Raw genomic sequence first — 53,662 nt, 5'->3', positions numbered from 1 at the left:
TCTCAGCACGCTTAATATCATAACAATTCCCCGCCCTCCTGTCAATAGCTCTCGCCTTTTTCCTAACTGCTTTAATTGTCTGTATTTTCTGGTGAAATAATAGGACGAATTATAGGGCTGTCCGGTTCCGATAAGATTAAAGGTGCTGACAGTCAATTAATTCCTGGTGCAGATATTCATCGAGTTCATCTCTCAGTTTTCTGGCTTTTTCCATCATATCTTCGGCTAATTTAACCTTTTCCCGGTTGAACTTTTCATCATCTATGGAACAGACGTTGATGAGTATATTGTAGTATGAAGATCGGGCGGCAGCAAAAGCGAAAAGCCCGGCGATCCCGACCTCGGTCCAGGCATTTTTATTGCCTTTTCTGGCCACATCCAGAGCAGACTTGAGAATATTCAGGGAAAGCTCCATCAGCTTTTCAGGGGGCAGGCTGGCCTCTTTTAAAGCCTGTTCTATCCTCTCTTTTTTATTCTCAGCAGCTTTTGAGCTGTCATCAGGCAGTCGGTAGGCTTTGATCACCTCTCTAAACCCAAGACAATCCTCCTCCATCAATCCATAAGCCTCTTCGCGAAAAAGAGCCAGTTCTTCCTCGATCTCGTCGATTTCTCCGCTTTCGTCATCAGTAAGGGCGGTGACCATCATCAAAAGGGCCGAGCTGACGCTGGCCACCAGTGCCCCGGCAGCTCCTCCACCCGGGGTAGGGCGATCAGATCCCAGAAGTTCATTGAACTCGCTCAGAGTCTCTTCATTCCATATTGCCATAAAAACACGCCTCCGCAAAATTGCATTTTTGAGATAATTTTAAAGAAATAACATCTGCAGCGAGAAGACAGTCAATATAGATATCAGGACTACCGCGAGCAGCCCAAAATTTTTCAAGGCCAGGATCAGAGCGGAAATTCCTCCGGCTGCTGCCACCGGCGGAGATCCGGTTGCCTCAAGTATTCCCGGGAATAAAAGAGCGCTCAATGCCGCGGCAGGGATATAATGAAGAAATCGGCGCCAGAAAGGAGACAGGTCAAGATCGGTGAGTGTCACCATGGGCAGCATGCGCGGTATATAGGTGACCAGGGCCATGCCGGCCACCGCCACCAAAAGCTCAGTCTGACTCATAAGTTGTTCCCTCCTCTCCCAGGAAAAAAGCGCCGAATAAAGCGGCTATCAGAGTGGTCAGGGTTATGGTCCAGCCTTCGGAGAGGTCCAGAAGAGGCAGCCAGTGGAAAATAGAACTCAGACCCAGAGCTATAAAAGCCACGTTCAATTTTGATCGCGAATTTTTTACCTCCGGAACTAAAAGCCCGATAAACATGGCATATAAAGCTATTTCCATGCTGGCTTCCAGAACGGCCGGGATGACTCCTCCCATCACCGCTCCTGCAGCCGAACCCCCTACCCAGGCCAGATAAGGCAGAGAGATAACTCCCAGGGCATATGGGCGAGATAGCCTTCTGCGGCTGTCGGTAGCAATCAAAGAAAAGACCTCATCTGTTATTCCATAGGAGACAAAAGCCAGCCATCCTTTGCTCTCGCCTCTGAACTTCTCCGAGGTAGTAGCGGTCATCAAAAGATGGCGCAGGTTTACAAAGAAGGTGGTTAAAATTAGCCCGGCCGGACCGGCCCCTGCGGCTATGACATTCAGGGCAACAAATTGACTGGCCCCGGCATAAACAAAGGCCGACATAGCGACAATTACGACGAGCGGCAGTCCCTGTGAGCTTGCTATCACTCCAAAGGTCAAAGCGATGGGCAGATAACCTATCCCTACTGGCAGAGAAGCTTTCAAGCCCGATAGCAGCAGTTCATAATAGGTGCACTGTCTTTTGATCTCCTCCACGGCTAAACCCCCCGACAAATTCCTTTCATTCTATGACTTTCATTCTATATAATGTATTTTGTTCATCAGCAGTTTTCTATCTCCAGACCGATCATTTCCTGCACGGACTCGTTCGAACTGACGGGCAAAAATTCACAGTCGGTAATTTTCCCGCTGTTAAGCCCCACCAGCCCTCCTGATTCTTCTTCAGCCAGCACATCGCCCTGACAGCAGCATCCGGTTATAATTCCGCAGTTTTTTCCTGCAAGCCCGCCGACCTGCGAACTGCCTTCGACCCGGCAGCCCTCGAGGTTGAGGTCTTTAATGAGGGCCGATTCATCCGTGCAGCCGAAAAGTCCCAGCAGCCTGCCCTCCGGCCTCTCGATATAAATATTCTTTATGGTATAATTCTGCCCGTCAAGAGTACCGGCAAATTTTTCTTCTTCGCTGCCCAGAGGCTGCCAGCCTCCGCTGAATTCCCTCAGCCTGCAGTAACGTTTCAAATCTATGCTGGAGATCAGCCGAAAGTGACTTTCCAGGTGATCCCTGACTCTGTCCAGCTGGCCGACATCCTTTATAAGATAGGGTCTGGTGGGTGTCCCTCTTCCGCCGGCAAAATCGCTGTCCTGTTTTAATTTCCCCCGGATGTTACCAAAGGAAATCAGTATAAATACCAGCAGAACAAGCATCATGAGCATCAAAAAAAGAATGAAATCCAGCATTTATTTCACCTTTCCCGATTTTAAAAACCCGCTTAAATTTGCACAAATTCAGCCTTTATGGAATAATCCTCACCGGCTTCTTCTGCGATCAGGTTCCGATATTTCTGCAGCTGTTCTTCGCTTCTCTCGAGTCCTGTTTTAAAATCCAGAATAATTATTTCTTTCTCGTCGCGATCGAGCAGAACTCTGTCAATTCTGGCGCCCTTTTTCGTCCCGGTCAGATCGTCCTCCCCGCTTACCGGCTCGTACTCGGTAAAAACCTCCCATCTTTCAGAGAGATATTGAGGATAATCTTTTATGAAAGACTCAGCCCGGCTGAATACCTCCTCGATCAGTTCATCCCCCAGTATATTCCCATAACGAGCGGCCACCAGCCGGCGGCCCCGCCTCTTTTCCTCAGCAGAACCGTATTTAATGTTCTCAAGATAATAATGGACTGCAAGGCCCATCAACCTCTCTTTTTCGCGGCTTAAATCCAGATCGATATCCTGCTTTTTGGCTGCAAAACTTCCGGCCGGGATCTTCTTCCCGCTCAGCCCCCCGGCACGAAAAAACTCAGCCAGATCATCCAAATTCTGCTCCTGAACAGGGCTGTCCTCTTTATCAGCACCCTGCGGCGGGACAAATTCTCCCATTCTCTTACCCTTTATAAGCTCCGAGAGACTTCTGACGGAACAGGCATCACTTAAGGCATCCTCATAAAACCTGTATCTATCGCTGCTGTTCTCCCAGGCTGAAATTTCTCCCGGCATAATCTGAGCTGGAACGTCGATCCAGATAAATAGATTTTTGCCGGCCCTGCTCATTGCTACATAAACATTATTTATCTCCTCGACCAGTTCCTTTTGATTTCGCTCCTCTTCAAAATCGTAATCGAGAAGCTCGATCACATCGCTGTAGCGGCTGGTTGTGAGAAGATAGCTGTCAATTTTTTGATAATCAGGCTGAAATTTCAGGTAAAATTCCAGCTCTTCCTCCCTCTTTCCGCCCTGTCCGGAATTCGGCTTCCAGTAGAAAAATTCGGTGTGGAAGGAAAGCCCCTTCGATCTGTGAATTGTCAAAAGATCGACCGCCTCCTCATGCTGAACTATGGCTTCCTGAAATTCACCCGAACCTTTTTTTTCCTCATAAATCTCCATGAATTCCGAAAGCGATTCAACCTTCATCATCAGGCTGTAAAGCCGGAAAAGATTTTTCAGGGCTGATCTTTCCCCGCTGTAAAGTTTAAAAACTCCGCTCTCTGAAATAATCCTGTAGACAAGCTCCTGATAATCTGCAGATTTGAGTTCGGCTGTCCATTCAAGCAGCTCAAGTATGTTCTCATCTATCTCATGGTCTTTTAGGTCCTCTCTTCCCGCGAAAAATCCCCTGATCGATTCAAAATTATTCATCAGAACCTTTAAGTCCTCATGGGTTATACCGATCAGGTCGCTGCGCAGAAAATTGAGCAGATTATGATAATCCTCCTGCCATAAAAATTTCAGCAGCTGAAAGATCGGCCATATAGCCTGGTGTTCCGCCAGCTCCCGCTTTTGGTGCAGCACATGAGGAACACCGAGTTCTTCCAGATGTTCAGCTATCTCATAAAGCTGTTTATTGGTCCTGGCCAGGACGGCTGTCCCGGCATAATTCTCAAAATCGGCCAGTCTGCCGGCGATATCCCGGGGCATATCTTTTGTGAGCTCCCGGTTTTGAGCTTTTATATTCTCCTGCTTTTCCTCGCTGTAAGAAGAAAACTTTTTGCTCTCCTCGTCAATCTCAGCTCCGCTCCCCCCCAGAAGAACTTCTACCATGCCGCGATCAGCATCATCATGGTGAGAAACCCGGCTGTAATCCCAGTTCTGATGGAGATCGGTAAAGAACTCATTGAGGAAATCGACTATCTCTCTATCGCTTCTATAGCAGACTGGTAAATCCTCCACAGAGCTGGAGATAAATTCAGGCAGCCGAACGAATAGTTCTTTTTCGCCCCCGCGCCACTGGTATATGGACTGTTTTGCATCTCCTACCGCGATGAAATTTCTCCTGTCGTCGACAAAGGGTTCGATAATTCTCCACTGCAGAACGCTGGTATCCTGAAATTCATCTATAAAAAGCGAACTCACCTCGCTGCCCGTAACTTTTTCCAGCAGATCTTTGAGATTGGTCTCTGTTTCGGGCAGCTGACCTCTTATCAAATATCTATAAACGGAATTGCTGATATCACTGTAGGTAAATTTCTGTTTTCTTTTCTTGAGCCGATCGTAAACCGCAAATACTTTATCGGCCAGCTCAAAAAGGCCGCTCTCCAGAGTGCGTATCTCCCTGTTGAAAACCTCCCGGGCCAATTTCACTCTGAATTCCTCATAAAATAACTGCAGCTCCTCCCGGGCGCAGACGAAATCTTTTCCCCTGGTTTTTTGACCGTTCCAGAGCGTCCTATCTTTTTTCAATATCAGCTCGCGGAACTTGTATATATATTTTTTTAGCCGCTCATCTCCTGCCGGCTGCTCTCTCAGCTTTTGAAAGTCCCGACCAAAATCTCTGAAATCTTTGATAAACCAGCTTTCATCCATGGTCTTATCCTTGCGGTCAGCTATATCAGCCAGCAGATCCACAACTTTTTTCAGAGATGTCAGATAATCGGTATTCTCATATTTCCCGCGCCTTTCATGGTCAGCCAGAAGATATTTCCATCTCTCCTCTATTATACTGCGGATAAAGTTGAAGGGTTTAGAAAATGATCTTCCCACCCTCATGCTCAGAACGCGCTGAAGCAGATTGAAATCCTCGCTGTTCTGCAGCAGCCTTCTGAAAGTTTCTTCTATTATGGCTCTGTTCTCCTGAGATTCTATTATTTCGTAATCATATATGCCCAGATAAGGAGCCACCATCTCTTTAAAAAGCTGGTTGGTAAAACTATCAATGGTATATATCTGCACAGCATCTTTATTCAAAAGCATCTGGCGTCTGCATTCAGCCAGACGCTGCCTGTCAAAAGTCACCCTGTCAGCAAAAATGTCATTTAATTCCTGCCAGACCACCGAATTTTTTCCTTCCTCGATCAGCTCATTGAGGTGAGAAATTATTCTTGTCCTGGCTTCAGCCGTCGCTTTTCTGGTAAAGGTTAGAACGACTATCTCGTTGAAATCCTGTCCGGAGAGCAATCCTCCTATATATTCCAGTGAAAGCCGGAAAGTTTTGCCGGTGCCTGCTCCGGCCTTGAGAACCTTTTTCATGATCAGCTCACCGCCCTGCATATATTCCGGTATCTGCAGTCATAACACTGGGAGGTCTGATTTTTGGTGTATTCGCCTCCCGATACAAATTTCTGCAGTAACTGCTGAAGTTTTTGAGGAAACTCATCCCTGCTCTTCGGCTGAGCTTTGATGAATCTCCTGTCAACTATCTGATAGAAATATTTTTCCAGCATAAAATTTTCTCCCGGTACTGCAGCCCCTTTCAAAAGCAGCTCATAAAAATCGAGCTGCTCGAGTTCACAGCCGCCGGTCTTGAAATCTATCAAAAATCCCCGATCATCCTTCCGCAGGAGGAGATCAACCCGCCCGGAGAGATAAAAATTCACAGGCTCAGTCTCCAGAAAAGGTCGGCCCTTATCAGAAACGGAACGCTCAATCTCGACCTGGTCGAACTCCTCTTTTTCGGCCAGGGGCGACTCGGGGGAATTGAAAAATTCCTGCAGCGATTCTATCAAATCGTCCCTGACCACTTTATCGTAGTAGGGCTGGAAACGGTGATCCATTTTCAGGGAAAAATCGTCCATAATATCCTCGACCACCATCCTTATTTTATCCTCCGAGACATCCAGCTCGCCGCCGCTTTTCCATTCCCGCATTATTTCCTCGGCCATAATATGAACCATGCTGCCGTAAGTTTTGGGGGAGATCTCGACGTCGACCCCGGCAAATTCCTCGGGAATTTTGAGTATATGCTGGCAGAAAAATTGAAAAAAGCAGTTCTTGAGCGTCTTATATTTGTAAAAACTGAGATTGTAATCACGACCCCGGCCGGGAAAATCCTGGGCCATCAAAGACGGTTCCTTCTCGTTCTGCGGCTGGTTTTCTATCTCCGGCAGAAACCCTCCCTTCTCCTGTTTCTTTCCGGATAGAATATTTTCATAAATTTGAGGAATATCGGCAGAGGTGACAGCCGGGTCGGCATATTCCAGGTCATATTCCAGCTTAAGCTCTTCCAAAAATGCTCCAGGAGTGAGGTTTTCCTCTTCATTCTCCAGCGCCAGGACGTCGGCCTCATCTGCCGTCAGAAGATGTCTGAAAAAGCGATAACGCTGTTTGGCCCGGCTCTTTTCACCCCAGGGAAGACCTGACTGCCGGCGCTGATTTTCGGTCAGCAGGAAATCTCTGCCCCGCGGGGAGGGAAGCCAGTTCTGGCTGGCATTGATAACGACCACATGCTCTCTGTGCTTCTGGACTGCCCCCAGCAACTCCCCGATATTCATCTCTTTTTTTCCCTCGGGCAGAGCCGGTTTTATCGATTTGAATTCTATATATTGCAGAAATCTGTCCAGCAGTCCCAGGGCCGGGTCGGTATAATAATCCGTCCAGGAGCTCACCAGCTGCATATCTTCCAGAGCAGTCAGCTCCAGCAGAGCATCATAAAATTGCTCTACATCATTGCTGAAATAGGGGCTGGAAAGTATCCCCATATCCAGTTCATCCAGGTAATCCACCAGCATCGGCATATTTTCAAGTTCCTTCAATTCCTCCAGCTCCTCAAATACCGACAGAACTTCCTCCAGCTCACTGCGGGCCATCTCTTTGCTCAAATTAACAAAATCCTCTCGAATAAACTCTCTGACTTTTTCCAGGGCAGCGTAAGATACAGCAAAATAACGCCTGAAATGATCTCTGCTCAGAGCCGAAAAGAGTTCCGGCAGGGACAGCCGCTTTTCAGCCAGCGGAGAAGCGGCCAGCAGCTCATAAAGAGCCTCCAGAAAGCGATATATTCGACAGGAATTAAACTCATCTGTTCTTTCCATCTCCACAATCTCCGGAGATAGAATCCCGTCATAATCCGTATCCTCAAGCGCCGGCGACAGTATCTCGCTTATTTGCGGTTTAGACAGATTCAAAGAATTGATCAGCTGGTAATTATCCTCAGCGAGTTTATAGATATTCAGCCGGCCGGGCCAGGTCTCAGGCAGGCTAAGCCCCTGAAAATGCAGTTTATCTTCTTCAAAATCCTCTTCAGGAAGCTGAAGTATAATTTTTACAGGGATTTCTTTATCGAGTTTTTTGAGCATTTTTTTCTCGAAAGGGGTAAAAAAGATGACGTTTAAAAAAACCAACCGCTTAAATTCATCGAGGACAGCTGTTGAAAAGTTGGCGAAATCCCGAAAAATTATGGGGCTGGTATAACTTTCTTCCTGCAATTTTTCCTCATAGCGGCCCAACAGGTTCTCAAAAAGATTTAGTCTCTGCTCCTGCCAGGCATCAAGTCCCGTAATATCGACTGCTTCGACCTGATATTCATTCAATTCGTGATAGAACCTGTGAAACCGGGCTGAGAACTCGATAATATCGTTATAATTTTCGATGCCCAGTCGAGACTTTTCTTTTTCAGTCAGAAGCTCAAATAAAACCACAGAAAGTTTTTCCTCTCTGAGCACTATCTCATCCCGGGCAAAAACGACATCTTTTAATCTTTTTAAATTCATGAATTCACCCGCACGGCTCAAAGGTTCTTTCAGCTTTCTGTGCTTTTTCCTGACAGGATTGAGGTTGGAAGAACAATCATCGGCAGTCACATACAGGTTGGGTTCACCTGATGCCGCAGCTGTAAAAATATCCTCATCAAAATCCAGATATTTGAATTCCACAATTTACCCCTTTCAGTCCTCCCGATAGGTCGAAGGACGGTCGGTGCGAAAGTTATAATCGACGATAACATCCGACTGCAAAAGCTCTTTTGCCCTTTTTTCATCGATGGAGGGCATAAAACTTCTCAGCATAATAATTTTGCCCCGGTCGATAGCTGCTTCCTGTTCTTCCACTTCCTCGATCTTAGAACCTCCAACTTCCACGTTATAATCGCCCCGGGAATTTTCGTATACCCTGATCAGCTCTCCGGCCTTGTTCCTTCCCACTGGTATCGACAAAGTTTGTTCCCCCTTTGATGAGTTAGTGGTTGTTTAAATTTTTCTTCAGGAAAGTTATTCTGGATCCTCCCGTCTTAAGCTGGCCATATAAAAAAATTCTTCAGCCGGGTTCGTTTTTCCTGCCTGCTAAATCTCAAATCGGGCCAGATTTGCAGTTAAAATCAATATGTGCTATTATGTTCTAAACTGGAAGGGATTTTATAATCTCCATTCAGAAATTTCAGATTTACAACATAAATTGGAGGCTGAATCCATGATAGATCTTAACAGTGCTGACAGAAAAAAATTGATAGAGGTCAGAGGAATCGGACCGGTCACCGCCGAAAGAATCATCTCCTATCGCCAGCAGAATAACGGTTTTACAGAACTGGATGAATTAAAGAACATTAAAGGTATAGGTGATGCTACCTTCGCCGATATCAGGTCAGGGTTGGACCTTTCATCCGATAAAGTCAGTGAAACTGAAAAAACAGAAGGGGTTGAAATAGAATTTGACCCGGATCAGGTCGGCATCGAACAGCCCTCAGAAGTTCATCTGGTCGGTGATATGAACGAATGGAATCCGGCCGACAAAACTTATAGCCTGAAAAAAGACAGTGATGGCATCTGGAGAAATGAATTTGAGCTCGATCCCGGTACAGAATATAAAATCATGTACGATTCCACAGATTGGGACGAAGATAAACATATAGGATTTTACGGTGAGAATCTCAAAGTAGAAAAACAAAAGTAGCAGGCTTAAAGGCGTTTGGGCGTTCTAACTGCTCCAGTCCACTTCTTTAATTCCCTCAATTTTCAGCAGGGAGCGATTGATTTTCTCTCTGGCGGACTCATCCGGAATTTCCAGGCGAAAAACCGCCCGGGTATCACCGGACAATTTGTCCTCATCTATATCTATGTTTTTTATCTCAACTTCAAATTTTTCCATCACTTCAGCTATCTCACAATAAGCTGCGGAAGTTTTATCCGTTCGGCAATAAAGTCTTTCTTCGCTGCGCGAAGTAATCTTTTTCTCCCACCGGTTGAAGTAATTGAGGGTTACAAATACCAGCAGAGTGCCGAAGGCCGCCATAATATAAAATCCTATCCCCACAGCCAGCCCCATCGCCGAGGTAACCCAGAGACTGGCGGCGGTGGTTAATCCGCGGACAGAAAAACCCTCCCTCAGTATGGTTCCTGCTCCCAGAAATCCTATACCGCTTACCACCTGAGAAGCTATCCGGCCCACATCAGGCATTAAATCCGGGTAAAGATAGCCCATCGAGAAGGAAACGATCATGAAAGTTGTCGACCCCACCCCCACCAGAATATGGGTGCGGAATCCGGCCGGCTTATCCAGCCGCTCTCTTTCCCAGCCTATCAAACCCGAAAATATCAAAATTAGTGTCAGTCTCAATATAATAGTCTGTTCTGCTATCATATCATTCTCCCCTGATCATAAATAATAAAAGCCTCCCTGCCCGGAGGCATCTTTCTCTGTTCTCTTTCAAAAAAATTGATGAATATCACCTGATTTTTTCCCTTAATCTTTTTATATCATCCTCTGTTTTGGAATCAGGCTCTGCAAAATCCTCGGCAGTGCCCAGAAGTTCTTTCATGGTGTCTTTTATCTCCCGGGAACTGACGTCGTCTCTGATCTCCTCCTGCAGTATCGAGCCAAAAAGAGCAGATATGTTCTCATCCTGTATCTCTTCCCCATCCTGTTCATCACCGAGATAAACCGTCAGCGCTTCAGCCAGCTCAAAAAACGCTCTGGCCGCTTCATCCTCCTGCCGAACTTCCAATCTCCTGAAAATTTTGCTCTTTTCACGATATTTTTCTTTCTTCAGGTCCAGATAGAGTTCTGCTATATTAAAATCTGCAGTTATGTTTCCGCTGCTTAATTCTTCCAGCCGAGAATAAATATCCTGATCAGCAGGCTCTTTTTCTGCTGCCGGTCTGAAGTCATTTTCATTTTTCTCATCCGGGTTATAATGCTGGCTAAAATCTGCCAGCAAGGTCAGCAAATCAGGCAGGTTTCTCTCTGGCTCGAAATTTTCCGGTTCGTTCTCAGCTCTTCTTTGAAATTCTTCCAGAAGACTCAAATATAACATTATTCTATTCCTGTCCTCGCGGCGCATAAGTTCATCCAGGCCGGAGATAATCGCTTCGGTGACCTCATAGCGAGTGTTATTCTCCGCCAGACTTCTCGAGATTTCCTGCCATTCTGAAGGAATCGCTTCTTCAGCCGGGTCTGCCGCCTGCAGCCGGTCAGCAGAAAATCCGGGGAGAATCAGGAGGATAATCATCAATGTACATGTGCAGAATCTGAAAACTTTCGTCTGCAGTACATTGAGCATAATTAGATGACATCCAGCAGGATAAATATTATTATCAGCAGCAGAATTTCTGTCATTTTTTGCACCTCCTGTATGACTGCCCGGGAATTGGTTTGCTTCATAAGTAGAGATTAACATACAAAATGCTATAATTCAATAAATGTTTTGCCGGTTTACCTAAAATAATTCTTTTTTCCAGGGAAATAAGAACTATTATATGTTACAATGTAATCTAGCAGGAGGGATAAAGTTGATCAGTGTGGAAAATTTAAAAAAGAGTTATGGTCAAAAAATTGCTTTAAATGGTATAGACTTCAACATAGAAAGAGGAGAAATTTTTTCGCTTTTAGGTCCCAACGGGGCGGGCAAAACCTCCACTATTAAAATTTTGACCGGTCAGCTGATACCGGATGAAGGCATTGTAAAAATTATGGGCAGAGATGTTTTCAGTTCCAGAAATTTTCTGCGTCCCCGCATGGGGGTCATGCCGGAAGAGAATAATCTTTATGAGCGGCTCACTGTCAGAAATAATCTCAAATTTTTCTGCCGGCTCTACGAGGCAGACTTTGAAAACATGGAAAAGTATCTGGAAGCTGTGGGCATGCTGTCCGAAATAGATACTCCCGTTAAAAAGCTATCACGCGGGATGAAGCAGAAAATCCTTCTGGTTAGATCGCTGCTGCACGAGCCCGAGGTGCTCTTTTTAGATGAACCCACCTCCGGTCTGGATCCGGCTTCAGCTGCCAGTATACATCGTCTGCTTGAAAAATTGAACGAGGAAGGGTTGACCATACTTCTTACTTCTCACGATATGGAAGAAGTGGATCGACTGAGTGATAGAATTGCATTCCTGCACGATGGCAGTATATCTGCTCTTGACCATCCCACTTCGCTCAAACTGAATCACGCTGAAGGCCAGGTCGACGTGCTGGTCAGGATTAATGGCGATCTTCAGGAGAAAAGAATGGATATCAATTCAGATAGTGCTGCCGAGGATATATCCAGATGGATAAAAGAGGGAAAGCTGGCTTCTATACATTCCTGCGAACCATCTCTGGCCGAAATTTTTGTGGATATTACCGGGAGTGAGCTCAAATGAATTCCAGATTGAAAATTATATCCGCCATATTGCTCAAGGAATTCCAGGATTTAAAAAAGAATATAAATCTGATGACGATGTTTTTATTGCCGGTTCTTCTGACACTGTCCTTCACTTATTTAATACCGGATATGCCCGCCGGAGCCGCCCTCAATTTCGGGCTTTTATTTTTGGTTGTGATGATGGGGATGTATGTTCCCTCCATGCTGATCGCCGAAGAGAAAGAAAAAAACACGCTGGAAGTACTGCTTCTCTCGCCGGCAGGGGCCAGAGAAGTCCTGATAGGTAAAGGGCTTCTCACCTATATATCGATTCTGATCGTGACCGTGCTGCTGGCTTTAATAGTAGGGCTGGAAAAGGACAGTTTAATAATCATATTTTTGGCCACAGCTCTAATCTCCATATTTTCGATATTTGTGGGGATGATGGTGGGCCTGCTATCTCCCAATCAAAGGTCTACAGGCACTATAGGACTGCCGGTTTACATGCTTTTAATTTTAGTTCCCCAGCTGGCCGCTATGTCCGGAGCCGACTTCATGAATTTTCTGGCTGCCTTACTGCCCACAACCTACTACTTCCAAATTCAGGAGAGGGCCATGACCGGCTCCCTGCATCTATGGGATATCAGGATAGAACTGACGGTGATAATTATTAGCATATTGGTCTCCTTTACGGCGCTGGTATTTCTTTACAGAAAAAAAGGCTTCTATTAGGAGGATTACAGTGAAAAGAATAGTTATCATCATCTTGAGTGCAATAATCATCATAACATTGATCGCGTTCTGGACGCCGGAAAACCTGAGTGCGGAGACAGATGCTCTGGAAACAGATCCGGAAATGCTGGAGAGAGGACTGGCCGGGCTCAATCTGCGGGTTAGCTCGGGTTTATCCGGAGGATTTATGCGAATGAACATAACCGATCTCAATGATTCACTGGAAGATGAAGGGTTCCCCTCCCTGAGTCGGAATATTTTCATCTATGGATTCGAGGCCGTAGTCGGCAGAATTGAAGGTCAGCGGTTGAGAACGATTTATCGCAGGGGATCAGTTGATTCCAGATCGGGAGATAACCATGCCAGTTTGAACATAGAATATGGCGGTCTGGCCTATGAAAGGGGAAAGAAAGTCGGAGACGAGGGAAATATGGATGCAGCTCTGGGGGCGATGATCGGGGCCGGAAAAAAGGAGCTTTATTTAAGAGCAGACGAGCCTCGGGAATTTGAAGAATTTTTAGGTGAAGTTTATGACGGGGAACACAGTTCTGCTGCGATGGAAAAAAGCTTTTTGGCCCTCAAGCTCAATTCCAATCTCCATTATGATCTGAGAAACAGCCTGGCCCTGGGGCTATCGGCTGGTTACCTTCTAACTCACGATCTAGGAGGAGGCTGGGAGGTAGGGGGTACCTCTCTGGATGAAGATCCCACATCCAATCTGAGAGGTCCTCAGCTGAGTCTGCAGATATCCTATACATTTTGAAATCTGTAAAGAGCATACACCTCAGTTTTTACATTTGTAATAAGTCTTCAGCCTTATTTATAACTTTTTTCTCAAAATTTTCGCGCGGGCGGAATCCCAGCTCCGCATATAAATTTTGCAGATCGTCCCGGTCATAGTTCACCGCTCCATAGATCAAAATCAGTGCGAATAAAATCATGCTGGGTGACCAGCCTGGCAGCTCCTTATCACGAGCAAAAACAAGATCAAAGCTCTCTTTGACCAGCTGCTCGTATTCGCGAATGATCTTCTTCAACCCGGCAATATTGGACATGCCGATAAGTTTTATACCCTTGACCGCCTCACCCAAAAAGAAATCCTTGCCGGTTGTTTTTCGGGGGAGATTTTGTGACCATTCATCTATATAGGCGATCAAATCTTTCATAACTTCATCGATCTTCATAAATTGTTCCAGAGTGAGCTTATTTATATCGACATCCTCCGGCTGAGCTTTTATCTGCTGTTGGATTTTATCTTCATATTTTTCCAGGTCATCTCTCAAACTAATAAATTCATCATCAGCAACTTCCAGCAGAGCAGAAAGCCGGGCAAAGCGGCGATTGATCGAATCAGGAATTTCCTCTTTGTACTTATATCCCAGGTCATGTTCTATCTCCGCCCAGGCGTGCTGAAGAATGGTACGGATTTGAATTTCAAAAAAAAGATCGGATAATTCATCCTGCAAGCTGGCAGGATGTTTATCTGGTCTGAATCTGGCGACTTTATGCAGTGAACTGTAACCGAATTCCTGATAATCGAAGCTCTTTCGTTTATCGATAGAATGCCTGGGATCGATATCAAGATTATTTTCCAGAACTACCCCCACCTCATCAATTTCATCGGCAAAATACGTAACAACCCTTACAGCGGTGAGATCTTTTATTTCCGCAAGACTTTCATAATCTTTACCCGGCCTTCTAACTTTCTCCGCCAGACTCTCAACGGATTTAGTCCGGGCTCTTATAGAATGAATATTGATATCGGTATCGTTCTCCAGTATTTCTTCGATAAATTCATCCGCAGCTTCAGTAAGCCGCTCATATAAATACTTTTTCTTTTTATAATCAGCTATAATATCTACCGCTCTCATACTTTTCCCCCTAAAACTTATAATGCTGATCCTGTTAAAGTTTTGTTGATTTATTTTTTCTCTTTGTGGCCGCTGTAGGTGAATGAATGCTGGTTCATATCCACCTGTTTTTTCTCAATATCCCCTATCACATTGCCACAATTTCCACACTTCAATTCATCCCCTTCAACTTTGTAATCGTACAATCTGGTTATTCTATCTCTATAGCAGCGCAAAACTTTTCCTCTGCCTATCTTTTTATATTTCATGATCTTGGTTTTGCAGTCTGCGCATTTGATGGTGAGCATCTTTAACCTCCAATAAATTTCCTCAGCACAAAATCACAAATTAAAGATCTTTCCTGCGTTCAGTCGGTAAATAGGTGTATCAAAAAAGCTTATTCAGTTATATTGTAATGATAGCAATTTTATACGATATCTATCAACCGATAAGAAGAACCATATTTTATTGCGGAGTTAATCGCAAAGAAAACTGGAATTCTGATAATTCCAGTTCATATTTATCCTGCAGCTCGGGTCCACAGCTGGTAGAGCCCAGCCCCCGTTCCTGAGAAATCAGCTGCAGATGGACTTCCTCAGTGCGCTGCAGACGGTGAATCCTCTGATTGCGCCATTCCCGGGCATAATCACGCGTTACCTGGCTTTTGTCATTATCAACGGGTACACGCCAGAGATTGATTCTGGGGCCGGAATGCAGCAGCTTTCGGCCTTGATGGCTGTAATTACGCAGTTTACCCGACATTCGGTCAAAACCAATTTGCCTATCAACATTTTCAAAAACGAGTTCTTCTTCTTTTTCCTGCACATCAAAAGGCGGGGCTGACTGCAGTGGAAGTCCGCCTGCCGGTTTTCTCTGTTTCCCTTCGATCTGAATTTTAAACTCCTGACAATCTTCAGAATTGATATCTTTCAGCTGAAGCTGGCGCTGGACCAGTACTTTCCCGGCTTTAGACCACATTGTGGGCTCCCGTCGCTGGAACCTAAGGTCAAGCCACAGCTCAGTTTCCTCTCCGAGATGAATATCCGGCAGAATAATTTCTTCTTTAGCCCCCTGTTCAGCAGATTGCCTCCAATACGTATGGGATCATCTGTCTCTATGGCTTTAATTATATAGGAGGCGTATTCGTGTGTTTTCTCATGCTCTATATCACTGTCATTGACCAGCTCCTCCCGCCTTTCCTCCCATTCAGCAATTTGCTCCTGACAGCGGCGGGGATATTCATCCAGAGGGATATTAAACTTCTCAATCAGTTCCGGGTGAGTACTTTTTATAAAATAGGGTAGATACTCGGCCAAATGTTCGCTGGATTCTGTCACATAATAGCCGAATTGTTTCATAATCTCATACCTGATCATATCATCATGAGGAGCCTCCCGCTTTCTGGCTCTCTTTTTCACTTCCGGATAGAGGTTTTTTCCCTCTCGCTCAAGCTTGAGCAGTCAGGCCATATGATTAATACCGGCAATGAAAGATTCAACCCCTTCTCTCTCCATACCCAGCGGCTCCAGAAGTTCTTTTACACAAACCTGAACACTTTGACATAGCCCCACACCTGTCCATATAAGCCGATGAAAAAGATTCTTCTACAAAAATAAGTAATTTAGCCAAACTTAATTTAAGTTCCCCTTTTTGAAATAGAGAGATTACGGAGGGGGTCGGTAGGTTGAAAATTGAACCTACCGACCCCCTCCTATTCCCCTGCGGTTGAAAACACCGACCTCTTCGTCTTATTCCGGTAAATCCGGGCAAAACCCATCACTTTTTTGTTCCGAAGCAGTTTTGAATACAAGTAATACACGTATTAGTTTTATACTTCGCCTGCATTTATCATAAGATATGATATCCAAAATATTATGTTTTCAAACCTTCAATAAAAACCAAAACTATGATACTATTGACTTACTAAAGTCTAAAAAGAAATGAGGCTAAATAAATGAACCTAAAAAATGACTTGGTAAATCACAATGCACTACAGAAAAATCTTTTATCGGAACAGGATCTTGATTTTATTCATAATCAGACTGTGGAAATTCTCGAACAGGACGGAGTAAAATTTGATGATAAAAAAGCTCTTGATATTTTTCGGAAAAATGATATCAAAACTGAAAGCAACAGGGTCTTTCTCGATGAAGCAGCGATTACCAGAGCGCTTAAGCAAATACCGGAAGCTTTTACTCTAAAAGCCAGAAATACCGATAACAATGTAAAAGTAGGCGGCGATAAATCCATCCTGGGCCCGCCATTAAGCGCTCCCTTCAATCTGGACCGGGGTAAAGATAAATATTCTAATTATGAGGATTACCTTAAATTCATAAAATTATATCAGCAGAATTCTCATATACATCTAAATGGAGGGGAGATAACTCCTCCGACTGATATTCCTGAGGATAGTAGACATAAGGACATGTTTTATGCAGCTGTAAAATATTCTGACAAACCACTGCTGGGCACCGGTACGGGTAATGACGTTCGGGATTGCCTGCAGATGGGGAAAGAAGTTTTTGGTGCTGATAACTTTGCAGCCGGCAATTATATTTTAAAAATGGTGGGTGCTTCCAGTCCCCTCACTTTTGATAAAACTCCCCTGCAGACTCTGCTGCACTGGTCACAAAACCGGCAGCCGCTTGCTGTCTATGCACAAATTCTGGCGGGAGTCAGCGGTCCAGCCACGCGGACAGGACTGCTCATCCAGCAAAACGCTGAAATCCTGAGCGGGGCTGTGCTGGTACAGCTTATCAATTCCGGCACCCCGGTAATCTATTCCTCCTATTCTTCCGCTGCTGATATGAACTCCGGCAGTATAACCGTGGGTAACGGTTTTTATGCGCAAATAATAGCTGCCACCGCCCAAATAGCCGATTACTATAATTTGCCCTCTCTTACAGCCGGGGCACTTACGGACAGCAATGAATTTGATTCACAGTCGGGGGCCGAATCGATGATGAATATGATGACAGCAATTTCAGCAGGTGTCGATATCATTATGTTTGCTGCTGGTGCCTGCCAGAATTATCTGGGAATATCCAGCAGGAAAATGATTCAGGATACAGAAATCATCAAGAGCATCAAAAACATTCATCGGGAAATCGAGAGCAAAGAAGAAACTTCCGCCCGGCAGGCCATCTCAAATGTGGAGCCAGGTGACAGTTTTCTTACCCATCCTCATACCCTATCTCATCTCGAAAGTGAAGGCAACGAAGGAAGAATGAATCAATTTGCCAACAGCCAGAAAGAAGTTGAAAAAATGCTGGCAAACTACCGACAGCCTGCTTTAGCTTCTAAAATCGAGGAAAAGCTGCAGGCGATGATTGAACGGTGAAACTAATCAAAAAATCCATGTTGATAATCCTCAACCGGGACATCTCCTGAGCTATCAGCAGGAATATCAGTGGTATTGCGCCACCCACACAGGCTAAAATCAGCGCATTCGCCATAGTCCCCATAATATCTCTGCCCACTGTTAGTGCTTTCTGGCCAATTTAGAAGTGCTAATTTTCTGTTCAATAATTTTTGCCTCTGCGAGGCGAACTAAATATTTAATCGCCCTCCGAAATTTAAGAGGGCGATTAAATCCATACTCAGTCTATGATTAACACCTGGAAAGCTTCAGAGAATGGATCAGGCTGCTTCTTCAGCCTTTCCAGGCGTGACTTTAGCGTAATCTTCTTCATCCAGTGACAGATCTTTATTTTTAAGTCTGGTGGAGTTCAATATAACACTTATGGAACTGACCGTCATGGCACCGGCAGCTATAATGGGATTTAAAAGCCCCAGAGCAGCCACCGGAATGGCTACTGTGTTGTATATGAAGGCCCAGAAGAGATTCTGTTTGATGGTGGAAAATGTGTATTTACTAAGCTTGAGTCCGGAAACAACAGCACTCAGCTCTCCTCTGACCAGTGTGAGATCAGAGGATTCGATGGCGATGTCAGTTCCGGTACCTATGGCGATTCCGACATTGGCCTGTTTTAAAGCAGGGGCATCATTTATCCCGTCACCGACCATGGCTACATTTTCACCCTGTGACTGCAGTTTCTTTATCTCTGAAGATTTCTCATCGGGCATGACCTCAGCCAGGACCCTTTCAATGCCGACTTTGTCGGCAATAGCACGGGCAGTACGCTCATTATCCCCTGTTATCATTACAGTTGTCAGGCCCATGTTTTTAAAGGCTGCAATGGCATTTTCGGAATCCTCTTTGAGGGTGTCAGCCACAGCAATTATACCTGCAGCTTCACCTTCCAGGGCCACCAGCATAGCTGTCTTGCCCTCTTCCTCCAGAGATACAACCTCATCTTCGAGATGTTCAATATCTATATCATTTTCTCTCATAAGCTTCTGATTACCAACTAAAATTTTCCCTTCCTCACTGTCAGTTTTTACACCACGCCCCACAACAGCGCTGAAGTTTTCGATGTCTAAAAGTTCCAGTCCTCTCTTTTCTGCTCCCTGGAGAATGGCTGCGCCCAGAGGATGTTCTGATGACTGTTCGGCGCTGGCGGCAATGCGCAGTACCTCATTTTCATCGTAATTGGCAGCAGGAACAACATCAGTCACTTCAGGTTCCCCTTTAGTAATAGTCCCCGTCTTATCGAGCACTATAGCTGTAATATCTTTCATAGTCTGCACTGCTTCCCCATCTCTTATCAGCACACCATTTTCAGCTCCCTTGCCAGTTCCAACCATGAGGGCTGTAGGAGTGGCCAGGCCCAGAGCACAGGGACAGGCTATAACCAGTACAGCGATGCTGGCAAATACGGCAGTGGTGGCAGCGGCCGTACCTCCGACTACAAGCCAGAGTATGAATGTAAGGGCGGCAAGCCCAATCACAGTGGGAACAAAATAGGAAGTCACCTTATCGGCAAAAGCCTGGATTGGAACCTTCGAACCCTGAGCTTCCTCTACCATTTTTATGACCTGCGAGAGGAAAGTATCTTCCCCAACCCTGGTGGCCTTAACCTTTAGGGCCCCCTGTTTATTGATCGTACCCCCGATAACCTCGTCACCATCTTCCTTTTCTACGGGCATCGATTCACCTGTGGCCATAGATTCATCCACTGCACTTCGCCCTTCAATCACTTCACCGTCTGTGGGAATTTTTTCACCGGGTTTTATCATCATCACATCATCTACATTTACCTTTTCCACCGGCACTTCCATTTCTTCTCCGTCGACTATAAGCCTGGCAGTATCAGCTTCCAGTTCCAGCAGCTTTTTGATGGCCTGAGAGGCCCTGCCTTTTGCTTTGGTTTCCAAAAATCTCCCCAGCAGATGGAAGGCCATAATACCGGCTGCCAGCCCGAAGAACCTATCGACATCGAATATGAAGGCTGATAGACCGTAACCATAGGCGGCAAATGTACCCATGGTTATCAGAACGTCCATATTGGCTCCACCGTGGCGAATAGAATTTATAGCACCTTTGTGAGTTTTATAACCGAGAATGAAAACTACGGGAAAGGCCAGTGCAGCCTCAATAAGCCCCTGAATATTTTGCTCTATAGGCAGTGTCAGACCGAAAATAGAGCCAAACATGAGAATAAATACCGGAATGGTAAAAACAAATGCATAAATCAGTTTGCGCCTGGATTTTTTCATCTCTATCTCTTCTCTTGTCTTTTCATTCTCGCCCTCTTCCTGGCTGCCGAGATCAACCTCATATCCCGCTTCCTTAACAGCACTGATAAAGCTGCGTTCACTCACAACATTGGGCAGATATTCTATGCTGGCTTTCTCAGTGGCCAGATTCACATTGACCTCCAGCACACCTTCCAGTCCGGCCAGATTTTTCTCCACAGCCTGAGCACAGGAAGCACAGGTCATACCATTTATTGGCAGTTCCTGCTTCTCCTTTTTTATGCTGTATCCGCTCTGCTCGACCAGCTCTTCAAGCGTCCCATAATTTATTATATCAGGATCATATTGCACAGTGCCCTTTTCATTGTTGATATTCACACTGGCTTCAGCTATACCCTCTGCACCGGCAAGTGTTTTTTCCACCTGCTGAGCGCAGGCAGCACAGCTCATCCCCTCCACCGAAAATGTTATATCTCTCATCTCTTTTTCATCATTCATATTTAATTGCACCTCCAATGTATACCCCCTAGGGGTTTTATCTTTCATGCATTATTATAGTTTATCCTAACATCTTTGTCAAGTTTTAGGCTGATTGATGTCTATCCATCCATGAATCAATTAAATCACGGATTATAAAGCGAAATGAAAGATCATAAAAAACACAAGGACTTTCTTATAAAATTTTGAATTATATAAAAAGAGAAAAATTTATTGGGGGGTTATTCATGGAATATCTTTATATTATAATGGTTATATTACTGATAATTTCTTTAATTTTTAGCCGCAAAAAAACATGGCAGGGAATTCGCCGGGGAACGAAAAAATTGCTTAAGATTTTACCTAATTATCTTATGATTTTAGTTTTTGTTGCTATAATAATGGCTTTTGCTGAAGATTTCATCGTAATTTATCTGGGAGGAGAAAATATATTGCTGGGCGGACTGCTGGCAGTCATTGTGGGATCCATTACAATGATGCCGGGATTTATAGCCTATCCCCTGGCTGGAGTGCTTTTATCCCGGGGAGTAAGTTACACAGTGATTGCCGGCTTCGTGATCTCTTTAAAAATGGTAGGGGTAGTAACCTATCCAGTGGAAAAAGAGTATATGGGGATTAAAGGTACAATTTACCGCAATGCCGCCAGTCTGATTATCACCATCATATTAACTTTTCTCATGGGACTTTACTATGGGGAGGTATTATTGTAATGGATGAAAAGAAAAGAAATTACGGTATCTTTGGGTTGTTTATTCTGTTTTTACTGATCTCTCAGGTGATCAATTTTGAATTGGGCCAGGTTATGACAGATAATTTTATAATTTTCGCCCGTGATATGCTGTTGATTCTTCCTCCCGCTTTTGTCATTATCGGTCTGTTTGAAGTCTGGATCAGCCGGGAAAAAGTGGAAAATAGTTTTGGTGCAGCTTCCGGCGTTCGCCGGTATATATATGCTATCCTGCTGGCAGCAACTACAGTCGGAGGAACATTTGTCGCTTTCCCCGTGGCTAATTCCCTTTACAACAAGGGTGCTGATTACAGTTCAATTTTCACCTATATCACCGCTGCCTCGCTGGTAATGATACCGATGAGCATCATGGAAGCCTCAATAATTGGCCTGGAATTTACTCTGCTGAGGATTGGTTTATCTCTGCCGCTGGTGGTGATTAGTTCTATACTGTTAAATAAATTATTTGTAAAAATGGAATACAGACTGCCGGTTGATGTATAAATTATAGTATATTTTCTGACGCATTACGCGGGAGGTAATAACATGGAAATTGAAGTTGGAAGATTAAAAACCGGAGAACTGCTGCGTATTAATAAAAATAAAGAGGGTTATATACTCAAGGCTGGCGGTGAAACCAGGGGGGACTTTAGTGACCGGGAAAAAGCGGTCCGGGAAGCTAAAGTACTGATGATAAAAAGCTGGCTTCCGGAAAGCAGCAGGGAAAATATCGAAGAAATGCTTAATTCGTATATAAGTCTGGATTATAATTTCACCCTGGAATGGTGTGAACGCCAGGCAGATAAAGACCATGATTGTGATTGTGGCTGCTGGGGTTATCCCATGGAAATGGGTGCTTTTTGGACCTGGAAGAAGAATAAATATCGAGGTTGTCCAAAATGCAGGGATGATATCACCCAGAAAAAATAAAAGATGGTTTTTTCCAAAAAACCGAATGTTCTCCAACCAATTTTTTAAAGAATCCCTTTTTATTGCTCCCGGGGCCCGGAGCTGAATATAATTAATTTTTAAGCCAATTTTTCCCCCAGCTCTTCTGGCCCCTCACCCAATCGGGAAGTGGTAATAAAGTAATTGGCAGCCGGCCGGACCTCTCCCTCGAAGCGGGATGCAGTTTGAGCTGTTTTCGTTTTCTTTTCCTCTTTTTTCGCCTCAACATCGCTTTCGCTTATATGCAGTATGATCTCCTCTTCCTTGAACTCCTTTTTCACCTCAAAATTAGAATTTTCCGCTATACGCGAAACATTTCTAGCCGCGGTTTCATTATCCAGAACAACATCTAAAGAAGAACACTCTTCCAGTGCCTGTTTGGTCTCGACAACAGGCTGAGGGCAGTCCATTCCCCGACAATCCAGGCGCTTTTTACTCATTTTTTTCTTCCTCCTTTTCAATAATATTAATGCTGCTATTTTGAGGGCGGCAAAATTATATTGGACTGCCTTTGAGAGGTCAAAGCTTTTTTAAGGGATTTAAAGCCTGGGTCTTCCATCTTCAGCGAAAATCCTTTTTTGATTTCTCGCGGCCGGTGGCTATCCTGGTTTTTAATAAAAACTCTATCCGGATACTGCTGGCGCAATTCAGGAATTTCAGACCGGTCATTGACCTCCAGAACAGGCAGGTCGAGCTGCGGAGGTATAAAACCCAGCTGATATATCAAACCCTGACTCCGCAGGACATGAGATGGTATCAAAAGTCCGTTTTCTTTTTTAACTCTATCCTGCAGTTCGGAGATCGTTATATCAGCTGCTGCAGCCAGCATTAATTTTTCTTTCTCCTCATATTCATCCTTGAGGTTGGTTTTTATCTGATAACCAAAATACTCCTCTCTGTTTTTTTGCTCCGGCAGTTGTTCATGAACAAAATTCTGAATTCTTACAGCCTGCTCCAGCTTTTCCACCAGGCAGAGATAGTGCACTTCCTCCCTGGTTTCGATTTCCAGTCCCGGAATTACTCTTAACTTCTCTCCGTCGGCCAATTTTAATAACACTTCCAGATTGCCGGCTGAATTATGATCGGTTATAGCAATAATATCCAGCTCTTCCTCAAGAGCTCTTTCAATAATAAGACCTGGTGTCATATTCAGATCAGCACAGGGAGATAGTACGGTATGAATATGTAAATTGAGGTCAAATATCCTGTTTCTCTTCACGGCCCACACCCAGTTCATAGAGTTTTCCGGAGAGATGATAGGCATTTTCCGGACTGCGCAGGACATTGATCCCCTTTTCCCGGGCCCTCTTTTTCATATCGTCGCTGATCGAGAAATTTTCTGCAATAATGATGCCGGCTGCCTCAGCCAGCAAAGCCACTGCCGCTGCATTTTGATGGCCCTGAATGGTAATCCACAGACTGCCAGCAGTAAGCTCTGACATCACATTGCTCAAAAGATCTCCACAGTAACCGTCAGTAACTTCCTGTTCCAGATCAGATTTCACCACTACCTCTAAATTAAGCTTCTGAACCAGATCTTTTACCCTGATAGTTAACAACTCCTCGCCATTTTATTTAATGCTCTTACAGTTCAATTTCCATCCGGCCAAACTCAAATATTATTACCCCTGGATTTATCCCTGGCAGTTTTGTCCTCCTCGGAGAAAACCGGCGGCAGCTCCCGGCTCAAATTGGAAACCTGTTCGGCCAGCCTCTGAATCTTCTGTCTGAGCATGAAGATACAGTCTATCCTCTCCGCTTCACCTTTGACAATATCTTCAGCCAGTGTTTCACAATCAGGTGCTCCACAGGAAGCACAATTCAGACCGGGAAGCACCTCTTCTTCTTCCTCCAGCCGGGCCAGTTTTTCCAGTGCTTTTTCCATATCCGCATCAAGTTCACCCCGCTGATCAGAGCTAAATCCCTGCCGCAGTTCATAATCATATTCCGAAAATTCCGGGCTGGAAACAGAGAGCTTCTCCTCCGCGGAACGGACAAGTGTACGTATATTGTATTTGGCCTGATAGGGATTGACGATGTTTAAAACTCCTCCTACACAGCCCTGAGGACAGGAGACCATCTCAAGATATTTTACTCCGGTTAAATTATTCCGAACCAGTTCATCCAGAGCCTTACGTACCTCATCCAGGCCTGAAACCGTAAGGGCCCCAGGCTGTTCCAGGTTCTGCAGCAAATCCCCTTCCCCTCCGCTCTGACCCCACTTAATGCCGGCTGCGGGAAGAAAAGAGGTATCCAGTTTATCTGTTCGCTTTTTATTCTCGTTCTCTCCCCTGTCATGGGACTGCAAAAAGGGATAGAGATGTTCATAAATTTCTCTGACAGCTATTGCCCCGTCCAGCTGGCTTTTTTCCTGACCTAAAGCCAGCTTAACCGAAGTTAACTTGGCCGAACAGGGAGTTATGAAAAATATGCCGATATTTGATACCGAAAGCCCGGTCTCCTGTTTTATTTCCTCTCGAGCTTTTCGGGCTGTCATCTCCACCGGAGATTTAAAGGGCAGAAGATGATCTACCAGCTCAGGATATATCTTCTGCACCAGGCGCACAACTACAGGACAGGAGGAGGATATGTAAAATTGATCTCTCTCTTTCAGGAAGGAGGCTGTCCTCCGGGCAAGAGCTTCTGCCGCTCTGGCAACATTATATACTTCTGTGAAGCCCAAATTCTTCAGCCCTTTCATTATCTGTCCGGGGCTGGAGTTTTCTTTAAACTGCCCGTAAAAACTGGGCGGGATTAAAGCGGCTGTATACTTATAATTATCGATCTGGTCCAGCCGATCAGCTTCAATATACTTGGCATTATGTTCGCAGGTGCGTATACATTCTGCACAGTCTATGCAGAGATCATCCTTGATATCAGCTTTGCCTCCGTGGACACGAATAGCATTTGTCGGGCAGTCCTTCACACAGTTGGTGCAGCCCTCACACTTTTCTTCTTTTAAAAGCACTGAATGAATTTCAGACATCCTTTTCATCCTCCCGCCCGAGAAAAACAGTGCTTTTAACAGTTGTTCCTCCGTCAGAATAAATCTTTAAATCATCCGAATATTCATCAACGTTATTGAGCCCCATTCCAGCTCCAAACCCCAGCTCTCTGACATCCTGATCGGCAGTAGAAAAGCCAGGCTGCAGCGCCCGATTTATATTCTCTATTCCCGGCCCCTGATCAATCGCATTGATCTGCAATTTTTCCTTCTCCGCAGATACTTTAATCTTTCCTCCCCGGGAGTGAATAATAATATTCATTTCCAGCTCATAGGTGATTATAGAAGATATACGAATTATCTCAGGCTCAATATTTAGCCTGGTTAGCAGGGTTTTGAGAAGGCTTGATACCTCTCCACCCCGTTCAAAATTTTGGGCTTCAACCTCTTCCTCCAGGATAATATTTTTGCCCATAACTTGTTTTCGCCCCTTTAATAAAAGCTCTTTATCTTTTCAGGCTGAACTCCGGCCTGATATAAGATGCCACAGCAGGCAAAAAGTGAATCGCTGGCCCGATAGAGCGCTATATTCTTCTGGCGGGCCAGCTCTACAGTCTTCTTTTCCGGATTTTTATCGCGCACAAAAATGATAACCCTGATATCGACCATCTCGGCGGTGCGCACCACCTGAGGGTTTGTCAATCCGGTCAGGAGTACGGTTTTCCGGGTGGAAAAAGCCAAAACATCGCTCATCAAATCAGCTCCGCAGGCAGTCTTCACCTCCAGGCTGGAATCCCCTTCCACAATCGTTTTCAAATCTAAAAGTTCTTCGATATCCTGGATTGTCATCGTCGATCCTCCCTCCGGATTCAGCCTTATTTAAGTCTTAGGCCGGTCTTTGAATTCGGCATGCAAAATGCGGTGGGCTTTATTGCTCAGGGGTTCTTCCAGGAATTCTTCATAAACTTTTTTAATCATCGGATTTTCATGGGATTTGCGAATATATTTATGCTCATCGATGCTACCCAGTCCCTCTCCGCGAGCATCTTTCTTCTCTTCGTCAGCCAGCAGTGGCTGACCCCCTCCACCAACACAGCCATGGGGACAGGCCATGACCTCTATAAAATCATATTCCGATTCACCTTTCCGCACCTCATCCATGATCTGAGAGGCTTCCTGCAGACCGCTGACGATGGCCAGCTTCAAATCTCTATCTCCGATTTTGACCTCGGCCTCCTGTATTCCTCTAAAGCCCAGATCCAGTCTTTCCAGAGTCTGCCCTGTCAACTTTTCTTTGACCATCCTCACTGCTGCTTCGGTAACTCCACCGGTAGTGCCGAAAATCGTGCCCGCTCCTGTAGCTTTACCCAGCAGTTCATCGTATTCCTCATCTTCCAGAGATGTAAAATCAATGCCTATCTCTTTTATCATCAAAGAAAGTTCCCTGGTCGTTAAAACCGCATCAGTATTTTTGTAGGACCCGGCATTGATATTTTCTCTTTCCTTCTCAAATTTTTTGGCCGTACAGGGCATAACAGAAACTGTATATATCGATTCTGGATCGATGCCTGCCAGATCGGCATAGTATGTTTTGGAAAGCGCTGAGAACATCTGCTGGGGAGATTTGGCTGAGGAAAGATGATCCAGAAGATCGGAATAGTTATGCTCGGCAAATTTCACCCAGCCAGGACAGCAGGATGTTATATGAGGAAGATTGTTATCTCCCTCCAGCCGCTGCAGAAATTCATGCCCTTCTTCCATAATGGTCAGGTCAGCGGTAAACTCAGTGGAGAAAACCCGATCAAACCCCAGTTTCCTTAAAGCTGCCACCAGTTTTCCGGTGACCACCAATCCTGGTTTCATGCCAAAAGACTCGCCGATCGTGGCCTGAATGGAAGGAGCTGTCTGTACTATTACATGTTTGTCTTCATCTTCTAAAGCCTGCCAGACAGGGTATATCTCATTTTTCTCTACAATTGCTCCTACAGGACATATGGTAGCACATTGACCGCAGTTTGAACAATTTACTTCACTCTGGGGCAGGTCGAAAGCTGTGGAGACAATGGAATCAAAACCACGCCTGCTGAACTGCAAAGCAGAAACACCCTGCATCTCTTCACAGACCCGCACACAGCGGCCGCAGAGAATGCATTTGTTTGGTTCTCTCACCAGAGCAGGTCCAGTTCTATCTTCAGGAACATCCCTTTTTTCACCTTCATATTTTTCTATTTCCCGGGTGCGAATGCTGAGATCATGTGCTATATCCTGCAATTCACAGCTCCCGCTGCGATCACACCCCAGACAGTCATTGGGATGATTGGCCAGCAATAAAGTAACGTTGCGCCGGCGTGCTTTGCGGGCCCTCCTGCTGCGGGTGCTTATGATCATACCTTCCTGCACGGGTGTTACGCAGCTGGCAATAGTCCTATCATTGCCCAAATCTTCCACTTCACAAACCCGGCAGGCTCCATGTAGAGTGAGATCTGGATGGTAACAGAGACTGGGAATTTCAATTCCCGCTTTCCTGGCAGCATCCAGCACTGTTATGCCTTCTTCAACTTCAATCTGTTCATCGTCAATTGTTAGTTTTATCTCGCTCACCGATTATAACCTCCTTTGACCTGCTTTATTTCTGTTCTATCGCGTCTACCGGACACTCATCTGCACAGGCGCTGCATGAAATACAGGCTTACTCATCAATTAAACAGGTTTCCTCATTTGTAGTTATGGCATCTGTCGGGCAGGCGCGGGCACACTTACCGCAGACCACACATAAATCGTCAGAAATCACATATGCACCCGCCAGATCAGGACAGGCTCCAGCCGGACAGTCTTCATCATAGATATGAGCTTCATACTCCTGGCGAAAATATTTAATGGTGCTCAAAACAGGATTGGCAGCGGATTTTCCCAGACCACAGAGGGCGGTATCTTTTATATGCTCACCCAGCTCCTCCAGCAGCTCAACATCTCCTTTTTTGCCCTCACCGTCACAGATTCTCTCCAGTATTTCCAGCATTCTCTTCGTTCCTTCCCGGCAGGGAGTGCATTTACCGCAGGACTCGCCCTGGGTAAAATCGAGGAAAAAGCGGGCCACATCTACCATACACGTATCATCGTCCATGACAACCATGCCTCCTGAGCCCATCATCGAACCCACTTTCACAAGGAATCAAAATCTATCGATAGATCTAAATAATCTGCCGGAATACAGCCCCCAGATGGTCCTCCAGTCTGCACAGCCTTAAACTCTTTGCCCTCGTCCGGGCCACCTCCTATATCAAAAATAACTTCTCTGAGCGTGGTCCCCATGGGAATTTCCAGCAGACCGGTATTTTGAATTTTGCCGGTAAGAGCAAAAACCTTTGTACCCGGACTCTCCTCTGTTCCTATTTCTCTAAATTTATCTGCACCTTCTCTTAATATGAAAGGAACATTAGCATATGTTTCCACATTGTTTATATTGGTGGGCTTGCCCCAGAGACCCCTCTGAGCCGGATAAGGAGGTCGAGGCCTGGGCATTCCCCGCTTTCCTTCTATAGAAGCCATAAGAGCGGTCTCTTCTCCACAGACAAAAGCACCGGCTCCTTCTTTGATATGCAGCTGGAAATTATGACCGCTGCCAAAAATATCCTCGCCCAGCAGTCCGTAATCACGGGCATCTTTCAGAGCTTTTTCCAGACGTTCAATAGCGAGAGGGTACTCGGCTCTGATATAGATATAACCTTCATCGGCTCCGATGGCATAACTACCCACTATCATGCCCTCTATTACACTGTGGGGATCACCTTCTAAAAGGCTTCGATCCATAAAAGCACCCGGGTCTCCCTCATCAGCATTACAGACAATGTATTTTTTCTCAGACTGAGCCTGATGAGCAAAATCCCACTTGTGACCGGTGGGAAAGCCTGCTCCACCCCGGCCTCTTAAACCTGAGTTTTTTATTTCTTCAACGACTTTTTCCGGGCTCATCTCGGTCAGAGCTATACCGGCTGCTTCATAACCACCCCGGGCAATGTATTCATCTATATTTTCCGGGTCAATTTTACCGCAGTTTGCCAGCACAATCTGCTGCTGCTTTTTATAAAAGTCTATATCCTGGTAAGTCGGTATTTTCTCTTCAGTATCCGTTTCTCTGTATAATAATCTATCAACTGTCCTGCCTTTAAGCAGATGTTCTTCGACTACTTCCTCTATGTCAGCGACGTCGACCTCACAATAAAAAACGCCTTCAGGATATATAATTATTATTGGACCTTTTTCGCAAAAACCGTGGCATCCTGTTTCAACAATCTTTATTTCATCCTGTAGATCTCTATCTGCTAGCTGATCTTCCAGCTCAAATTTCAGCTTTTGTGCCCCGGCAGAGCTGCAGCCGGTTCCGGTACAGACCAAAACATGTGAGCGATAAAACGTTTCTTTCATCTGCCATTCCTCCTTTACCGGGTTGTTTGCTCTATTTAATATTAGTTTAATCTTCCAGGCGGGCTAAAGCCAGCTCCTCCACAATCTCTCCATTTATAACATGCTGCACTATTATCTTCTGCACATCCTCTGGATCCAGATGGCCATAGGTAATTCTGCTCTGATCCGGAAGTTTGACATCCAGCAGCGGTTCTTTTTCGCACATTCCTATACATCCTGTTTGAGTTACTGCAATGTCCAAATCTCTTTTTTTGATTTCATCAAGAACCGTTTTTAAAATTTCTCTGGCCCCGGCCGATATTCCGCATGTCCCCATGCCAATTATTATCTCGGGTTTTTCTTTCTTTGATCTGTTCTTTAAATCCTCTTTAACTTCTTTGCGTAATTCTCTCAACTCATCCAGTGACTTCAAGTATCTCACCTCCAGAGGGAATTTATCAATCTATAACTAAATGAGATCAGCCTCTAACCTCAGCGATATTATCTCTCAGATATTCTTCCAGCCACTTTAAAATCCGGGGTTTCTGGATATCAACATCCTGCAGTTCTGCTTTGACTTCCCCGGTAGAAAAATAAAAACTCTGACCATCCTTTTGATGCTGGTAAATGATCTCCAGGTCGGGATTTACCGCGATTAAAGAGACCAGCGTTTCAGCGATAGAACCCAGGGGAGGACGGTCCAGATGGTCATATTCAAATTCGGCAGTTACAGAAGTCCCTTCACCCGGTTTAGAATCAATTCTGAGACTGCCTCCACACAATTCAGCAGTTTCCTTGAATAGAGAAAGCCCCAGCCCCACCTCTCTGGTCTTTCTGGTGGTCACAAAAGGATCAACAATTTTTTCTACACTCTCTTCATCTATCCCCCGCCCATCATCCAGTATGACTATCAGCAAAATATTTTCCGGAACGTCCTCCTTGATTTTGATCTCTATCTGGCCGGCCCCGGCCCGGATGGAATTCTGAGCAATATCCAGCAGGTGAAGAGACAGTTCTCTCATGATTTATACTGATTTAAAATTTCCGGCACCTCGTCGGGGGTAAGTCGGCCGTATGTTTCCTCGTTGATCATAATTACAGGAGCCAGACCACAGGCTCCGATACAGGCTACTGTCGAAAGAGTGAATTTCAGATCATCTGTCGTTTCACCGCTGCTGATTCCCAGCTCTTTTTCCATCTCCCTGACAATTTCTTCTGCCCCCCGAACATGACAGGCGGTGCCTGTGCAGATTTGAATGATATGTTCACCCCGGGGCTGCAGATGAAATTGTGTATAAAAAGTTACAACCCCATATATTTCACTCATAGAGAGGTCAAGATGACCGGCAATCCTCCTCAAAGCATCCTGAGGCAGGTAATCATATTCCTCCTGAGCTTCCTGTAATATGGGGATTAAATGCTTTTCTTTTTGCTCATTTTCAAAAAGCTGCTCATTTTCACTGCTTTTTTCATACTCAGTTAAAATCTCCTCCAGAGGCTGCAAAAATTTCTGCAGGTCTTCTCTTTGCTCTCCGCACTGGCAGTCCATATTGGATACCTCCTGTTTTTTTAATAATTTCCCCCAGCGATTTCGATCTCTTCCTGGGTCTCCCTGTTGATTATCAGTGATATTGCTATTGTATGCATGTATCCACCCACTATTTACGCATTTTTCGTTCCAGAATTGCCCAAAACCAAAAATAAATGCTCAAAACCCGGCAAAACGTCCTGGTTCAGGCAGTTACAGGAATTTTGATCTGTTGATCTCGCCCTGAAAAATTTGAGGCAGATAAGTTTAAATCGTCATCGCACATGTTTATATGAATATATTTTTGTGCATCCGGTGCCTTTGTGTTTGTTTTAATGTGCAGGTGGGTTTAACAATACAGCCACAGTAAGACATCTAAAAAAAATTAGGTTCTTCTCCAGAAATCGTTTGTAAAACTAAAACTCATTTTCAACGAAAAAACAAAAAAATACAGGGGGCTTAAAGCTCCCTGCCAACATAAAATATTCGACTCTGAGGATTTTAGAATAACCATCCTTCTTCTTCCTCGATCTCCATATAAAAGGCGGAATTATAACGAATTCTGTCATAATCTTCCCCGCCAAACTCACCCTCTTTTTCTGTATCTGTCAGGTTGCTGACATGAATAAACCAGACCCCCTCCTCTTCAGGGGTGAAAACAAATTCGCCCTTCTCATCTGTGGTGTAGGTCTGCACCTCTTCCAGAGGACTAACAACTGACAGAGATTGATCAGCGGCCGGTTCTCCCTCATACAGGACCTGCAGGGTGATCTCCTCACCCGCATTATTTTGAATGTTTCCTGCGCTAACCACTTCAACTGCCAGATCTGTCTCGGGAACAGCCAGATCTTCCTCGTCAGCCGAAACTTTCAGCGGAGCTTTGGCATCATAATAACGCAGCTGTTTGCCATCACCATCATCGGTTCTATCCACTACCGGCCTTTTGCTGGTAAAAGTCAGCCAGTATATGCCCGCTTCTGATGGGGTAAATGCTGCTGAATAGGCCTCCTCCATTTCCCTGGTAAATCCCAGCTCCTTTTCGGAACCATCAGGTTTTATAACCTTCAGCTCGCCATTTTCCAGCTCAGCAAAAAATGAGTGTTCATAATCATACATCTCAGGAAAATGCCCGAAACTTATTTCTATATCAACTTCCTCTTCAACTTCGATCTGCTGAGGAAAATCCAGAATAATTTCATGGGCCTGGATCTCTTCAGCGATACCCAGGAAGTTAAACGTCAGGATAATTACTGAAATCGTTAAAACTATGGCTAATTTCTTGAGCATATTTAATCCTCCTTTGTAAATGTTATAAATTTAATACAGCAGTTGTGATCGTTTCATTCCCATGATTATACCATTTATTCACCTCCCTTTTTCTTGCAATTTTATCAGCAGCCGGCATTTATTCTGCGGGCCAAAATAAATAAATCTCAACCCGATAGAGGTTGAGTGAGATAAGGATAAATATCCAATTCGGCTGAAACCCTTAATTCCTTAATCCTGGAATAATCGATTATACATTCATATAAAGCTCAATAAAACATCATCCAGGCCGAATCAGAATATTCTCACCTACTCTTCCTGCCATCGAAGAATTGTAGGAAGATAACCAGGCAGGTCTCCTGACTTCCAGCTCATCCCTGAATTTATGCCTTCCCTGAATACACTGGTATTCAAGTGGCCTTTTAAATCCAGGAAAATATACAAATGCTTGCTGGTTACAGTGGCGGGCCCGCTCAGGATTTGCACCTGATTCCCTATTCTCCTCCGGCCGTGACCGGAGGCACCCGGCTTCTGAAATATTAAGTTTAAAAATTTCGTGTTATTATTTGTTTAAAGATAACACAGAATTCTCCTGCAAAAATACTAAAAAAGCTCGATAATAACCCGGACAATCATCCAGGCAAATTATTCAGATATTCTGCTGCTTCCCGGACGTCTCGAGGGGGATTTTCCAGCCGCTTCAAATCGACCCCTTCCAGCTCCTGCAGCAGCTCCATGATCTTCGGAAGCCGCAGATCAGCTTCTTCGATCATATCCGGCCGGGCAAATATTTCATAATCCCCGCTGTAGAAAATTTCCCCTTTTTTCATAATAATAATTTTATCGGCCCATTCTACTGCAAAATCTAAGTCATGGGTTACCACGAGAAGAGTTTTGCCCTCCCCATACAGATCGGCCAGAATCCGGCGCAATGTTTTCTGGCCGGCAGGATCAAGATAGGAGAGAGGTTCATCAAAAATAACTATTTCCGGCTTAACCGCCAGAATACCGGCTATTGCCGCCCTTTTTTTCTGACCATAACTGAGATGATGAGGATTTTTATCCTGCAAATTCAATATATCGACAGATTTTAAAGCCTGCTTTACCTTTTTATCAATTTTATCCCTGTCCTGCCAGCCAAAGTTGACCAGTCCAAAAGCAACATCTTCATAAACAGTTGTGGAGAAAACCTGATCATCAGGATCCTGCATAACCAGGCCGACCAGTTTTCTCACCCAGTCTTTATGCTTTTCACCTATCTTTCTGGATTTGATATATACTTCCCCTTTTTGAGCCAGATAAAGAGCATTGAGGTGAAATAAAAGGGTTGATTTACCGGCACCATTTGGTCCCAGTACAGCCACCCGGGAGTTGGGCTTTACAGCAAAGTTGACATCCTGCAGAGCCTCAGTCCCATCATTATAGGTATAAGCCAAATTTTTTACTTCTATAATTCGATCCATTCTATCCTCCAAAACACGTTACGCCTTTCTGGCTTTATAAAATTTGCCAGCGCCCGCAATTAACAGCAAAATTCCCACCCCTGTAGAAGTCCTCAACCACAGAGGCAAAACCTGCAGAAAATTCTTGTTCTCCTGGTCGGACTCAGGCGTTAAAACTGCCCTATGTCCCATATCATCAGAAGCAACTATACGCTCTACCTCCATGGCAGTATCGAATTCATAAATACCCTCTTCATCGGTCACGCCCTCATCGACCAGGTTTTCTTCTCCGTCATACAGCTCGACTTCGACATTTTCTGCCACAGTTCCATCATCAAATCCCACTTCTATTTTCCCTTCGGAAATTTCCTCTATCATCATTCTGTGAGCTGAAGCTTCGCCCGTCATCATCAGTAAAACAGCTGCTGCCAATATTACGGTTAAAGCTAAAAATTTTTTGCTTCTGGCCGTGTTCGGAAGCATGACTTTTGCAGTTAAATTTTCAGCCGACATCTTCATATTAAAACTCCTCTCTGAATTTTTCAAATAAAAACACCGAATTCCAGCTCAAAAAATAATACCATTAGCAGAAAGCCGCAGGAAAAAACCAGCACATCGCCAGCAGAAAACTCAAGCTCATCCTTCACATAAAATTCCCCTTTGAAACCGCGGGCCAGCATGGCCTGATAAACTCTTGCGGCTCGCTCATAACTTTTAATGAGCAGCATACCGATCAAAAATGCATAAGTTTTGTAGCAGTGCACTGAGGTTGCAGGCGTAAAACCCCGGCCCTCAACGGATTTCTGCATATTGCTAAATTCATCTTGGAGCACAAAAATATAGCGGTATACGAAGAAAAATAGATAAATAAGTTTTTTGGGGACATGAAAATATTTAAGAGCCTGCATTAATGAAGATACTGAAGAAGTTGAAAGCAGAGCAAAAACTGCCAGCATGACGGCATTGGACCGCAGAGTGATGCGCAGAGCATAAATAATACCATCGGAAGTTACTGTAAAAGGGCCAGCTGCTGCCAGCACCTCTCCTGGATAGGTAAAAGGTATCAGAATCCAGATACTGACTATAAAAATATTCAAGAGCGAAAGACGTTTGATCACTTTTTTTGTTCTTAAACCAGCCGCCAGGACCAGCACCAGAGAAAAAACGAGAGCTGAGACGAGCATAAATAAATTCTTTCCTGCAGCCGTGACTGCGGCCATCATCACCAGGATTACTATTTTTATCCGGGGATCCAGGCTGTGAATAAGACTATCTCCCCGGGAAAATTCAGCAGTAAGCATAATTTCCCGCCTCGCTTATCATTTTATCGCTGACAGCTTTTCCGTTCTCATAATTCCCGGTTTTACTTTCAGCACAAATACTACCAGCATTCCGCTCAAAAAACCTTCAATTATGATTACAGGCAGATGAGAAACAAAAATTAAACCGGCCAGCTCACTGAACGCCCCGGCGTCCGACAAAATCAGAGTTAAAACCACCATCAATACCGTAAGTAAAACCGCCAGCGCCCCGCTCAGTGCTGCCGCTGCACCTAAAATCTTTTTATTCGCCCGGCTTTTGGCAAAAACCAGTCTGAATAAATAACCAGCCAGAACAGCCGGTAAAGCCACATTGACAAGATTGACACCTAATACAGTAAAGCCACCGTGCTGAAATAAAACCGCCTGCAAAAATAAAGCTACCAGCATTGCCGGAAAAGCCACCCAGCCGAGTAATATGCCGGCAATTCCATTTAAAATCAGGTGCACACTGCTGGGCCCAAGAGGAACATGGATCAAAGAGGCCACAAATAAAGCCGCACTTACTATGGCCGCCCGGGGAATCTGATCTTCATTCATATTTTTGAGACCGACCGCCACCCCGGCTGTGCCCGCCGCCATCCCGGCCGCCAGAACAGGTGCCGACAGTACTCCCTCTGAGATGTGAATAATTCACCACTCCTTTGTTAAATTAATTTAAACCGCCCGGAATTAAATTTTCAATAAAAAAACCCCACCTTCAATGACAGGTGGAGAGGAGTAAAAATTAGGCAGGAGGCTAAATAAAAAAACTTACAAATTGAAACTAAAAAACATTCAACCCCCAATCTGAATCAAAATAATCCCAGCTGAGGGTAATTAGCGGGTAATAAACAAACAGAAAACAATAATCCTGCTCTAATTCCCTACCTTTCTTGCCATCGAAGAACAAGTAGGTCAATAGGCCAGCGGGCAGGTCTCCTGACTTCCAGCTTAAATCTGAATTTATCCCTTCCCTAAATACTAAAATATTTAAGTGGTCTTTAAATTCAGATTGATGCCGGTTACAGTGGCGGGCCCGTTCAGGCTTTGCACCTGATTCCCTATTCTCCTCCGGCCGTGACCGGGGGCACCCGACTGCCTTATATTAAATTTTAATTTTTTAGCTCACTTTTTTACGCCTCATTTTTTATATTCAATGATAACAGAAAGATTTCCTGCAAAATAATCAAAATCTTTGCCCGATCATCTATCTATCTCCTGATAAACCAGCAGATATTATGACATTAAGATATAAAGTGATGTCCACCACAGCAGGGAAATCCCCCAGTGAAGTTCCCCCGAGGTATCGGGCAGTAAGTTAAGATATGGATCTTCTTGTCTTCAGTTGGCTGATGGGTGTGTAAAAACCTCATTTAGTTGTACTGTAAGATATAAAGCTGCGTTCACAATGAAATTTTTCCCCGGCATAAGTTTAATTTTCGGCCAGATAATGGTTATCATAGCATTCTATAATATACTCGAACCTTCCACTTTTTGTTACCGGAATTTTGTCTGCCATACAAAATTAAAACAGTATAAAAAAAGAAATGCCGCCTTTTCAGGCAGTGAAGACCCGATGTTTTTAACACCGGAAGCAATAGCATTAAGAAGAGTTGAAACCACTTTAAATATTTACTCACATGTTTCTATGAAGGAACAGAGATAAAGCAGTTGAGATACTTCAAAAAGCCGGGAAATAATAATTTCGGGTTCGAAATTGGTGCAAGTAATAATTTTAAAGGCCTCGCCAGTTATTTTGGCGGGGCCTCTTTTCGTTGATATATGAATAAATAAAAATGGTGCGCCCGACAGGATTCGAACCTGTGACCTACGGATTAGAAGTCCGTTGCTCTGTCCGGGCTGAGCTACGGGCGCACTGTAAATATATTATTTTTTCCTACTTCACAAGATATCCTATCATATTAGATAAACTTAGTCAACAGTCTCTGTCATTTTCAAACTATTCTGTTCAAAGTTCATCTTATAATTCAGAAACATAATCCAGTATCTCATCGTAATCATGGGCTATACTCGCGCCGGCTTTTTTCAACCTCTCCATCTTGTGTGAGGGTTTGCTGCTTTCATCTTCAATGATGGCTCCAGCATGGCCAAAAACGGTGCCCTGCGGCATCTCCTCGGTGAATTTACCGGCCACGTAAACTATCAGCGGCTTGGTGAAGCCGCCCCTCTCCAAAAACTCCGCCACATCTCGCTCAAAATGGGTGCCGGGCTCGGAAAACATCACCACAGCTTCAGTCTCCTCATCCTGCTCGAATAATTTCAATAAGTCTTTAGGCGGCGATCCTATCATCGGGTCTCCGCCGATTCCTACCGAGGTTGAAACTCCCCTGCCAGCTCTTTTTATCATCCAGGAAGTTTCAGCAGTCATGCCTCCGCTGCGTGAAATAACACCTACATTGCCGGGAACAAAGCATCTGTCGGGATTATCCCCACCTATAGCTCCCAGTTTGACTCTGGCAGCGGGATTTATCAGTCCGACCGTATTCGGACCGATAATCCTGGCGTCAGCTTCACCGGCCAGATGAAGAATTTTCACCACATCCTGCTGGGGAATATTCTCCGTTATTATGACCATCTTCTTTATCCCGGCTGCGAGAGTTTCCCTGACAGCATCGAGGACGAAGGCCGGGGGAACATAAATGAGAGAGACATCGACTTCATTGTCCTTGCTGGCTTCTCTCACGGTATCAAAGACCGGGACTCCGGCCACTACCTCCCCGCCTTTGCCGGGAGTAACTCCCGCAGTTATATCGGTCCCGTAATCCTGCATATGTCCGGCCACCATGGAAGCTTCTCTGCCGGTAATGCCCTGTATTAAAACTGAAGTGTTTTTATCAACCAGTATTCCCATTATTGCTCTCCCTCCTGCCGATTAAATTCTTCCAGTTTTTCCTTCATGAGCCTGCCGGCCCGGGGCATAGTGATATCCTCTCCGTGATATTCTATGCCGGCGCTTTCAAATATTTCTTTCCCGCGCTCATCGTTGACACCGGCAAATCTGACCATGACCGGAAATTCAGCCGGATCCAGCTCCTTCTCCTCCAGGGCTTCTTTTACACCCTGAGCAACATTATCGACCTGGGTGTTATTGGTGATGTTGCAGCAGACCAAAAGCCCTTCCACGCTATCCTTGGAGAGAATGGCTTTGGCCAGCCCCCGCACTTTTCTTACAGGGGGGTTGCCGCCGAATTCGGTGTAGTTGGAGGGGCTCAAACCCAAATTGATCAGGGTGTCGAACATAACAAGACTTCCTCCTCCACCGCCGCACATAAAACCCACCTCTCCTTCCTCGAGCTCTATATAGCGGGCCGTGCCGCGGTAAGGATCGCGCTCATTAACCTCAACCACTCTCTTTTCCAGCTCTGTCAGCGGCCTCCAGATGCGCTCACTTCCGACCTGGACGCGTTCAGAAAGCTCCTTCTGACGGAACATAGCCAGATCATCGGCGGCCATCACGCAATCGGCTCCTACCACCTCTTCTTTTTCTGTAACTACCAATGGATTTATCTCCAGGGTGGTGCAGTCATACTCATAAAAAGCCTCGAATAATCTTACGGTAATGTGGGTCAATTTCCTCAAAAGCTCGCCGCTGAAACCCAGCTCGCTCCAGAGTTCTCTGGCCCTGTAATCCGGCAGCCCCCGGAAGGGATGAACTCCGGCTTTTTTAATCCGCTCAGGATATTTTGAGCTCATCTCCTCTACATCAATCCCTCCCTCGGTGCTGGCTATGACCAGCGGCTGGCGATTTTCTTTGTCATAGATGATGGAGAGATAAAGCTCTGATTTTATCTCCAGCCTTTCCTCTATTAAAACTTTTTCGACGGGAAATTCCTGTACCGTCATACCGAGTATTTCCCGGGCAGCACTGCGGGTTTCCTGCGGATCTTCCGGAAATTTTATCGCTCCCGCTTTTTTTCTCTTGCCGGCCGGCACGAGTGCTTTGATTACCACATCGTCATCCAGTTTTCTGTGAATCTCTTCGGCCTCCTGAGGACTTTCAGCCACTCCGGAATTCGGGATGGGAAAACCTTTTTTTTCTATAAATTCCTTGCCCAGATGTTCAAGAACTCTGGCCATGAATATTCCCCCTAAAATTATGTAGTTTTTTAAAATAACTGCAGCTTCTCTTCTTTCAAAACTCTTATTCACAGAGTTTTAGCAGTTCTTTCGCTCTCCTGTATACAGGTTCATCGACCATCTTTCCTTCCACCTTCATCACACCGCCTGCTTTATCTCCGGATTCTTCAAAAGCTTTCACAATCCTGCGGGCCAGCTCGATTTCCTCCCTATCGGGCGCAAAAATCTCATTTATTATCTCCGCCTGGGCGGGGTGAACTGCCAGTTTGCCGTCAAATCCCAGCGCTGCCGCCCGGCCGGCATCTTCTCTCAACCCTTCTTTATCATCGATGTCGGCAAATACGGTATCCACCGCCAGTTTACCGGCAGCACTGGCGGCCATGACGAGCTGAGATCGAGCCTGCTGCAGCTCTTCTCCTGTACGCGTCCGGCTGACGCCGAGATCAAGGGCAAAATCCTCTCCCCCCAGTGCCGCTCCTGAAATGAGCTCAGAACTCTCCAGCATTTTCTCAAGATTGAGAACCCCTCTGGCTGTCTCCACCAGCAAAATTATATCGATATCGTCCAGCTCTACCTCAGACCTCCGGGAAGCCACCGCTTCCAAAACTCCCGTAAACCTTTGAATATCACCGGCTTTTTCGGCCATGGGCAGTATCAGCCCATCCAGAGCCGGTCTGATAGCCGCCCTGCAGTCTTCGGGCCACTGCTTTTTTAATGGTCCATTCACACGCACAAATATATCGGGATGTCCGACTGAATTTTCGAGCTCGATCAATCTGTTTTCCACCAGCTCCCGGGCTTTTTCCTTATCCTGAGAGGAGACAGCATCCTCCAGATCGAGAATTACTGCATCGGCCTGCACATCTTCGACTTTATTCAATATTTTTGCGTTATTTCCCGGCATAAAGAGCAGTGACCTCAAAAGCAAGTTTTATTCCTCCCTGTCAAAATAATTTTGTTCGAGCAGCAGCTTAACCCGCCTGAGCGCCCGGGCCCTATGACTTATTTCGTTTTTTGACTCTGTATCCAGCTCTGCAAATGTCATATCCAGATCGGGCAGATAAAAAAGCGGATCGTAACCAAAACCCCCTTCTCCTCTTCTTTTCTCGAGAATTCTGCCGCGGCAGATTCCCCTGACAGTATGCTCCCTGCCTGTATCAGGATCGACCAAAGCCGCTGCAGTCACAAATCGGGCGGTGCGGTTTTCTTCCCTGACACCTTCCAGCCTGGATAGAAGGTGATTGTTATTCTCCTCATAACTGGCTTGAGGACCGGCAAAGCGGGCAGAATAAACCCCGGGTTCACCATCGAGAGCATCGACCATGAGCCCGGTATCGTCCGCCAGGGTCAATACACCGCTAACACCGGCACCGGCCCGGGCTTTTATCAGAGCATTCTCCGCCAGGGTGCTGCCCGTCTCCTCTACCTCAAATTCAAGATCCAGGCTCTCAGGCGAGAGAATTTCCATGCTTAACTCGCTGAATTTTTGCCCGATTTCTTTGAGTTTATCTTTATTTCCGGTTGCAACAAAAAGCCTTCGGCATCCGCTCATCATATCAGCTCCAGAGCGCGCTTTTGAGCATCGATCAAACCCTGGATGCCATCTTCTGCCAGTTCCAGCATTTTATCCAGATCAGAACGGGTATAGGGTGACTCTTCAGCCGCACCCTGAATTTCGATAAACTTACCCGATTCGGTCATAACTACATTCATGTCAACATCAGCGCTGGAATCCTCCTCATAACAGAGATCGAGTACATAATCCTCATCCACTATGCCCACGCTGGTCGCTGCAGTGAATTCCTTCAGGGGATTTTCCGAAACAATACCTTCCTCCATCATGTAATCAACAGAATCATAAAGAGCTACAAAACCGCCGGTTATCGAAGCAGTTCTGGTTCCGCCATCGGCCTGAATAACATCGCAATCTATCCAGATCGTCCTCTCATCCATGGCCTCAAGATCTATTACAGCCCGAAGTGAACGGCCGATCAGCCGCTGAATCTCACGGGTTCTGCCGCTTCTCTTACCCCGGGCGGCAGCTCTGGTTGTCCGGTCCTGGGTCGAACGGGGCAGAAGCGAATATTCCGCGGTAAGCCAGCCCTGATCTTCCCCCCTCAAAAAATAGGGAACACCGTCCTCGACCGAGGCGGTGCAGATAATCTTTGTATCTCCTGTACTCATTAAAACCGAACCCTCTGCATACTTGGTGTATCCTCTCTCAATTCTAACCGGTCTTAGATCGCGACTGTCAGAATTGCTGGATTGTGATGCTGTCAATATAAATCTGCCTCCTTTTTTTCTTTAAAAATATATTATGAATCAGAGCGCAGGGGCGAACATTCCGGACAGCTGAGATTAAAGGGATTATCGTCCTGACCTATCTTGCCGGCCAGCAGATAAAAACCAGTGTTGGGATCTTTTTCCAGGTCCAGGGAGAGATCGTACCCCTTGATATCACTGGTGTTTTTTACGTGGATGCGGGGCCCCGTACAGGTTGTAACCATCTCACCGATCTTGATCGTCTCCTCGTCCATGTATTCGACCGAAAGTTCAGCATTTATCAGTTCATTGACCTCCTGCTCGATTTGTTTCACGGAAAATCCCGGTCTTTCATTAAACTGAAGTACAAAACCGCTTTTAACATCGCTGTGGAGGGGAGGCCTTGGATAACCCTTGTTCGCGATTACCATAGCGGTTAAATCCTCGGCGGTATGAGCCATCTGCCGGTTAAACAGGGAGGAAAAGACTATTTCTTTGACCTCGGCTGCGGTGGGACCGAATACTCCCGGTCGGGCCACAATAACTTCCTCTCCGATGCCCACGAGCAGATCCGGCATGATATCGATATATTCGACAATTCTATCAAAATGCTCAATCACCACTCTTCTGTTTTTAAGAATGGCTTTCTCGGCAGCCTGAGCTATATTGCCGGCCTGGATAAAAGCCGATTCAAAGTTTATATCCACATGAAAGGCGGGCGAAGAAAAATTGTCGCGTTCAAACTCCTCCCAGAGCGGGAGCGGCCGAACATTAATACCTTCATCATCATTCGTCAGATTCAGGCCGGGGAACATCCCCTTTATCAGAAGAGATTTGCCGGAACCAGGTCTGCCTATCACCCCGATCAGATGATCGTTGGGCTGCAGATAGGACTGGCTCAGATGGTTGCCCAGAAATATTAGCCTGTCCTTTCCCCGGGGAGCATGATAAACCGCATGAGAGAAACAATCAATCAACTGCTCCACTCCCCTTTCTCTTTCCGGATCTGCTTTCGCTGTTGAAGTCCATTCGGGTCAGGGTACGCTGCATCTGATTTTTGACGATCATAAGACCTTCATCAAGACCCATACCCGGTTTGGCCAGAACCTGTTCCGGTCGCGCTGCCAGGGCCGCGTCGGTGCAGATTCGGGCGGAGATATCTGTCTCGTTGCAGGTTCCGCCCTGATAGGCCAGAAGACCTCTGCTGCGGCAGTATAATATAGCTCTCACGGTGTTCTGAATTCCTCCCAGATCCGGTGTTTTTATCTGAATCATGTGACCGGCCCGTTCATCGGCAAATAACATTATGTCGTCGAGTTTATTACACCATTCATCGGCCACTATTTCCACATCGCAGCCGCTTTCATCGATCAGCCGGCGCAGCCTGGAAAGTTTTTTTACCTGGTCGCGGCGGTTGCCGGCATCTATGGGACCTTCAATTCTGAGCTGGTAGGGGTCAGCAGCTCTCTCAGCCTTGCTTAAAAATTCACAGATAGCCTCCAGATCACCGGCAAATGCTTCGCCCAGAGTCCCGTAAACATCTATATGAAAAACCGGATTGTAATTTTCGCTGCCCAGCTGTCGAACTCTTTTTTTCAACCACCTGATATAGTCCAGAAGCTTTTCCCCTTCCTGGCCGAGTTTTCTCTTGATATTGTTGATCAAACCATGCGGGAGCACATCAGCCCTCTTTATGATAGCCTTATCAGCGTTTTCGTAGCGGTTATCTCCCGTCTGCACAAATATATCGACCGGCTCTAAAATAGGAGTAAGATCATATTCATCAATTAACACCTCGCTGCGCGTTATACCCCGGCTGAGAGCTGCAGCATCCAGCAAAGCCTGGGAAAAACCGTAGCGAAGAGCGGTGTGAAGCTGACGGCCCTCAACCGTCATTTCCTCCACCAGAGCAGCCAGCTCTCCAAAATTTTCAGCCTCTCTGCCGAGCAGCTCCGGTCTGACATGATTTTTTATGACCGGGATGAACTCTTCACTTAAAAATAACGGGTCCCGGCCACCAGTTCCCGAATACTGAACAGCGGCACAATCACCCCGGGCCACGCTGCCATCGGAGAGCAAAATCTCAATCAATATCGATTCTCCTGCCTGCCGCACCTGGGTGAAACCATCAGTTTTAGGATTGCCCAGATAGGCAGCTCCGTCGGGCTCGGCATCCTCTTTGATAGCTCTTTGATCATCAAAGAAGAAACCGGCCAGCCCCGGAGAAACCAGTATCTCTTCTATTTTAGCCATATTTTTTATTTACCCCCTCGGTCTGCCGGTCAGCCTGCCCTTGCCGATCGCATAAATATCATCGGTCACCATCTGAAAACCGGGCTGACGCCCCTCCTTCTCACCGCGCTTTTTCATCTTCTCCTCGTGAAAATCCTGAATGTCAGCGGAAAGAGGCAGGTTCCCGAACTCGAGATAGCGGACAGCCCCCTCGTTATCACGGGCCGGTAAAATCCCGCTCTGATTATAGCGGCTGGGAGCAAAAGGAACGTCCAAAACCCCTGATTCGAAGGCCCTCACAGTTCCAGCAGCCCAATCTCCTTCTCCCAGCTCCTTCACCCGCCCGAGGATATCTTCTACCTCACGGATAATCAAATCCTTCTCCTTTTCCAGGCCGGCCGAATCTTCCAGGCTCTGATCCAGAAGCATGCTGACTATCTGATTGCTCGTCTTCAGGCCGGCAGCGTTAGCCTCGCGAGAGGGTATGCCTTCTGCCTCATGAGGAGTTTTCACTATGACTTTGGTGGCATTGGCCAGAGCAGCAGCTGAAGCCCCCCAGCTGATAACTCCAAAAGCTTTGGCCTCATCCTGGGGAAAACCACCCATCCACTCGTGCAGTACAGTGGTGACGCTAACATCTTCATAGCCTTCATCATCCAGAAACTGCCGGGCCAGCACCCGCAAAGTTTCGACAGCGGCGACATCCTGAACCAGATTGCCGTTCTGACCATAACCCAGCGTCAGATGCTTAACCCCCTGCTCGGCGGCCAGCAGCCCCTCGAGAACAGCTATCGAATGAGAGACGGCCGGGGGCACTAAAGTCCCGGTCAAAGGGCCGAAGGGTTCTCTATTTATCTCCACTCCCTGACTCTGGTAAAAACCGACCAGCCTGTCGACATACTGCCAGTCGCGCAGAGATTTTTCCAGAGAAACATCTTTGGCATAGGGTATATTATAAGAAATACCTCCCCCCTCAAAATCGGTAAATCCTCCCGCCAGGGTGATTTCCGCCAGAAGCCGGGCATCCGGGGTTCCGTGACGGGCCTGAACGGGAGCATCGAGCGCCTCGACAACTTTCCGGCAGATTTCCACTCCGTGGTTGACGGCTGGAAAGCCGTTTAAAAGCGAGCGGCCTTCCTCCCGGCTTTCCTCTATACCCTGAGCGGCCTTTTCATACTGATTCTGCCTGGTGTAGCTGTCTATAGTGACCGGCAGAAGATCTGCTTCTCCTTCTGTACGAAGATGGCCGAGCAGATCTATCAACTCATCGGGTAAAGCCACCCCCGCCCGCGGCTGAGTGAGGGTTTTTTTTGCTTCATCGGCCTCTGTTAGCTTATCGACCATGCAGCTGTCGTCGGGAAGATTTTTGTGGAATTCAACGGCCTCCTCCCGATCGACTTCTGCTCCTGTCGGCCAGGATGAAAGCACCTCTTTGCTTTCCTCTTCAAATTTTTCCTTCGGCAAAAATTTATTTTTGAGTGACTCCATCTGTTAATTGGCCTCCCCTTGATTTAAGGCTGATGATATATTTTTTCATGAGCTGGATGCTCTCTTCTTTTCTTTCCTCTCCCAACAATCCCAGCACAGGCAGCAGATAATTTTCATCGAGATAAAGCCGGGGATCACGCGGAGTCAGGGTTTCCGGACTGAGCTGGTTTTCATACCTGGCACCTGAAAGTATCGCTCCCGGTTCGGAACTCATCGCCATTATACCACCTGTACCTATAACGGAATCTATACCGGATAGGTCTTTGCCTCTGAGTACGTATTCCTCCCCCTGGGGAGTATAAACAGAAGAAACTTCGCCCGCATGTCGGGAACTGGCAATTCTCACCGCTTCGCAGGCCAGAACAATATCAAATCTTTGCTCCAGCTCGCCTTCTGGCAGACTGTCCGGTCTCTCTACGATAGCTTCCACATAATCATATAATTTATCGGCGGGAAACTCATCCTGATAGATATTTTCATAAAGATCTGACAGTCTCTCGGTGCTGCTCACCTCAACCAGCGAGCCGGCCGAATAGCGCAGTCCTATATCTCCCTCGACGGTGCGCTTCAAAAATGGTTCCTCCAGTCCCCGCTGAATGAGACTTTCATCCTCAGGTCTGCCGTCGGCGGCCGAATGAACATCGGTGGTCGCCCCGCCTATATCGATTATCATAAGCTCCCCCAGACCTTCAACGCTGCCGGCACCTTCCTGCAGCAGAGAGGCTGAATTCAGCACTGCTGCGGGCGTGGGCATTACAACTCTATCCACAATTTCTTTAACCCGATCCAGCCCCCGGGCCCGAACGATTCTGTCCAGAAACACCTCCCGAATCTTCTCCCGGGTGGGCTCTATCTTTAGCTCTCCCACTTCTGGCATCACATTATCGACGATATGATGTTTCTGGCCGGCCCGGGAAAATTTACGGGCGACCTGAGATTTTATGCTCCGATTTCCGGCAAAAATCACAGGCTGATCGAGTTCAGAACCGGCTATTTTCTCGGCGTTTTGCAGGACGATCTCTTTTTCGCCTCCATCTGTGCCGCCGGCCAGCAGCAGGATATCGGGAGAATGAGCCTCCATATCTTCGATATCCTCATCGGTCAGTTCATAACAAAAAGTACCCACCAGTCTGCCCCCGGCTCCTAAAGCCGCCCGGCGGGCCGCCTCGGTGGTGAGATTTTTTACAAGTCCACTGGCCACTATTTTCAATCCGCCGGCAGCGCTGCTGCAGGCCAGTTTTATCCCTGCTTTTTTCCAGTCAGGAATTCTGTCCAGAGCCCTGTTGATACCAACATTTATATCTTTTTCCACGGTAGTCGGTGATTGAGAGGCGGCCACCAGTTCAATTTTATCCAGATCGAATAATCTGGCCTTGGTGAAGGTGCTGCCTATATCGATGGTGAGTGCCGTTTCAGGCGGAGCCATAAAATTAACCCCCCGAGACATCGCCGGCGGCCGACAGATCTTCGCGGAGATCATCGATGGCTTCCTGCGGCTGGGTGTCGGATGAATAAACCCTGTCAAAACCCATATCGAGATAAAGTTTTTCCACTTCCTCCCAGCTTTTTTTGCCGATGACGAGATTGCCGCCGATGTACATGATAACATCACCGATGCCCCGTTCTTCCAGTTTTTCTCTCAGCCCCCGGCAGTCGATTTCACCGTGCCCGTAAAGAGAGGAAACCCAGATGGCATCGGCATCTGTCTCTATGGCAGCATCGACAAACTCCTCCTGGGAAGCCATAACTCCTATATTAACCGGTTTTATGCCGTTTTCTTCCAGGGCCCTCTCCAGAATTTGATTGCCGATGGCGTGAACATCGGAGCCTATCACCCCTAATACCACGGTAATATCATCCTGTTCACCGTCGTTTCCATTCTGCTCTTTCAACTTTTTAACCCCCCAGATTTACGATCTCCAGCCTTCATATTCAATTAACCAGCTGTAAAGACAGTCTGATTATACCAGCACAGGTTAAAGGGCTGCCCGAAAAGGCAGCCGCAGCCAAAAAATAATATCGATAAAATAAATCTGTGCAGCAATTTCTTATAGAGAATTCTCCTCTGTATCTTCTATTTCGATATCATATTCCTCATTATCTCTGCTTTCCGGCTCATCCTGCCTGACTATATCCTCTGAAAATTCATAGGAAGCGGTGAGATCGAGATGACCGGCCAGGCTGGATACTTCCTCTCCTTCTATCTCAAATCCGACTTCGCTGACTCCGGGCAGAAGGCTCAGGGTGTTGACCGCAGAATATATCGTAAGCCGCTCACCGGTACTGCCGCCCCAGTGATTCAACTGCCAGTCCTCATTAAAATTTACAACCAGCCTTTCATCTCCACTGTCATGTTCAAGAGAAATAACCTCGCTGTCTTCCGGCATGGTGGGACCTAATTCATCGCTTTCCGGTCCCTCTATTAATTCCTGCAGAACCTGCAGGTAAAAATCCTCCCCCGGAATTGTTCTGACTTCGGTGTCGAGATACATACCATCAGAAGTTGAGAAAAAAAGCTCCACCTCATGTTCTTCTTCGGGATCGACCGGAGTATATTCTTCTCTCTGCAGCACAAAAACCGACAAAGAAAAAATCAGGATGAGCACAACTATAACCGCCAATCTTTGGCGCCTGGCCTTTAAAAACAGCATCTATTCCACCCCATTTCTGCTGCCTTCAAGATAATTAATTATGCCTGTCACTGCCGATTCAGCTGCCTTCTCCCGAAAATCATCCTGCTCTAAAAGCTCAGCATCATCGGGATTGGAAAGAAAGCCTATCTCCAGCAGAACAGAGGGCATTTCAGTGTCTCTGATAACGGTAAAGTTATCTTCTTTAACCCCTCTATCGGTCAAAGGCAGTTCAGCCGCCATAGTGCTCTGCAGCTGCCGGGCGAGGTCATAGCTGTCAGCTTTCCGGCCGGGAGCATAATAAGTTTCCAGCCCACTAACCGCCGAACGGGGAGCAGCATTGGAATGCACACTGACAAAAAGGCTGGCATTGCTGTTATTGGCCATCTCAACCCGCTCATACAGACCCAGAAATTGATCTCCTCGCCTGGTCATGATAACATCATATCCCTCTTCCTGCAATAGTTCATTCATATACTTTGAGATGGCCAGTGCTACTTCTTTTTCTTCCAGTCCGCTGCTGGCCACCGCCCCGGGATCAAAGCCTCCGTGACCGGGATCTATTACCACCAGGTTTTCCTGGCGATCTTCGACGTCCCTATTCAAAGCCAGAGAAATTCTATCGGTTTCTTCGGGTGACATGACCTGATAACCGTAAAATTCATTCAGCTCCAGCACGATACGAAGGGTATCACCTTCCTCACCATCGTATCTGCCCATTCTGATATCCTCCACAAATCCTTTGGGCTCGGGCAGTTCTATCTCCTCTTCCCCTTCAGACAGACCGGGAATATCAACTGCCAGCCTGCGGGGATTCTCATATTCCTTTACTTCATAGGACATTTCGCTGGAAAGCTCAATATCGAAACCAAAACTGCCCGGCTGTTCGCTCAAATCCAGCTTTTCCAGAACATCGGCAAATTCTATGCGATGTAAATATCCCCCTTCTTCAATTTCCTCCGAACTCCAGTTATAGCCCACCTTCTCTTCAAATTCAGCAACTAGTCGGGTGGTGTTGGACTCATGAATTGTGGTGTGTATCTCCGAAATCATCTCCCCTTCAGGATAATGCTCCTCGGGAAAATTTTCTCCTGGATCAGTATTGAACATACTGACTACCAGACGCGTCGGATTTCCTGTCGCAAATATTTCCGGCTCTATATCCTCATCCGTAATGAAAGAAAAGCCGTCTTCCAGTATCTCCAGATCATGAACCCGGCCGCTTTCCACCCTGCTGACCGGCTGAAAAACAAATTTTTGTTCATCTTCCACTCGCTCATGCGAGAGATGAGCTTCATCCTTGAGATCAAAGACCACTCTGACTGTAGGAGGATCATTTTTGAACTGACTTTTGCGCACATTCTCTATGTAGGGATTATCCTCAATTTCTAAATCGATAGAACTATTCATCATATCGGGTATATCGACCACAAACCTGCGCGGATTTTCCAGCATCTGCAGCTCCGGCTCCGGCAGATGGTCATTGGATTTGATGCTAATTCCTTCCTCTTCATCCCAGGATATATCGGTTAACCGGGGGAGAAAATCCACCACCAGATTCCCGGCCAGCTCGTCAACTCCCCCATCACGCCGGTAGGGAAGTTCTTCGGGGCCGGAGATCGTCACACGGACTCTGTTTTCCTCTTCATCCTCTCTCGCTCTAATATTAAAATTGCGGTCGGAAGCATTATCGACATAATCCGGTGCCAGAGCTGCACTATCTATCTCGATAGTAATATTGCCTTCCTCTTCGGTTTCTATAACTCTGTAAGGAGTAATTTCGTCCATATCAAAAACAAGCTGTCTGCCGTCAGCCGCCCAGAAAATCTCCTCAAGTTCGGTTTCAGGCCGGTAAATTTGGAAGGATTCAATTTCATCGCCGGCAATTTCCCTGCTGATCTGATAGCCAAAAGAGCTCATGACTTCCATCAAGGGCACATAACCTGTCCCGTCCAGTATTTTAGGTTCCAGAGGAGAAAGGCGGGTGCTGTCATTGGCCTGAATATATCCGCTGCCCATCATCAATCTGACCAAAAAATCATCGCGCTCTAAATCCACTATTTCCAGTGATTCCTCCCATGTGAGCTCAGCTCCGATGATATCGGCCAGCTGTCGGGCTGCAACCAGCGGACTGCTTTCCTCCATAACTGGCTCCAGTTCAGCGGTTACATTATCATCCTGGTAATATATTTCCGGCCCAAAGTCTTCGGCCGAAACCCCGGCTGGCAGGACCGACAGCATCAGAAGAATAAAGCTCAATCCCACTATCAGACAAAATTTAAAAGGTGCCTGAGGCTGTGATTTAAAAAAATTATGTAATCTTAATTTAGAGAGATAGCTGCTTAATTTCATGGTCACTCCTCACCCCGGCTAAATGTATAGATCCAGCATCAAGCCCCTGATCTCATCCAGTTTATCGACTATCTCGAGCGAATCAGACTGTTCGGCAAAAAATTCCCGGTGCAGTTCTTCCAGCCTGCTGTTGATCTTCTCGATGATGGTGTAAGTTTTTAAATTCCCCTGTTTATCCCAGCTGTGTGATTTTCGGGCCCGGGAAATTTCCTGCTGTACAAAACGCAGATATTCTTTAACCTTCCTCTTATAGGCGATCATATCCTCTTTTTCCATCGACTCCCGTAACTTTCTCCCCTGTTCGTCCACCGCCTCCAGCAGCTGATCGAGCTGTTCTCTGACCTGCTTTTTTTCGACTTCCTGGAGATGACTTTTAAAACTCTCTCCGGAACGACGGGGTCTGGTTGATCTTTGCGAATTTCTGGATTTTCCTGTTTTGCCGGAAGAGCGGTTACCTCGAGAGCGTCCGATTTTATCGCTGCTTTTATCCGAAGTTATGGCATGTAAACCTCCCCGAAATTACCTGGCAATATAATTTTCAAGCTCTTTATAAACTCCGTAATTTTATAATTCTAGTCCCGATGCAAAAAACCTGCCCGATTAATCCATTTAAAGGGAATCAATCTTCAGTAAAGAATAATTAATTCAAAAGGATAAGGAGGTGAAACAGATTTGACATCTCTCAAGCCGGAATTGAAAGAGATTTCGTCACCGGAAATCGACGGGAACAGCTCTCCTGATTCTCCCGTCGTCCTGATCAGCAGCTGTCTTCTGGGGAGGGATTGCCGCTACGACGGGAAGATTATCACCAGTGAGGAAGTTCAGGTGCTGACAGACCATCTGCGGGTAGTGCCGGTATGTCCTGAGACCGAACTGGGTTTGAATTCTCCCCGCCCTCCCATAAAACTCTGGAAGAGAAGAGAGGGAAAAATGCTGCTGTATCAGCCGGCCGCCCAAAAATTCTGGCATCGGAAGATAAGAATGAAATGCCTGCGCTATCTGCGGAGTAATCCTTATCTGGCCGGTATGATATTGAAGAGCCGATCGCCCACCTGCGGCCCCGAGAGCTGTAAATTTTACCGACCGGGATCTTCTCAGCCGGCCGGCAGAACTTCAGGATTTCTGCCCGCCCTGGCAGCCCGACATGATCCTTTTTTGCCGATCATCGATGAGAAAGATATCAAAAAGCCGAAGAAACTCTATCGCTTTCTCACCAAAATATACGCCCTTCACGACTGGCTGCTGCTGCTTGATGATTTCTCTATCGCCGGTCTGCATGAATTTCAGGCCGACTATAAGCTTATGCTGCTGGGATTTGACCAGCAGGGTGTTGACGAACTGGGCAGAATTGTGGCCCGGCAGAAAGAATACAGTGAATCTGAGCTGAAGAGAAAATATCTGAAAAAGTTTATCGACTGTTTTTCCGGGCGCCTTACCCGGGGAAAATGGAAAAACGTCGTATTGCATGGTTTCGGCCATATAACCGAAGAAATTTCTGATGAAGACCGCCAGAAGTTTCTACAGATGGTCGAAGAATTTAGACATGGCCGGAATAATTATCATGAGATGCAGAACTGGCTTTTGAATCGAGCTGAAAAACTCAATAATGATTATCTGCTGAAACAGAAGTTTTTGAAACCCTTTCCTCATGATCTGGCCTCTGACCTCAGATCGAAATACACCGCTCCCGATCCTTTCATTGAAAAATAAATAAAAAGCTGAAAACCCCCGGATAGGGACCAGCACCGGGGGTTTATTATGTCTCAAAGATGTATCACAGCTATTATTTTTTGATTTTACCTGCGGAGTTTTAATTTAAACCCCGCCTGATCCGACGTTATCCGGCCAAACCTTCATATATTCCTATGACCAGTACTATGGCTATGGCAACGGGGATAACATAGCGTATTAAGAAACCGTACCAGCTGCCGATCTTAATCTTACCTTCGACCCTGTTGGCTTCATCGACCACATTTTGAGCTTTATAAACATAACCCACAAATATAGCGGTCAGAAGACCTCCCAGAGGAAGGAAGACAGTATCAGCAAAGAAATCATAGGTATCGAGAATATCCATACCCAGAGGATTCACATCGGTAAAGCCAGCCCAGGCACTGTAGCCCAAAACCGGAGGTATACCTACCAGGAATATTATGATGCCGAGGGTCACAGCGGCCTTGGCCCGGTCCCATCTCTTCTCATCTACCAGCCAGGCTGTAACGACCTCGAGCAGCGATATAGCCGAGGTTACAGCAGCAATGGTCAAAAGCAGGAAGAATAAAAAGCCAAAGAAACTTCCCAGAGGCATTTCACCGAAAACAGCCGGCAGAGTTACAAAGGTCAAACCTGGACCTGTCGCCGGATCGAGTCCGAGGGCAAAAACGGCGGGGAAAATGGCAAAACCGGCCATAACAGCGATAAGAGTATCGAGCCCAACAACGTAGGCGGCATTGTCACCTATATTATCCTCCTGGGAGAGATAACTTCCATAAGTTATAATCGCTCCCATACCCAGGCTCAGCGTGAAGAAAGCCTGACCGACGGCAGAGGATAAAGTCCCCGCGGTAACGGCACCCCAATCAGGAGAAAGATAATAAGCCAGGCCTTCGCCTGCTCCCTCGAGGGTTAGCGATCGGAAGATCAAAACAACCAGCAGAATGAAAAGGATGGGCATCAGCGTCTTAACAGCCTTCTGAATTCCATTGACAACACCGGAGGCTATTATCGAAACACATATAGCCATAAAGATCGCATGATAGAAGATGGGTATACCCACCTGAGTGATATGTTGATTGAATATTTCAGGATAATTCATCTCCGGCGTCAGTCCCGTTACCGACTCGACGATGTAATGAATGGACCAGCCTCCAATCACGGAATAATAACTGAGAATGACAAAGCCGGTCAAAACACCCAGCGCTCCCACAAGCCACCAGGGAGTATTTGGGGCTAGGAGACCGTTGAAAAACCTCGTTCTTTGAAAATAAAATATGCGATAATTTCTCGAAAAAATGTTTGAGGCGAAAAAATAAAACACAAGCAGCATTTATACTGTCGATTTAGTGGCCTTTTTCTCATTATTTCCGCTTCCAAGTACCTTTTTTACCTTCTTGAGACATACTCCTGGCGCACTGCTTAACAGTTTAGGCAGTCTTTTTATGTTTACTGCTAAAGCTTTACACATCATCTGGAACTCTATTTTGCGTTTGCCAAAAAATCGAGCCTGCCTCATGCCGTGTCTAAAGAATAACTCAGCTATCTTTCTTTCAACGATATAGCGCTTATGATAAGTTTCTTCAAAATCTTC

54 protein-coding genes, 1 tRNA gene, 3 pseudogenes and 2 riboswitches are annotated in these 53,662 nt (G+C 46.0%); of the genes and pseudogenes, 10 read left to right on the top strand and 48 right to left on the bottom strand.

Annotated features, from left to right (window positions below):
• Window positions 1-136 precede the first annotated feature (136 nt).
• The 7 genes from BLT15_RS09470 to BLT15_RS09440 all read right to left on the bottom strand — a co-directional run bounded on the left by BLT15_RS09470 (window position 137) and on the right by BLT15_RS09440 (window position 8,657).
• Complete coding sequence (locus tag BLT15_RS09470; RefSeq protein ID WP_089761039.1) at window positions 137-766, bottom strand: cyclodeaminase/cyclohydrolase family protein; 630 nt, start codon at window positions 764-766, stop codon at window positions 137-139.
• Window positions 767-805: 39 nt separating this feature from the next.
• Window positions 806-1,117, bottom strand: a complete 312-nt coding sequence (locus BLT15_RS09465) for an AzlD domain-containing protein (protein ID WP_089761037.1) — start codon at window positions 1,115-1,117, stop codon at window positions 806-808.
• Window positions 1,104-1,838: an AzlC family ABC transporter permease gene (locus BLT15_RS09460; RefSeq protein ID WP_159429893.1), complete on the bottom strand. Its 735-nt coding sequence runs from the start codon at window positions 1,836-1,838 to the stop codon at window positions 1,104-1,106. The genes BLT15_RS09465 and BLT15_RS09460 overlap by 14 nt, the downstream gene beginning before the upstream one ends.
• A 65-nt stretch (window positions 1,839-1,903) precedes the next feature.
• Window positions 1,904-2,539 carry a M26 family metallopeptidase gene (locus tag BLT15_RS09455; protein ID WP_089761033.1) on the bottom strand — a complete coding sequence of 212 codons (636 nt, stop codon included), beginning with the start codon at window positions 2,537-2,539 and terminating at the stop codon, window positions 1,904-1,906.
• Window positions 2,540-2,571: 32 nt separating this feature from the next.
• Window positions 2,572-5,757 carry a UvrD-helicase domain-containing protein gene (locus tag BLT15_RS09450; RefSeq protein WP_159429892.1) on the bottom strand — a complete coding sequence of 1,062 codons (3,186 nt, stop codon included), beginning with the start codon at window positions 5,755-5,757 and terminating at the stop codon, window positions 2,572-2,574.
• Between the two features lie 2 nt (window positions 5,758-5,759).
• Window positions 5,760-8,378, bottom strand: coding sequence for a PD-(D/E)XK nuclease family protein (locus BLT15_RS09445; RefSeq protein ID WP_143423057.1), 2,619 nt, complete (start codon window positions 8,376-8,378; stop codon window positions 5,760-5,762).
• Between the two features lie 12 nt (window positions 8,379-8,390).
• The gene (locus BLT15_RS09440; protein WP_089761028.1) at window positions 8,391-8,657 is read right to left on the bottom strand and encodes a hypothetical protein; all 267 of its coding nucleotides are present in this window, start codon (window positions 8,655-8,657) and stop codon (window positions 8,391-8,393) included.
• Between the two features lie 253 nt (window positions 8,658-8,910).
• Here BLT15_RS09440 and BLT15_RS09435 point away from each other — a divergent pair, with 253 nt between their 5' ends.
• Window positions 8,911-9,390 carry a helix-hairpin-helix domain-containing protein gene (locus BLT15_RS09435; protein ID WP_159429891.1) on the top strand — a complete coding sequence of 160 codons (480 nt, stop codon included), beginning with the start codon at window positions 8,911-8,913 and terminating at the stop codon, window positions 9,388-9,390.
• 24 nt (window positions 9,391-9,414) lie between these two features.
• On the opposite strand, the gene BLT15_RS09430 is transcribed toward BLT15_RS09435, so the two are convergent.
• The gene (locus BLT15_RS09430) at window positions 9,415-10,077 is read right to left on the bottom strand and encodes an MgtC/SapB family protein (protein WP_089761024.1); all 663 of its coding nucleotides are present in this window, start codon (window positions 10,075-10,077) and stop codon (window positions 9,415-9,417) included.
• An 85-nt stretch (window positions 10,078-10,162) separates the two neighbouring features.
• A complete protein-coding gene (locus tag BLT15_RS09425; protein ID WP_143423056.1) occupies window positions 10,163-10,945 on the bottom strand; it encodes a hypothetical protein in 783 nt (260 codons plus the stop codon).
• Window positions 10,946-11,234: 289 nt separating this feature from the next.
• On the opposite strand from BLT15_RS09425, the gene BLT15_RS09420 reads away from it, so the two are divergent.
• Genes BLT15_RS09420 through BLT15_RS09410 form a run of 3 tightly spaced genes read left to right on the top strand, consistent with a single transcriptional unit; the run spans window position 11,235 to window position 13,550 of the window.
• Window positions 11,235-12,074, top strand: coding sequence for an ABC transporter ATP-binding protein (locus BLT15_RS09420; protein ID WP_234985583.1), 840 nt, complete (start codon window positions 11,235-11,237; stop codon window positions 12,072-12,074).
• Complete coding sequence (locus tag BLT15_RS09415; protein ID WP_089761018.1) at window positions 12,071-12,787, top strand: ABC transporter permease; 717 nt, start codon at window positions 12,071-12,073, stop codon at window positions 12,785-12,787. Before BLT15_RS09420 ends, BLT15_RS09415 begins: the two co-directional genes overlap by 4 nt.
• Window positions 12,788-12,797: 10 nt before the next feature.
• On the top strand, window positions 12,798-13,550 hold the full coding sequence (locus BLT15_RS09410) for a hypothetical protein (RefSeq protein WP_089761015.1): 753 nt from the start codon (window positions 12,798-12,800) through the stop codon (window positions 13,548-13,550).
• A gap of 28 nt (window positions 13,551-13,578) precedes the next feature.
• On the opposite strand, the gene BLT15_RS09405 is transcribed toward BLT15_RS09410, so the two are convergent.
• From BLT15_RS09405 to BLT15_RS09390, 4 genes and pseudogenes are all read right to left on the bottom strand, one after another.
• The gene (locus BLT15_RS09405; RefSeq protein ID WP_089761013.1) at window positions 13,579-14,658 is read right to left on the bottom strand and encodes a GTP pyrophosphokinase; all 1,080 of its coding nucleotides are present in this window, start codon (window positions 14,656-14,658) and stop codon (window positions 13,579-13,581) included.
• Window positions 14,659-14,708: 50 nt separating this feature from the next.
• Entirely contained in the window at window positions 14,709-14,945 is a 237-nt protein-coding gene (locus BLT15_RS09400; RefSeq protein WP_089761011.1) for a hypothetical protein, read from the bottom strand.
• A 157-nt stretch (window positions 14,946-15,102) separates the two neighbouring features.
• Window positions 15,103-15,615: a beta-galactosidase small subunit-related protein gene (locus BLT15_RS09395; protein WP_089761008.1), complete on the bottom strand. Its 513-nt coding sequence runs from the start codon at window positions 15,613-15,615 to the stop codon at window positions 15,103-15,105.
• An 86-nt stretch (window positions 15,616-15,701) separates the two neighbouring features.
• Window positions 15,702-16,208: pseudogene (locus BLT15_RS09390) on the bottom strand (family 4 glycosyl hydrolase); the annotation flags it as partial.
• A gap of 383 nt (window positions 16,209-16,591) precedes the next feature.
• Between BLT15_RS09390 and BLT15_RS09385 the strand changes: the two are divergent.
• On the top strand, window positions 16,592-17,977 hold the full coding sequence (locus tag BLT15_RS09385; protein WP_089761005.1) for a trimethylamine methyltransferase family protein: 1,386 nt from the start codon (window positions 16,592-16,594) through the stop codon (window positions 17,975-17,977).
• Here the strand turns inward: BLT15_RS09385 and BLT15_RS13830 are convergent.
• Together BLT15_RS13830 and BLT15_RS09375 are read right to left on the bottom strand one after the other, a co-directional pair.
• On the bottom strand, window positions 17,937-18,092 hold the full coding sequence (locus BLT15_RS13830) for a YibE/F family protein (protein WP_159429890.1): 156 nt from the start codon (window positions 18,090-18,092) through the stop codon (window positions 17,937-17,939). The two genes, BLT15_RS09385 and BLT15_RS13830, sit on opposite strands and share 41 nt — an antisense overlap.
• A 184-nt stretch (window positions 18,093-18,276) precedes the next feature.
• The gene (locus BLT15_RS09375; protein WP_089761046.1) at window positions 18,277-20,733 is read right to left on the bottom strand and encodes a heavy metal translocating P-type ATPase; all 2,457 of its coding nucleotides are present in this window, start codon (window positions 20,731-20,733) and stop codon (window positions 18,277-18,279) included.
• 227 nt (window positions 20,734-20,960) lie between these two features.
• Between BLT15_RS09375 and BLT15_RS09370 the strand changes: the two genes are divergently transcribed.
• Genes BLT15_RS09370 through BLT15_RS09360 form a run of 3 tightly spaced genes read left to right on the top strand, consistent with a single transcriptional unit; the run spans window position 20,961 to window position 22,390 of the window.
• The gene (locus BLT15_RS09370) at window positions 20,961-21,443 is read left to right on the top strand and encodes a hypothetical protein (protein WP_089761002.1); all 483 of its coding nucleotides are present in this window, start codon (window positions 20,961-20,963) and stop codon (window positions 21,441-21,443) included.
• The gene (locus tag BLT15_RS09365; protein ID WP_089760999.1) at window positions 21,443-21,964 is read left to right on the top strand and encodes a permease; all 522 of its coding nucleotides are present in this window, start codon (window positions 21,443-21,445) and stop codon (window positions 21,962-21,964) included. The genes BLT15_RS09370 and BLT15_RS09365 overlap by 1 nt, the downstream gene beginning before the upstream one ends.
• A gap of 42 nt (window positions 21,965-22,006) precedes the next feature.
• A complete protein-coding gene (locus BLT15_RS09360) occupies window positions 22,007-22,390 on the top strand; it encodes a hypothetical protein (RefSeq protein ID WP_089760996.1) in 384 nt (127 codons plus the stop codon).
• 98 nt (window positions 22,391-22,488) lie between these two features.
• Here BLT15_RS09360 and BLT15_RS09355 read toward each other — a convergent pair whose 3' ends face one another.
• The 17 genes and pseudogenes from BLT15_RS09355 to cbiM all read right to left on the bottom strand — a co-directional run bounded on the left by BLT15_RS09355 (window position 22,489) and on the right by cbiM (window position 35,935).
• The gene (locus tag BLT15_RS09355; RefSeq protein WP_089760993.1) at window positions 22,489-22,848 is read right to left on the bottom strand and encodes a sulfurtransferase TusA family protein; all 360 of its coding nucleotides are present in this window, start codon (window positions 22,846-22,848) and stop codon (window positions 22,489-22,491) included.
• Between the two features lie 35 nt (window positions 22,849-22,883).
• Entirely contained in the window at window positions 22,884-23,645 is a 762-nt protein-coding gene (locus tag BLT15_RS09350) for a PHP domain-containing protein (protein WP_234985580.1), read from the bottom strand.
• Window positions 23,605-23,967: a DRTGG domain-containing protein gene (locus tag BLT15_RS09345; protein ID WP_234985579.1), complete on the bottom strand. Its 363-nt coding sequence runs from the start codon at window positions 23,965-23,967 to the stop codon at window positions 23,605-23,607. The genes BLT15_RS09350 and BLT15_RS09345 overlap by 41 nt, the downstream gene beginning before the upstream one ends.
• A 53-nt stretch (window positions 23,968-24,020) precedes the next feature.
• Window positions 24,021-25,394, bottom strand: a complete 1,374-nt coding sequence (locus BLT15_RS09340) for a [Fe-Fe] hydrogenase large subunit C-terminal domain-containing protein (protein WP_089760989.1) — start codon at window positions 25,392-25,394, stop codon at window positions 24,021-24,023.
• Window positions 25,387-25,827 carry an ATP-binding protein gene (locus BLT15_RS09335; RefSeq protein WP_089760987.1) on the bottom strand — a complete coding sequence of 147 codons (441 nt, stop codon included), beginning with the start codon at window positions 25,825-25,827 and terminating at the stop codon, window positions 25,387-25,389. Before BLT15_RS09335 ends, BLT15_RS09340 begins: the two co-directional genes overlap by 8 nt.
• A gap of 17 nt (window positions 25,828-25,844) precedes the next feature.
• The gene (locus BLT15_RS09330) at window positions 25,845-26,201 is read right to left on the bottom strand and encodes a hypothetical protein (RefSeq protein ID WP_089760986.1); all 357 of its coding nucleotides are present in this window, start codon (window positions 26,199-26,201) and stop codon (window positions 25,845-25,847) included.
• Between the two features lie 30 nt (window positions 26,202-26,231).
• Window positions 26,232-27,953 (bottom strand): NADH-dependent [FeFe] hydrogenase, group A6, encoded by a 1,722-nt coding sequence (locus tag BLT15_RS09325; protein ID WP_089760984.1) that lies wholly within the window; start codon window positions 27,951-27,953, stop codon window positions 26,232-26,234.
• A 25-nt stretch (window positions 27,954-27,978) separates the two neighbouring features.
• Window positions 27,979-28,038: pseudogene (locus tag BLT15_RS09320) on the bottom strand (4Fe-4S binding protein); the annotation flags it as partial.
• A 6-nt stretch (window positions 28,039-28,044) separates the two neighbouring features.
• A pseudogene (gene nuoF / locus BLT15_RS09315) lies at window positions 28,045-29,777 on the bottom strand (NADH-quinone oxidoreductase subunit NuoF); the annotation flags it as partial.
• Between the two features lie 46 nt (window positions 29,778-29,823).
• Entirely contained in the window at window positions 29,824-30,189 is a 366-nt protein-coding gene (locus BLT15_RS09310; protein WP_089760982.1) for a (2Fe-2S) ferredoxin domain-containing protein, read from the bottom strand.
• A gap of 46 nt (window positions 30,190-30,235) precedes the next feature.
• A complete protein-coding gene (locus BLT15_RS09305; RefSeq protein WP_089760980.1) occupies window positions 30,236-30,778 on the bottom strand; it encodes an ATP-binding protein in 543 nt (180 codons plus the stop codon).
• Window positions 30,775-31,305, bottom strand: a complete 531-nt coding sequence (gene nuoE / locus BLT15_RS09300; RefSeq protein ID WP_089760978.1) for an NADH-quinone oxidoreductase subunit NuoE — start codon at window positions 31,303-31,305, stop codon at window positions 30,775-30,777. Before nuoE ends, BLT15_RS09305 begins: the two co-directional genes overlap by 4 nt.
• A 480-nt stretch (window positions 31,306-31,785) precedes the next feature.
• Complete coding sequence (locus BLT15_RS09295; RefSeq protein WP_089760976.1) at window positions 31,786-32,571, bottom strand: DUF4198 domain-containing protein; 786 nt, start codon at window positions 32,569-32,571, stop codon at window positions 31,786-31,788.
• A gap of 311 nt (window positions 32,572-32,882) precedes the next feature.
• Window positions 32,883-33,093, bottom strand: a riboswitch (cobalamin riboswitch).
• Window positions 33,094-33,182: 89 nt separating this feature from the next.
• On the bottom strand, window positions 33,183-34,025 hold the full coding sequence (locus BLT15_RS09290) for an ATP-binding cassette domain-containing protein (protein WP_234985578.1): 843 nt from the start codon (window positions 34,023-34,025) through the stop codon (window positions 33,183-33,185).
• 6 nt (window positions 34,026-34,031) lie between these two features.
• Window positions 34,032-34,511, bottom strand: coding sequence for a hypothetical protein (locus BLT15_RS09285; RefSeq protein ID WP_089760972.1), 480 nt, complete (start codon window positions 34,509-34,511; stop codon window positions 34,032-34,034).
• Window positions 34,512-34,534: 23 nt separating this feature from the next.
• Window positions 34,535-35,293 carry a cobalt ECF transporter T component CbiQ gene (gene cbiQ, locus BLT15_RS09280; protein ID WP_089760970.1) on the bottom strand — a complete coding sequence of 253 codons (759 nt, stop codon included), beginning with the start codon at window positions 35,291-35,293 and terminating at the stop codon, window positions 34,535-34,537.
• Between the two features lie 18 nt (window positions 35,294-35,311).
• Entirely contained in the window at window positions 35,312-35,935 is a 624-nt protein-coding gene (cbiM, locus tag BLT15_RS09275; RefSeq protein ID WP_268762243.1) for a cobalt transporter CbiM, read from the bottom strand.
• A 270-nt stretch (window positions 35,936-36,205) separates the two neighbouring features.
• Window positions 36,206-36,404, bottom strand: a riboswitch (cobalamin riboswitch).
• 234 nt (window positions 36,405-36,638) lie between these two features.
• Here cbiM and BLT15_RS09270 point away from each other — a divergent pair.
• Complete coding sequence (locus BLT15_RS09270; protein ID WP_143423054.1) at window positions 36,639-36,959, top strand: hypothetical protein; 321 nt, start codon at window positions 36,639-36,641, stop codon at window positions 36,957-36,959.
• Window positions 36,960-37,090: 131 nt separating this feature from the next.
• Here the strand turns inward: BLT15_RS09270 and BLT15_RS09265 are convergent.
• The 14 genes from BLT15_RS09265 to BLT15_RS09200 all read right to left on the bottom strand — a co-directional run bounded on the left by BLT15_RS09265 (window position 37,091) and on the right by BLT15_RS09200 (window position 50,826).
• Window positions 37,091-37,168: transfer RNA gene (locus tag BLT15_RS09265), tRNA-Arg, on the bottom strand.
• Window positions 37,169-37,274: 106 nt separating this feature from the next.
• Window positions 37,275-38,165, bottom strand: a complete 891-nt coding sequence (locus tag BLT15_RS09260; protein WP_089760964.1) for a succinate--CoA ligase subunit alpha — start codon at window positions 38,163-38,165, stop codon at window positions 37,275-37,277.
• Entirely contained in the window at window positions 38,165-39,391 is a 1,227-nt protein-coding gene (locus tag BLT15_RS09255) for an ATP-grasp domain-containing protein (RefSeq protein ID WP_089761041.1), read from the bottom strand. Before BLT15_RS09255 ends, BLT15_RS09260 begins: the two co-directional genes overlap by 1 nt.
• Window positions 39,392-39,455: 64 nt before the next feature.
• Entirely contained in the window at window positions 39,456-40,319 is an 864-nt protein-coding gene (locus BLT15_RS09250; protein WP_089760962.1) for an HpcH/HpaI aldolase/citrate lyase family protein, read from the bottom strand.
• Window positions 40,320-40,322: 3 nt separating this feature from the next.
• Complete coding sequence (locus BLT15_RS09245; protein WP_200769735.1) at window positions 40,323-40,943, bottom strand: XTP/dITP diphosphatase; 621 nt, start codon at window positions 40,941-40,943, stop codon at window positions 40,323-40,325.
• A complete protein-coding gene (rph, locus tag BLT15_RS09240; RefSeq protein WP_089760958.1) occupies window positions 40,943-41,671 on the bottom strand; it encodes a ribonuclease PH in 729 nt (242 codons plus the stop codon). Before rph ends, BLT15_RS09245 begins: the two co-directional genes overlap by 1 nt.
• 35 nt (window positions 41,672-41,706) lie before the next feature.
• The gene (locus BLT15_RS09235) at window positions 41,707-42,639 is read right to left on the bottom strand and encodes an alanine-tRNA synthetase second additional domain-containing protein (protein ID WP_427854227.1); all 933 of its coding nucleotides are present in this window, start codon (window positions 42,637-42,639) and stop codon (window positions 41,707-41,709) included.
• Window positions 42,623-43,906, bottom strand: coding sequence for a methylaspartate ammonia-lyase (locus BLT15_RS09230; protein ID WP_089760954.1), 1,284 nt, complete (start codon window positions 43,904-43,906; stop codon window positions 42,623-42,625). The genes BLT15_RS09235 and BLT15_RS09230 overlap by 17 nt, the downstream gene beginning before the upstream one ends.
• Before the next feature lie 9 nt (window positions 43,907-43,915).
• Window positions 43,916-45,373, bottom strand: coding sequence for a methylaspartate mutase subunit E (locus tag BLT15_RS09225; protein ID WP_089760952.1), 1,458 nt, complete (start codon window positions 45,371-45,373; stop codon window positions 43,916-43,918).
• Window positions 45,354-46,799: a methylaspartate mutase accessory protein GlmL gene (gene glmL / locus BLT15_RS09220; RefSeq protein ID WP_089760950.1), complete on the bottom strand. Its 1,446-nt coding sequence runs from the start codon at window positions 46,797-46,799 to the stop codon at window positions 45,354-45,356. Before glmL ends, BLT15_RS09225 begins: the two co-directional genes overlap by 20 nt.
• A 4-nt stretch (window positions 46,800-46,803) precedes the next feature.
• Complete coding sequence (glmS, locus tag BLT15_RS09215; RefSeq protein WP_089760948.1) at window positions 46,804-47,265, bottom strand: methylaspartate mutase subunit S; 462 nt, start codon at window positions 47,263-47,265, stop codon at window positions 46,804-46,806.
• Between the two features lie 156 nt (window positions 47,266-47,421).
• Window positions 47,422-48,024, bottom strand: coding sequence for a GerMN domain-containing protein (locus BLT15_RS09210; protein ID WP_089760946.1), 603 nt, complete (start codon window positions 48,022-48,024; stop codon window positions 47,422-47,424).
• Window positions 48,025-50,244: an N-acetylmuramoyl-L-alanine amidase family protein gene (locus tag BLT15_RS09205; protein WP_159429888.1), complete on the bottom strand. Its 2,220-nt coding sequence runs from the start codon at window positions 50,242-50,244 to the stop codon at window positions 48,025-48,027.
• Between the two features lie 129 nt (window positions 50,245-50,373).
• A complete protein-coding gene (locus tag BLT15_RS09200) occupies window positions 50,374-50,826 on the bottom strand; it encodes a YaaR family protein (protein WP_234985582.1) in 453 nt (150 codons plus the stop codon).
• Between the two features lie 201 nt (window positions 50,827-51,027).
• Here BLT15_RS09200 and BLT15_RS09195 point away from each other — a divergent pair, with 201 nt between their 5' ends.
• On the top strand, window positions 51,028-52,065 hold the full coding sequence (locus tag BLT15_RS09195) for a DUF1722 domain-containing protein (protein ID WP_089760940.1): 1,038 nt from the start codon (window positions 51,028-51,030) through the stop codon (window positions 52,063-52,065).
• A gap of 127 nt (window positions 52,066-52,192) precedes the next feature.
• Here the strand turns inward: BLT15_RS09195 and BLT15_RS09190 are convergent, their stop codons facing one another.
• Together BLT15_RS09190 and BLT15_RS09185 are read right to left on the bottom strand one after the other, a co-directional pair.
• The gene (locus tag BLT15_RS09190; RefSeq protein WP_089760938.1) at window positions 52,193-53,401 is read right to left on the bottom strand and encodes a sodium-dependent transporter; all 1,209 of its coding nucleotides are present in this window, start codon (window positions 53,399-53,401) and stop codon (window positions 52,193-52,195) included.
• The coding region (locus BLT15_RS09185) for a transposase (RefSeq protein WP_200769734.1) at window positions 53,402-53,662 on the bottom strand (261 nt) is incomplete at its 5' end. It lies immediately after the preceding gene.

It is taken from the genome of Halarsenatibacter silvermanii (assembly GCF_900103135.1).
Lineage (GTDB): Bacteria > Bacillota > Halanaerobiia > Halanaerobiales > Halarsenatibacteraceae > Halarsenatibacter > Halarsenatibacter silvermanii.
This window is presented reverse-complemented; position numbering and strand designations above follow the sequence as displayed.

What these genes read in the sequence shown, in the direction of transcription:
- BLT15_RS09305 (WP_089760980.1), bottom strand. Translation starts at nt 30,778, where the DNA reads ATGAGAGAACTGTCTCTTCACCTGCTGGATATTGCTCAGAATTCCATC.
- BLT15_RS09370 (WP_089761002.1), top strand. Translation starts at nt 20,961, where the DNA reads ATGGAATATCTTTATATTATAATGGTTATATTACTGATAATTTCTTTA.
- BLT15_RS09355 (WP_089760993.1), bottom strand. Translation starts at nt 22,848, where the DNA reads ATGAGTAAAAAGCGCCTGGATTGTCGGGGAATGGACTGCCCTCAGCCT.
- BLT15_RS09450 (WP_159429892.1), bottom strand. Translation starts at nt 5,757, where the DNA reads ATGAAAAAGGTTCTCAAGGCCGGAGCAGGCACCGGCAAAACTTTCCGG.
- BLT15_RS09230 (WP_089760954.1), bottom strand. Translation starts at nt 43,906, where the DNA reads ATGGCTAAAATAGAAGAGATACTGGTTTCTCCGGGGCTGGCCGGTTTC.
- BLT15_RS09465 (WP_089761037.1), bottom strand. Translation starts at nt 1,117, where the DNA reads ATGAGTCAGACTGAGCTTTTGGTGGCGGTGGCCGGCATGGCCCTGGTC.
- BLT15_RS09205 (WP_159429888.1), bottom strand. Translation starts at nt 50,244, where the DNA reads ATGCTGTCGGTCCTGCCAGCCGGGGTTTCGGCCGAAGACTTTGGGCCG.
- BLT15_RS09365 (WP_089760999.1), top strand. Translation starts at nt 21,443, where the DNA reads ATGGATGAAAAGAAAAGAAATTACGGTATCTTTGGGTTGTTTATTCTG.
- BLT15_RS09400 (WP_089761011.1), bottom strand. Translation starts at nt 14,945, where the DNA reads ATGCTCACCATCAAATGCGCAGACTGCAAAACCAAGATCATGAAATAT.
- cbiQ (WP_089760970.1), bottom strand. Translation starts at nt 35,293, where the DNA reads ATGCTTACTGCTGAATTTTCCCGGGGAGATAGTCTTATTCACAGCCTG.
- BLT15_RS09330 (WP_089760986.1), bottom strand. Translation starts at nt 26,201, where the DNA reads ATGACAATCCAGGATATCGAAGAACTTTTAGATTTGAAAACGATTGTG.
- BLT15_RS09295 (WP_089760976.1), bottom strand. Translation starts at nt 32,571, where the DNA reads ATGCTCAAGAAATTAGCCATAGTTTTAACGATTTCAGTAATTATCCTG.
- BLT15_RS09245 (WP_200769735.1), bottom strand. Translation starts at nt 40,943, where the DNA reads ATGAGCGGATGCCGAAGGCTTTTTGTTGCAACCGGAAATAAAGATAAA.
- nuoE (WP_089760978.1), bottom strand. Translation starts at nt 31,305, where the DNA reads ATGGACTGCCAGTGCGGAGAGCAAAGAGAAGACCTGCAGAAATTTTTG.
- BLT15_RS09415 (WP_089761018.1), top strand. Translation starts at nt 12,071, where the DNA reads ATGAATTCCAGATTGAAAATTATATCCGCCATATTGCTCAAGGAATTC.
- BLT15_RS09210 (WP_089760946.1), bottom strand. Translation starts at nt 48,024, where the DNA reads ATGCTGTTTTTAAAGGCCAGGCGCCAAAGATTGGCGGTTATAGTTGTG.
- BLT15_RS09385 (WP_089761005.1), top strand. Translation starts at nt 16,592, where the DNA reads ATGAACCTAAAAAATGACTTGGTAAATCACAATGCACTACAGAAAAAT.
- BLT15_RS09255 (WP_089761041.1), bottom strand. Translation starts at nt 39,391, where the DNA reads ATGGCCAGAGTTCTTGAACATCTGGGCAAGGAATTTATAGAAAAAAAA.
- glmL (WP_089760950.1), bottom strand. Translation starts at nt 46,799, where the DNA reads ATGGCTCCGCCTGAAACGGCACTCACCATCGATATAGGCAGCACCTTC.
- BLT15_RS09430 (WP_089761024.1), bottom strand. Translation starts at nt 10,077, where the DNA reads ATGATAGCAGAACAGACTATTATATTGAGACTGACACTAATTTTGATA.
- BLT15_RS09350 (WP_234985580.1), bottom strand. Translation starts at nt 23,645, where the DNA reads ATGAACTGGGTGTGGGCCGTGAAGAGAAACAGGATATTTGACCTCAAT.
- BLT15_RS09285 (WP_089760972.1), bottom strand. Translation starts at nt 34,511, where the DNA reads ATGAAGATGTCGGCTGAAAATTTAACTGCAAAAGTCATGCTTCCGAAC.
- BLT15_RS09455 (WP_089761033.1), bottom strand. Translation starts at nt 2,539, where the DNA reads ATGCTGGATTTCATTCTTTTTTTGATGCTCATGATGCTTGTTCTGCTG.
- BLT15_RS09190 (WP_089760938.1), bottom strand. Translation starts at nt 53,401, where the DNA reads ATGCTGCTTGTGTTTTATTTTTTCGCCTCAAACATTTTTTCGAGAAAT.
- BLT15_RS09360 (WP_089760996.1), top strand. Translation starts at nt 22,007, where the DNA reads ATGGAAATTGAAGTTGGAAGATTAAAAACCGGAGAACTGCTGCGTATT.
- BLT15_RS09425 (WP_143423056.1), bottom strand. Translation starts at nt 10,945, where the DNA reads ATGATTATCCTCCTGATTCTCCCCGGATTTTCTGCTGACCGGCTGCAG.
- BLT15_RS09340 (WP_089760989.1), bottom strand. Translation starts at nt 25,394, where the DNA reads ATGTCTGAAATTCATTCAGTGCTTTTAAAAGAAGAAAAGTGTGAGGGC.
- BLT15_RS13830 (WP_159429890.1), bottom strand. Translation starts at nt 18,092, where the DNA reads ATGGCGAATGCGCTGATTTTAGCCTGTGTGGGTGGCGCAATACCACTG.
- BLT15_RS09225 (WP_089760952.1), bottom strand. Translation starts at nt 45,373, where the DNA reads ATGGAGTCACTCAAAAATAAATTTTTGCCGAAGGAAAAATTTGAAGAG.
- BLT15_RS09395 (WP_089761008.1), bottom strand. Translation starts at nt 15,615, where the DNA reads ATGTGGTCTAAAGCCGGGAAAGTACTGGTCCAGCGCCAGCTTCAGCTG.
- BLT15_RS09405 (WP_089761013.1), bottom strand. Translation starts at nt 14,658, where the DNA reads ATGAGAGCGGTAGATATTATAGCTGATTATAAAAAGAAAAAGTATTTA.
- BLT15_RS09375 (WP_089761046.1), bottom strand. Translation starts at nt 20,733, where the DNA reads ATGAATGATGAAAAAGAGATGAGAGATATAACATTTTCGGTGGAGGGG.
- BLT15_RS09435 (WP_159429891.1), top strand. Translation starts at nt 8,911, where the DNA reads ATGATAGATCTTAACAGTGCTGACAGAAAAAAATTGATAGAGGTCAGA.
- BLT15_RS09470 (WP_089761039.1), bottom strand. Translation starts at nt 766, where the DNA reads ATGGCAATATGGAATGAAGAGACTCTGAGCGAGTTCAATGAACTTCTG.
- BLT15_RS09260 (WP_089760964.1), bottom strand. Translation starts at nt 38,165, where the DNA reads ATGGGAATACTGGTTGATAAAAACACTTCAGTTTTAATACAGGGCATT.
- BLT15_RS09335 (WP_089760987.1), bottom strand. Translation starts at nt 25,827, where the DNA reads ATGGGCAAAAATATTATCCTGGAGGAAGAGGTTGAAGCCCAAAATTTT.